General features: G+C 38.4%; 57 protein-coding genes (2 of these 57 cut by a window edge). 10 read left to right on the top strand and 47 right to left on the bottom strand.

Going from position 1 to position 57671, the window contains the following annotated elements; genetic code table 11:
• From ACZ5R4_RS19330 to ACZ5R4_RS19230, 21 genes are all read right to left on the bottom strand, one after another.
• Window positions 1-416, bottom strand: partial view of a PH domain-containing protein gene (locus ACZ5R4_RS19330; RefSeq protein ID WP_464367846.1) — the beginning only. It extends 1036 nt beyond the left edge of the window; only the first 416 of its 1452 coding nucleotides appear in the window; the start codon lies at window positions 414-416; its stop codon lies off the left edge, out of view.
• Window positions 409-891, bottom strand: coding sequence for a PH domain-containing protein (locus tag ACZ5R4_RS19325; protein ID WP_054859749.1), 483 nt, complete (start codon window positions 889-891; stop codon window positions 409-411). The genes ACZ5R4_RS19330 and ACZ5R4_RS19325 overlap by 8 nt, the downstream gene beginning before the upstream one ends.
• 183 nt (window positions 892-1074) lie before the next feature.
• On the bottom strand, window positions 1075-1671 hold the full coding sequence (locus ACZ5R4_RS19320) for an ABC transporter ATP-binding protein (protein WP_277679200.1): 597 nt from the start codon (window positions 1669-1671) through the stop codon (window positions 1075-1077).
• Window positions 1664-2434 carry an ATP-binding cassette domain-containing protein gene (locus ACZ5R4_RS19315; protein WP_464367845.1) on the bottom strand — a complete coding sequence of 257 codons (771 nt, stop codon included), beginning with the start codon at window positions 2432-2434 and terminating at the stop codon, window positions 1664-1666. The genes ACZ5R4_RS19320 and ACZ5R4_RS19315 overlap by 8 nt, the downstream gene beginning before the upstream one ends.
• Window positions 2412-3221 (bottom strand): ABC transporter permease, encoded by an 810-nt coding sequence (locus tag ACZ5R4_RS19310; RefSeq protein ID WP_277679198.1) that lies wholly within the window; start codon window positions 3219-3221, stop codon window positions 2412-2414. Before ACZ5R4_RS19310 ends, ACZ5R4_RS19315 begins: the two co-directional genes overlap by 23 nt.
• Window positions 3218-4225, bottom strand: coding sequence for an ABC transporter permease (locus tag ACZ5R4_RS19305; RefSeq protein ID WP_464368518.1), 1008 nt, complete (start codon window positions 4223-4225; stop codon window positions 3218-3220). Before ACZ5R4_RS19305 ends, ACZ5R4_RS19310 begins: the two co-directional genes overlap by 4 nt.
• The gene (locus ACZ5R4_RS19300) at window positions 4213-5769 is read right to left on the bottom strand and encodes an ABC transporter substrate-binding protein (RefSeq protein ID WP_464367844.1); all 1557 of its coding nucleotides are present in this window, start codon (window positions 5767-5769) and stop codon (window positions 4213-4215) included. Before ACZ5R4_RS19300 ends, ACZ5R4_RS19305 begins: the two co-directional genes overlap by 13 nt.
• Before the next feature lie 66 nt (window positions 5770-5835).
• Complete coding sequence (larB, locus tag ACZ5R4_RS19295) at window positions 5836-6585, bottom strand: nickel pincer cofactor biosynthesis protein LarB (protein WP_054787180.1); 750 nt, start codon at window positions 6583-6585, stop codon at window positions 5836-5838.
• 17 nt (window positions 6586-6602) lie between these two features.
• Entirely contained in the window at window positions 6603-8069 is a 1467-nt protein-coding gene (locus ACZ5R4_RS19290; RefSeq protein WP_464367843.1) for a gluconokinase, read from the bottom strand.
• Between the two features lie 72 nt (window positions 8070-8141).
• A complete protein-coding gene (gene larE / locus ACZ5R4_RS19285; RefSeq protein ID WP_464367842.1) occupies window positions 8142-8960 on the bottom strand; it encodes an ATP-dependent sacrificial sulfur transferase LarE in 819 nt (272 codons plus the stop codon).
• Window positions 8961-8981: 21 nt separating this feature from the next.
• Window positions 8982-9752: a glucose 1-dehydrogenase gene (locus ACZ5R4_RS19280; protein ID WP_464367841.1), complete on the bottom strand. Its 771-nt coding sequence runs from the start codon at window positions 9750-9752 to the stop codon at window positions 8982-8984.
• 12 nt (window positions 9753-9764) lie between these two features.
• On the bottom strand, window positions 9765-11033 hold the full coding sequence (locus ACZ5R4_RS19275; protein ID WP_109983718.1) for a nickel pincer cofactor-dependent isomerase, group 22: 1269 nt from the start codon (window positions 11031-11033) through the stop codon (window positions 9765-9767).
• Window positions 11034-11054: 21 nt separating this feature from the next.
• Entirely contained in the window at window positions 11055-11978 is a 924-nt protein-coding gene (locus ACZ5R4_RS19270; protein ID WP_464367840.1) for an AEC family transporter, read from the bottom strand.
• A gap of 239 nt (window positions 11979-12217) precedes the next feature.
• The gene (locus tag ACZ5R4_RS19265) at window positions 12218-13294 is read right to left on the bottom strand and encodes a Gfo/Idh/MocA family protein (RefSeq protein WP_109983720.1); all 1077 of its coding nucleotides are present in this window, start codon (window positions 13292-13294) and stop codon (window positions 12218-12220) included.
• A gap of 64 nt (window positions 13295-13358) precedes the next feature.
• Window positions 13359-14204, bottom strand: coding sequence for a sugar phosphate isomerase/epimerase family protein (locus tag ACZ5R4_RS19260; RefSeq protein WP_277679612.1), 846 nt, complete (start codon window positions 14202-14204; stop codon window positions 13359-13361).
• Window positions 14201-15211 (bottom strand): Gfo/Idh/MocA family protein, encoded by a 1011-nt coding sequence (locus ACZ5R4_RS19255; RefSeq protein WP_109983722.1) that lies wholly within the window; start codon window positions 15209-15211, stop codon window positions 14201-14203. The genes ACZ5R4_RS19260 and ACZ5R4_RS19255 overlap by 4 nt, the downstream gene beginning before the upstream one ends.
• An 8-nt stretch (window positions 15212-15219) precedes the next feature.
• Window positions 15220-16365, bottom strand: coding sequence for a Gfo/Idh/MocA family protein (locus ACZ5R4_RS19250; protein ID WP_109983723.1), 1146 nt, complete (start codon window positions 16363-16365; stop codon window positions 15220-15222).
• 5 nt (window positions 16366-16370) lie between these two features.
• Window positions 16371-17216, bottom strand: coding sequence for a helix-turn-helix domain-containing protein (locus ACZ5R4_RS19245; protein WP_054859745.1), 846 nt, complete (start codon window positions 17214-17216; stop codon window positions 16371-16373).
• A gap of 329 nt (window positions 17217-17545) precedes the next feature.
• Window positions 17546-18826 (bottom strand): TRAP transporter large permease, encoded by a 1281-nt coding sequence (locus tag ACZ5R4_RS19240; protein ID WP_109983725.1) that lies wholly within the window; start codon window positions 18824-18826, stop codon window positions 17546-17548.
• A 5-nt stretch (window positions 18827-18831) separates the two neighbouring features.
• Window positions 18832-19332: a TRAP transporter small permease gene (locus ACZ5R4_RS19235; protein WP_054859744.1), complete on the bottom strand. Its 501-nt coding sequence runs from the start codon at window positions 19330-19332 to the stop codon at window positions 18832-18834.
• 28 nt (window positions 19333-19360) lie between these two features.
• On the bottom strand, window positions 19361-20374 hold the full coding sequence (locus ACZ5R4_RS19230; RefSeq protein WP_464367839.1) for a TRAP transporter substrate-binding protein: 1014 nt from the start codon (window positions 20372-20374) through the stop codon (window positions 19361-19363).
• A gap of 323 nt (window positions 20375-20697) precedes the next feature.
• Here ACZ5R4_RS19230 and ACZ5R4_RS19225 point away from each other — a divergent pair, with 323 nt between their 5' ends.
• Together ACZ5R4_RS19225 and ACZ5R4_RS19220 are read left to right on the top strand one after the other, a co-directional pair.
• Window positions 20698-21885, top strand: coding sequence for an ROK family protein (locus tag ACZ5R4_RS19225; RefSeq protein ID WP_245902268.1), 1188 nt, complete (start codon window positions 20698-20700; stop codon window positions 21883-21885).
• 67 nt (window positions 21886-21952) lie between these two features.
• Window positions 21953-22681, top strand: a complete 729-nt coding sequence (locus tag ACZ5R4_RS19220; protein WP_054787175.1) for a GTP pyrophosphokinase — start codon at window positions 21953-21955, stop codon at window positions 22679-22681.
• Window positions 22682-22855: 174 nt separating this feature from the next.
• Here ACZ5R4_RS19220 and ACZ5R4_RS19215 read toward each other — a convergent pair whose 3' ends face one another.
• The 15 genes from ACZ5R4_RS19215 to ACZ5R4_RS19145 form a co-directional block, all read right to left on the bottom strand.
• Complete coding sequence (locus ACZ5R4_RS19215) at window positions 22856-23773, bottom strand: aldo/keto reductase (protein ID WP_054859742.1); 918 nt, start codon at window positions 23771-23773, stop codon at window positions 22856-22858.
• Window positions 23774-23844: 71 nt separating this feature from the next.
• Entirely contained in the window at window positions 23845-24933 is a 1089-nt protein-coding gene (locus ACZ5R4_RS19210; protein WP_277678331.1) for an ABC transporter ATP-binding protein, read from the bottom strand.
• Complete coding sequence (locus tag ACZ5R4_RS19205; RefSeq protein WP_464367838.1) at window positions 24930-26666, bottom strand: ABC transporter permease; 1737 nt, start codon at window positions 26664-26666, stop codon at window positions 24930-24932. The genes ACZ5R4_RS19210 and ACZ5R4_RS19205 overlap by 4 nt, the downstream gene beginning before the upstream one ends.
• An 8-nt stretch (window positions 26667-26674) precedes the next feature.
• Window positions 26675-27682, bottom strand: coding sequence for an extracellular solute-binding protein (locus ACZ5R4_RS19200; RefSeq protein WP_054787174.1), 1008 nt, complete (start codon window positions 27680-27682; stop codon window positions 26675-26677).
• Between the two features lie 37 nt (window positions 27683-27719).
• On the bottom strand, window positions 27720-28502 hold the full coding sequence (surE, locus tag ACZ5R4_RS19195) for a 5'/3'-nucleotidase SurE (protein ID WP_277678329.1): 783 nt from the start codon (window positions 28500-28502) through the stop codon (window positions 27720-27722).
• Window positions 28480-29289, bottom strand: a complete 810-nt coding sequence (locus ACZ5R4_RS19190) for a sugar phosphate isomerase/epimerase family protein (protein WP_464367837.1) — start codon at window positions 29287-29289, stop codon at window positions 28480-28482. Before ACZ5R4_RS19190 ends, surE begins: the two co-directional genes overlap by 23 nt.
• Window positions 29290-29292: 3 nt before the next feature.
• Window positions 29293-29643, bottom strand: coding sequence for a PHP domain-containing protein (locus tag ACZ5R4_RS19185; protein WP_464367836.1), 351 nt, complete (start codon window positions 29641-29643; stop codon window positions 29293-29295).
• A 214-nt stretch (window positions 29644-29857) separates the two neighbouring features.
• Entirely contained in the window at window positions 29858-30088 is a 231-nt protein-coding gene (locus ACZ5R4_RS19180) for a PHP domain-containing protein (protein WP_464367835.1), read from the bottom strand.
• Window positions 30089-30380: 292 nt separating this feature from the next.
• On the bottom strand, window positions 30381-31247 hold the full coding sequence (locus tag ACZ5R4_RS19175) for an ROK family protein (RefSeq protein ID WP_109983736.1): 867 nt from the start codon (window positions 31245-31247) through the stop codon (window positions 30381-30383).
• 13 nt (window positions 31248-31260) lie between these two features.
• A complete protein-coding gene (locus tag ACZ5R4_RS19170) occupies window positions 31261-32649 on the bottom strand; it encodes a glycoside hydrolase family 32 protein (RefSeq protein WP_277678327.1) in 1389 nt (462 codons plus the stop codon).
• A 34-nt stretch (window positions 32650-32683) separates the two neighbouring features.
• The gene (locus ACZ5R4_RS19165) at window positions 32684-34066 is read right to left on the bottom strand and encodes a sucrose-specific PTS transporter subunit IIBC (RefSeq protein ID WP_464367834.1); all 1383 of its coding nucleotides are present in this window, start codon (window positions 34064-34066) and stop codon (window positions 32684-32686) included.
• A 154-nt stretch (window positions 34067-34220) separates the two neighbouring features.
• Window positions 34221-35210: a LacI family DNA-binding transcriptional regulator gene (locus ACZ5R4_RS19160; protein ID WP_277678325.1), complete on the bottom strand. Its 990-nt coding sequence runs from the start codon at window positions 35208-35210 to the stop codon at window positions 34221-34223.
• 135 nt (window positions 35211-35345) lie between these two features.
• Window positions 35346-35993 carry a uridine kinase family protein gene (locus ACZ5R4_RS19155; protein ID WP_054859733.1) on the bottom strand — a complete coding sequence of 216 codons (648 nt, stop codon included), beginning with the start codon at window positions 35991-35993 and terminating at the stop codon, window positions 35346-35348.
• Window positions 35994-36038: 45 nt separating this feature from the next.
• Window positions 36039-36482 (bottom strand): VOC family protein, encoded by a 444-nt coding sequence (locus ACZ5R4_RS19150; RefSeq protein WP_109983740.1) that lies wholly within the window; start codon window positions 36480-36482, stop codon window positions 36039-36041.
• A gap of 153 nt (window positions 36483-36635) precedes the next feature.
• Complete coding sequence (locus ACZ5R4_RS19145; RefSeq protein ID WP_054859732.1) at window positions 36636-37010, bottom strand: hypothetical protein; 375 nt, start codon at window positions 37008-37010, stop codon at window positions 36636-36638.
• A 168-nt stretch (window positions 37011-37178) separates the two neighbouring features.
• Between ACZ5R4_RS19145 and ACZ5R4_RS19140 the strand changes: the two genes are divergently transcribed.
• The 3 genes from ACZ5R4_RS19140 (at window position 37179) to ACZ5R4_RS19130 (ending at window position 40884) form a co-directional block, all read left to right on the top strand.
• Window positions 37179-37475, top strand: a complete 297-nt coding sequence (locus tag ACZ5R4_RS19140; protein ID WP_109983741.1) for a hypothetical protein — start codon at window positions 37179-37181, stop codon at window positions 37473-37475.
• Between the two features lie 87 nt (window positions 37476-37562).
• The gene (locus ACZ5R4_RS19135) at window positions 37563-39287 is read left to right on the top strand and encodes an ABC transporter ATP-binding protein (protein ID WP_109983742.1); all 1725 of its coding nucleotides are present in this window, start codon (window positions 37563-37565) and stop codon (window positions 39285-39287) included.
• 112 nt (window positions 39288-39399) lie between these two features.
• Complete coding sequence (locus tag ACZ5R4_RS19130; RefSeq protein ID WP_464367833.1) at window positions 39400-40884, top strand: extracellular solute-binding protein; 1485 nt, start codon at window positions 39400-39402, stop codon at window positions 40882-40884.
• Between the two features lie 75 nt (window positions 40885-40959).
• Here the strand turns inward: ACZ5R4_RS19130 and ACZ5R4_RS19125 are convergent, their stop codons facing one another.
• From ACZ5R4_RS19125 to csaA, 3 genes are all read right to left on the bottom strand, one after another.
• Window positions 40960-41160, bottom strand: coding sequence for a helix-turn-helix domain-containing protein (locus ACZ5R4_RS19125; RefSeq protein ID WP_054787166.1), 201 nt, complete (start codon window positions 41158-41160; stop codon window positions 40960-40962).
• A gap of 8 nt (window positions 41161-41168) precedes the next feature.
• A complete protein-coding gene (locus ACZ5R4_RS19120; protein ID WP_464367832.1) occupies window positions 41169-41675 on the bottom strand; it encodes a DUF6773 family protein in 507 nt (168 codons plus the stop codon).
• A 132-nt stretch (window positions 41676-41807) separates the two neighbouring features.
• The gene (gene csaA, locus ACZ5R4_RS19115; protein WP_054787165.1) at window positions 41808-42140 is read right to left on the bottom strand and encodes a chaperone CsaA; all 333 of its coding nucleotides are present in this window, start codon (window positions 42138-42140) and stop codon (window positions 41808-41810) included.
• A gap of 397 nt (window positions 42141-42537) precedes the next feature.
• Here csaA and ACZ5R4_RS19110 point away from each other — a divergent pair, with 397 nt between their 5' ends.
• The 4 genes from ACZ5R4_RS19110 to ACZ5R4_RS19095 all read left to right on the top strand — a co-directional run bounded on the left by ACZ5R4_RS19110 (window position 42538) and on the right by ACZ5R4_RS19095 (window position 47081).
• On the top strand, window positions 42538-44826 hold the full coding sequence (locus ACZ5R4_RS19110) for a ribonucleoside-diphosphate reductase subunit alpha (RefSeq protein WP_109983746.1): 2289 nt from the start codon (window positions 42538-42540) through the stop codon (window positions 44824-44826).
• Between the two features lie 54 nt (window positions 44827-44880).
• Window positions 44881-45930, top strand: coding sequence for a ribonucleotide-diphosphate reductase subunit beta (locus tag ACZ5R4_RS19105; RefSeq protein WP_109983747.1), 1050 nt, complete (start codon window positions 44881-44883; stop codon window positions 45928-45930).
• A gap of 47 nt (window positions 45931-45977) precedes the next feature.
• Window positions 45978-46418 (top strand): flavodoxin domain-containing protein, encoded by a 441-nt coding sequence (locus ACZ5R4_RS19100; RefSeq protein ID WP_054787164.1) that lies wholly within the window; start codon window positions 45978-45980, stop codon window positions 46416-46418.
• A gap of 207 nt (window positions 46419-46625) precedes the next feature.
• Window positions 46626-47081 carry a DUF2269 family protein gene (locus ACZ5R4_RS19095; protein WP_054787163.1) on the top strand — a complete coding sequence of 152 codons (456 nt, stop codon included), beginning with the start codon at window positions 46626-46628 and terminating at the stop codon, window positions 47079-47081.
• A gap of 10 nt (window positions 47082-47091) precedes the next feature.
• On the opposite strand, the gene ACZ5R4_RS19090 is transcribed toward ACZ5R4_RS19095, so the two are convergent.
• Together ACZ5R4_RS19090 and ACZ5R4_RS19085 are read right to left on the bottom strand one after the other, a co-directional pair.
• Window positions 47092-47982, bottom strand: a complete 891-nt coding sequence (locus tag ACZ5R4_RS19090; protein WP_109983748.1) for a TIGR03943 family putative permease subunit — start codon at window positions 47980-47982, stop codon at window positions 47092-47094.
• A 14-nt stretch (window positions 47983-47996) separates the two neighbouring features.
• Window positions 47997-48989, bottom strand: a complete 993-nt coding sequence (locus ACZ5R4_RS19085; protein WP_109983749.1) for a permease — start codon at window positions 48987-48989, stop codon at window positions 47997-47999.
• A gap of 205 nt (window positions 48990-49194) precedes the next feature.
• Between ACZ5R4_RS19085 and ACZ5R4_RS19080 the strand changes: the two genes are divergently transcribed.
• Window positions 49195-50646 carry a Na+/H+ antiporter NhaC family protein gene (locus ACZ5R4_RS19080; protein ID WP_109983750.1) on the top strand — a complete coding sequence of 484 codons (1452 nt, stop codon included), beginning with the start codon at window positions 49195-49197 and terminating at the stop codon, window positions 50644-50646.
• A gap of 38 nt (window positions 50647-50684) precedes the next feature.
• Here ACZ5R4_RS19080 and ACZ5R4_RS19075 read toward each other — a convergent pair whose 3' ends face one another.
• From ACZ5R4_RS19075 to ACZ5R4_RS19050, 6 genes are all read right to left on the bottom strand, one after another.
• A complete protein-coding gene (locus ACZ5R4_RS19075) occupies window positions 50685-53168 on the bottom strand; it encodes a LamG-like jellyroll fold domain-containing protein (RefSeq protein ID WP_245902285.1) in 2484 nt (827 codons plus the stop codon).
• A 551-nt stretch (window positions 53169-53719) separates the two neighbouring features.
• On the bottom strand, window positions 53720-54220 hold the full coding sequence (locus ACZ5R4_RS19070; protein ID WP_054859725.1) for a hypothetical protein: 501 nt from the start codon (window positions 54218-54220) through the stop codon (window positions 53720-53722).
• 119 nt (window positions 54221-54339) lie between these two features.
• A complete protein-coding gene (locus tag ACZ5R4_RS19065) occupies window positions 54340-55305 on the bottom strand; it encodes an NAD-dependent epimerase/dehydratase family protein (RefSeq protein WP_109983752.1) in 966 nt (321 codons plus the stop codon).
• A 120-nt stretch (window positions 55306-55425) separates the two neighbouring features.
• On the bottom strand, window positions 55426-55953 hold the full coding sequence (locus tag ACZ5R4_RS19060; protein WP_109983753.1) for a TetR/AcrR family transcriptional regulator: 528 nt from the start codon (window positions 55951-55953) through the stop codon (window positions 55426-55428).
• A 46-nt stretch (window positions 55954-55999) separates the two neighbouring features.
• The gene (locus tag ACZ5R4_RS19055) at window positions 56000-57172 is read right to left on the bottom strand and encodes an aminotransferase class I/II-fold pyridoxal phosphate-dependent enzyme (RefSeq protein ID WP_464367831.1); all 1173 of its coding nucleotides are present in this window, start codon (window positions 57170-57172) and stop codon (window positions 56000-56002) included.
• A protein-coding gene (locus tag ACZ5R4_RS19050; RefSeq protein WP_054859723.1) for a carbon-nitrogen family hydrolase crosses the window boundary here: on the bottom strand, window positions 57165-57671 show its 3' portion. Its footprint extends 306 nt past the window's final position; only the last 507 of its 813 coding nucleotides appear in the window; the start codon falls outside the window, past its right edge; its stop codon occupies window positions 57165-57167. The genes ACZ5R4_RS19055 and ACZ5R4_RS19050 overlap by 8 nt, the downstream gene beginning before the upstream one ends.

Below are 57671 nucleotides of genomic sequence, written 5' to 3'. Positions count from 1 at the left end.
TGAACCATTTTCCCTTCATCCATTGTTACGGCATGAAGTGTTGCATCGATCTTATGATCATTACCAGCTGTCTCGATTTGCACCTTCGTTAGTCCAAATATACGATGAATAATATTTTGTGATAAATCAATCGATTGGATTCGATGCTTGGATATCGTACGTTTTTTTCTTATTAGGACACCTTGTTCGATTCTAATTTGATCTTCTTCTAATTGATAAGTATAGCGCAACCAAGACAAAATACTAGAAATAATAATGAAAGTTACAAGTGCGCCTGCTGCAATGACAACATAAATCCATTTCGCTTCCCCAATTGCCAAAATGACAATAGGTAACAAACTAAAAATAGATGTTTTGATGGAATGAATAACAGAAAAGATCATGGCAGCAGGATGAAGACGCTTCGGATTAGACATCATCTTGTTCCACCCTTGCTAATTCAGAAATTTGATCTCTCAGATCAGACGCTTCTTCTTCAAGAAGTGCCGGAATTTCATGTGTCGTAGCAGCTGTCGAAATTTGCAAGGTAGACAACCCATATTTCTTTAAAATGGGGCCTTGCTTTGTATCCACATGCTGAACACGAATCATTGGAACTATCGTTCTAGTTACAATTAAAATACCATGTTGAATATAAATCTCTTGATCAAAGATTTCATAACGCCATCTTCTCCATCTCAATTTCGGAATAATCCATGCCGAAACAACCCACAAAATAATCGAAGCAACAAGCAATATGATTCCAATCCAATAAGGAATAAACTCAACATAATAAGCTATTACAAGTGCTGCAATGGCAAATAATATGGCAATCACTGTAACAAGGTGTGCTGTTATTTTCCATGCTTTCATCGCATCTAGCGCAATACGTTCTTTTGGTTCATTTCTCATTAAAGTACTCCCTCCTACACAACTTCCCCGCTATCTTGTTTTACAATATAGCTATTTTCATTATAGCTAGATATAGAAAATAATCAAGGTAAAATGGTAGTTGATTCCACCAATTAATAGTTATTTACGAATAAAACACAAAAATAGTTTCAAATTATTTGAAAATATCCTACTTTATTTCTATTAACCTTGTAATTCCTCTATATCTAGAATGTGATCTGTTATTCGTTCGAGAAGCTTTCTTTCATGACTAATAACGAGCAATCCTGTATTGTTCGCTTCCACAATATGCATGAATTGTTTCCAAATTTCTGCTTGTGAAACCGGGTCAAGCATGGATGTCATTTCATCCGCGATAATATAGGAAGGATTAACCATTAAACATCGCACAATACATATTCGTTGGAGCTCTCCACCCGATAATTGTTGTGGAAATCTTTGTAGCCATTCGCTTGGAATGTTAAACTGCTGGAGTAATCCTTGATTGATCTCTCCTGCTTCCTCTAATATTTTTCTCACACGCCACTTCGGATTAACGGCTTGCTCTGGATGTTGCCAAATTAATTGGATGGAAGCTACTCCATCCCTTTCCTTTGGAGGAATCACTTCACCACTAGATGGTAGAAGAAAACCAGCTAAAATTTTTGCAAGGGTTGTTTTTCCTGCACCGCTTTTCCCCATTAAACCAATCTTTTGGCCATACTTCCATTCCCAATTTGTATGATCAAGTATCCGTGTTCCAGCTTTTGTTTGATAGGAGACATTCTTCGTTCTAATCATGAGAATACCCCCAAAAACTATTTTCAGGTAATGCATTCCATAATTGACGTGAATAGGAATGATTTAGTTTCTCTCCTTTACCACAGAAGGCATGAATTGGAGCTATTTCAACCATTTGTCCCTCACGTAAAATCGCTATTTTATCGGCGATCTTCAATGCAGCATCGAAGTCATGTGTAATGATTAGCATGCCATTATTTTTCGTTTTTAAGGATTGTAACAAGCTTAGCATATCCTCACGAGCGTCTACATCTAATCCTGGTGTTGGCTCATCTGCCACCAATAGAGGAGCACTTTTTATTAGAGCTATGGCTATTAGCACTCTCCTTCTTTGACCACCAGATATTTCAAATGGGTATCGATTTAATACGGTATGGTTCAGATTTAAATATTCTAATATTGTATCCAGCTTTTGAGCATTTTTTTCTTTATTCATTAATGTGGTTAGTTGTTTCCCTATCTTCATTAATGGATCCAAAGCATCAATCGATTGAGGGATCAACATCATTTTATTCCCTCTCATTTTTCTAACCGTTTGGTCGGTAATCGCTAGACCATCTAGAAAAATTTCTCCGTTTTGCTTCAGGTTTTCTGGTAGTAAACGAAAAATACTTTGAGCGATCAAGCTTTTTCCAGATCCGCTTGCACCTACTAGTGCAATCGACTCCCCCTTATGTATCGTCAAATGAAGAGGGTGTAATAAGCTTGTACTAGATGGTTTGTGTAATATCGATAATTGCCTAATTTCTAGTAATTTGTCCATAGCTATAATCCTTTTCCAGTGAATTTCTTAAACCTTTAGCTGTTAATTGAAACAACACGATAACTATTAATAATACGAATCCAGGGAAAAAGGCGAGCCACCACATCCCAGAGGATAAGTATTGCATCGATTCTGAAAGGATAATGCCAATAGCTGGTTGTTCTGCTGATAGTCCAAATCCAAGAAACGTAATAGAAGCTTCGTGCAATATCGCATGAGGAAAAATCACCGTAATTCCTACAAGCATTTGAGGTAATATATGTGGAACAAAATGATGCCATGCTCTCCACCAGAAGCCTTTTCCTAGTTTTTTTGACATTTGAACATAGGTGGTTTGCTGAAGCTGTAACATTTCCGCGCGAAGGATCCTTGTAAGGCTCGGCCAATGGGTAAGAACTAACCCTATCACTACTCCTTTCATCCCCCCACCAAGTGTAAAGGAGATGAGAAGCAATGTAACGAGATGTGGTAGACTCAAAAACAAGTCTACTAACCAGCTAATTATTCGATCCATTGGTTGATTAAGCATGGCGAGAGTACTCATAAAAAAACTACAAATTGTTGACAGTATTGCCGTTAAAAGCCCTATGCCAATACTTAATTGTAATGCCTTCCATGTACGAAAAAACATATCACGCCCAAGCCAGTCAGTTCCAAACAAATGGGAAAAACTTGGCGCTTGGTTTTTCTCCATTAAATGAATCGACAACCTCTCCCCCGAGATCAAAAAAGGGAAAAGGAAAAATAGGAGTAATATGATAGCAGGTACCCAAAATTTCCTAGTCATAATCCAGCTTCCCCCTTTTCGCGATGAATTCTAGGGTCAACCAGAGAATAAAACATATCCGCCAAAAAATTCCCTAAAAAGACAAAACAAGCACTTATCACAACTATTCCTAGCAATAATGGAACATCCCCATTTAATCCAGCATCCACGATCGCTTTCCCTAAACCTGGATAACTAAAAACCTGCTCTAGTAACACAGCTCCCCCAAACAGCTCGCCAAATGAAGCAAAATGGACTGAAATCGCTGGTAGGATCATATTGCGTAAACCATGTCGCTTGAACAAAGCTAGTCCACTAAGGCCATTTGCTCGTGCTTGAAGTATGTAAGGTTGCTTTAACACATCGATCATTTTTTCCCTTGTATGTAAGCAAACATTTGCAATACCGATAATACTTAAGGTGATCGCTGGTAATATAGCATGATAGAGTCTATCCATTATAGTTATTTCACTTGTCGTTATACCAACTGGGGCACTTAGCCCAATCGGGAACCAGTCAAGCCATACGGAAAAGATCATCAGCAATAGTAGCCCGAGCCAGAAACTAGGAGTTGAGAGAAGTAAATAACAATAACCCCTTATGAAGTGATCCGTTTTACTTCCTTGCTTCATAGCCGCAACAGCCCCTAGCAATAATCCTATCACCCCTGACAAAAGCCAAGCAACTGCCAGGAGTAGGATAGAGGAAATAAAACGGTCAGCAATCACATCAAGGACAGGAGTACGATAAATGAAAGATGTCCCAAAATCTCCAGTTATCACGCTAGCTAACCAATGCACATATTGGCTAATAAACGATTCATTTAATCCCCAGTATTCCTCAATAGCAGCTCTTTGTTCTGGACTAACCTTCATCATATCTGCCCCAATATATGTTTGGACTGGATCGATAGGCGATAGACGAATGAGTAGATAGGTGATAAAACTAACAGCTAGAAGTAGCAATAGTAATCTAATTATTTTTTTTACGACAAAAATTGATAGATTTCTAGTCAATTCTTCCATTTCCATTCTGTAATAAAATCTGTGATTGGCCAGCCGTGTCCATGCGGTTGTACCTTTTGATCTCCAATATCCAATCCTTCCTTCACATAATAGATGTGATGAATATTGACGAGCCATACCCATGGTGCATCACCTTTAGCACTTACCCCCGTTTTTCCATCCCATTGTATTTTTTTCCAATATTCATTAGCCTTTTCTTGGGAGGTTTCCTGAATCGCTTTTTGAAAATATTGATCAATCGTTTGATTAGCATAATAATTGCTATTATAATATTCGACTCCTTGCATTTTTGAGCTAAATAAATAATACAATTCAACAGGATCATGACTTCCCCAGCCCATCATAACTGGATTGGCATGCATCACCTTTTCTAAATCATTCCAGCTCTTTCCTTCGGTCTTAACCTCGATACCGAATTCGTTCATCATTTCTGCAAATACTAATGAAAGAGACTGTCTGAGTTGATCACCTGTTGGATAGTATAAGGTAAATGATGCTTTTATTTCGTCTTTCTGATAGATTCCGTCTGTACCCTTTTTCCAGCCACCTTCTTGCATGAGCTGTTTTGCTTTTTCTACATCATACTCCACTACTGCATCCTCATTACCCCAAGGCAGTCCATCCACACTGGAAAAGGATTTTGTTCCTTCTCCATTTAAAACACCGTCAACGATTGCTTGTCGATCGACTGCATAGTTCATCGCTTGACGAATATAGAGATCACTCGTCACCTCGTTTCCTACTCTTTCGCCTGCCTCGTTCTCATACGGCTCTGGTATAGGTAGCATCACACCTCGATTATCCACACTTTTAAAGGAAAGGCGGTTCATTCCTGATATATTTTGTTCAGCTAAAGTTGCAGGGACGGATAATACATCAACTATACCTGTTTTTGCTGCAGCAAGCGCTTGATCTTCTTCTATAAATAAAAAGGTTAGCCTCTTAAACTCTGGTTCTTCCCCATAATAGTTTGGATTTTTTTCAACAATAAGTTGTTCGCCTTTGCGCCATTCCACCATTTGGTAAGGTCCTGTACCGATAGGGTTTTCAGCATAGTCATTCCCATATGCATGCTTTGGGACAATCCCGAGTGTTAGTAATGTTGTGATAAAAGTAGATTGAGGTTTTTCTAGATGAAAAACGACTTCATCTTCGCTTTTTACTTCAATCTTCTTTAGATTGCTCAAGTCAACCACAGATTGTGCCTGCATTGCTGTTTCATATGTAAAGGATACATCCTCTGCTGTAAGCTCTTCTCCATCAGAGAATACGACATCCTCTCTTAACTGCACCGTCCAATGCAGGCCATCCCCTGATACTTGATAATCTTTAGCTAGGTCTGTTGTGATTTCAAGGTCTTGATCTCGCTTTAAGAGCGTGCTTTGGAACAATGGTGATCCATATCGTCCCCAGCCAGTTGTTGGATCAAATCCTGCCTCAGGTTCTCCGCCAATGGCTAATGTTAAAGTCTCTGGATTATGTTGTTCCTCCTTAGACTGGGCCGTTTCTTTTTGACTGCAAGCTGCTAGCATACAAATGATCACTAAAAAAATTGAAATGAAACGAAAGCTTCTCATATAATCCCCACTCTATCTGTCATTATGATGAATCTAAATGTTATTTTGATTCGCTATCCGATGAATCATCACCGCATTATAAGCTCCGCCAAATCCATTATCAATGTTGACAACACTTATTCCTGATGCACAAGAATTTAGCATCGTTAAGAGAGCGGAAAGCCCATTAAAGCTTGCCCCATATCCAATACTAGTTGGAACTGCTATAACTGGATGGGAAACAAGTCCACCTACAACACTAGGTAGAGCTCCTTCCATGCCTGCTATTACAACCGTAACAGTTGCCTTCCTTATCTCATCAATATGTGCAAGTAATCGATGAATACCAGCGACACCAACATCATAGAAGCGTCTTACTTCTACTCCATATGCTTCAGCTGTTTTAGCAGCCTCTTCTGCAACGGGAAGATCGGATGTTCCTGCACAGACTATCGAGATATATCCCTGATAATGAACACTTTCCTCATGATTTTTCATCAACAATATCCGAGCTGTTGGATCATAGCTAAAATTCGGTAAATGCTCCAAAATAATCTGTGCTTTTTCTAATTCGACTCTAGTAACTAATATATTCTCATTTTTCGCCATCATTGCCCGGGAAATATCGATAATATGTGCAGGCTCTTTTCCTTCCCCAAAAATCACTTCAGGAAATCCTTGGCGCTTTGTTCGATGATGGTCTACTTTGGCAAAGCCTAAATTTTCAAAGGTAGCGAGCCTTTTCTTTGCTTCTTCTGCTGTTAATAAGCCTTTTTCTACCTGTTTTAAAATATCCTCTAACATTATTTCACAACCTATTTTTATTCGAAGTATTTTTGTATATCCTTTGCTAACAGCTGATAACGGATAAAGACCTTCTGATATTGCTGATGATTACTCTTATTCGGCTGTACAACTTGGTTAATGGGGATGTTTTGTTTAATCGCTTCAAACGAATCTACTTTTCCAATAGCAACAAGCGCTGTCCACCCTGCTCCCCATGCTGCACCATGATGAGTATCTGCTAGCTGAATTTCTTTTCCAAAGACATCTGCTAGAATTTGCACCCACAATGGAGACTTGGAAAGCCCACCATTTACAGAGATGCTAGTTGGTGATCCTGCAATTTCTTCTAATGATTGACTAATTTGATATAGATTAAAGACAATACCTTCTAAAACTGCTCTCACTAGGTGTGGCCTTTTATGTGTTACACTAAGCCCAAAAAAGTTACCACGCGCATTTTGATTCCAGACTGGTGCACGCTCCCCATTTATATATGGAATAAATAATAGTCCATCGGCACCAATGCCGATATTGTCCGCATCTTTTAAAAATTCTTCATGGGTTCCTTTATATTCTAGCATATCTTTTAACCATTGAAGGGCAATTCCACCATTATTTGTTGGTCCACCGATAATAGACGTATTCTCTGTAAAAGCATAGCTAAAGGTTTCTTGATTGTCATTTACATGCTGACCTGAAATAAGCTGACGAATAGCTCCACTTGTTCCAACAGAAATCGCAACCTCCCCAGGTTTTATTGCACCATTTCCAAGGTTGGCTAATTGACCATCAGCAGCCCCAATCACAAGCTTTACATCTATTGGCCAGTCTAATTCCTGTGCAATACTTTCCTTTATACTACTAATTATTTCAGTAGGAGGAACAATTTCTGATAACTGGTCACGTTCTACTCCGGCAATTTTTAGCGCTTCTTCGTCCCAATCTAATGATTGTATATTCATTAATCCGGTTGCAGATGCCATCGAATAATCCGTTATTCTTTTGCCAAACCATTTGAAAAGAATGTATTCTTTCATGGACATAAAATAACTTGCTTGTTTGTATGGGGAGTAATCCGTTTCCTTCATCCACATTAACTTCAGTAATGGTGACATAGGATGGATAGGTGTTCCTGTTTTTGTGTATACACGCTTCTTCGTCGCTGGATCCATTCTTTGCACAAGCTCACTGCTGCGGCCATCTGACCAGATCAGCATATTGGACAGTGCCATTCCTTTTTCATCGACACAAATCAAGGAATGCATAGCACAAGAGATCCCAATCGTTATAACACGATTCTTTTTGGTTAAGGAGAAGATTTCTGCTAGAACATTTTTGGTGCTTTTTTCTATTTGATCAGGGTTTTGCTCCACATAAGCTATTTCCGGGTAAATTGTTTCAATAAACTGTTCCGACTCCGCCAATACCTTCCCTTCTAGATCAAAAGCAATGGCTTTAACACTAGTTGTACCTATATCTAAACCAATGACAACTTCCTGCATAAGACTCTCCTCCGTTATTTTTAGTGAAACCAAAAGCTTTGGACATACTTCCAAAGCTTTCCCCAATTTCTATTATGAACGATTAACATGGGATAAGGTGGTATTCATACTACCACTTTTATAACCTACTAGGTCCATTGTTACAAATTTATAACCATAGCTTTGCAGTTTTTCCGTAACACGCTGATGATTTGCTAGTAGTTTTTGCATATCTTGGGGTTCAACCTCAATCCGAGCGATATCATTATGTGTACGAACACGAACCTGTCGCAAACCGAGTGTTTTTAAAAAGGCTTCTGATTTATCCACCTTCGTTAATTTCGCCTGGGTGATTTTTTCTCCATAAGCGATTCTCGATGAAAGACAAGCAAACGATGGCTTATCCCACGTTGGTAGCCCCATTTCCTTTGATAGCTGACGAATTTCTTCCTTAAAAAGATTGGCCTCTTGTAAGGGACCGCGAACCCCTTGTTCCTTCGCTGCACGCATTCCTGGACGATACTCACTTACATCATCTGCAATCACACCATAAATTATATTTTGGTATTTTTTTTGTTGCATAATAGGAACTAGATGATCAAATAAGCTATTTTTGCAAAAATAACATCTATTTTTATCATTTTCTGTATAGCCTGGTATCGCCAATTCACTTGTTTGGATAATTTGATGATTAGCTCCTATTAAAGCTGCAAGACTTTTTGCTTCTTCTAGTTCACTAGTTGGATATGTCTCTGAATCCGCAGTAACTGCTAAGACATTGTCCACACCAAGTGTATCGACAGCAGTCTTTAATAAAAAGGTACTGTCCACACCTCCTGAAAATGCGACTACTACTCTTTTCATTTCTTGGAGAATAGATGTCAACGCTTGGTATTTTGATTCGATTTCCATACTATCTCTCCTCCCCAAAAATTAAATAGTCATACTGCCAAATCCACCATCCACTCGTAAAAAGGTCCCTGTCACAAATCCACTTGCTTTATCAGATGCTAAATATACAGCAGCTCCTTGAAGCTCTTCAGGTTCGCCAAAACGATTCATCGGGGTATGGTTCATAATGGATTGAACTCTTTCTTCACTTAATATTTTACGGTTTTGTTCTGCTGGAAAGAACCCAGGAATAATAGCATTCACTCGAATATCGTGTGGTGCAAATTCGCGTGCTAAAAATTGTGTCACACTATTCATCGCAGCCTTCGAAGCAGAATAAGTAAACACTTTGGATAATGGTGTAGTGGAGGATACAGAAGAAATATTAATAATACTACCCCCACGTTTTTGTTCCATCATTTTTTTAGCAAAAATTTGAGTTGCAAATACGACTCCTCTTAAATTGACATCCATAATCTTATCCCATTCTTCTGTTGCTAGATCTAGAAATGGTGTTGTACTATTCATACCAGGTGCGTTGAGGAGAATGTCCCAGCCACCTGCCCATGCCTCAATTTCTGTGGCAACATTTTCTACGGTTGCTAAATCACTTACATCCGCTTGAAAGGCCTTTGCCTCCCCACCATTAGCATTTATTTTTTGGGCGACCTCCTCTGAAGTCTCCCTATTTCGACCGACTATTGCGAGCTTTGCTCCATGCTCAGCCAGCCCTTCGGCAATCGAGCTACCTAGTGTACTATTTCCCCCAAGTGCTACAGCAACTTTCCCTGTTAAATCGAATAATCTACTCATGCTCCTACTCCTTTATAAGAAATTTCCGTCTTTATCAAAAGCTAATTCATAAAGATCCGTTATTTTTTCTAGGTTCTCATGTGCTTCCACATCTGATAGCATATTTTCTGATACTTCAATTTCACCAATCTCCAGCGTATTCTTAATTCGAACTACCCTGGCTTTTGTAAAATTCAGAATATTACATGTTTTGATCGCTGCTTGGATAGCAGTTTTATCAGATGGCATGGCCGTTGAGATATGAGTTGGACCAACTACTGTTGATGTTAGGCCATTAGCATAGGTAGTTTCCCGATCCATCTTATCGACAAGCTTTTGGGTGGTGAAGTCTGCTGTACCAACCCCATTGGCATTTCCTTCTGTCTGTTTCGTTAAATCTAGCACAACCATTTTGGTCACCTCTGGCCCGCCATAAGCATAAGGAGTCGGATAACGCCCTGTAATATTTGGGTCCATGCCATCCCCACTAATGTTCTTACCGATTTCATCAATGACTAACACATCGATTTGATCGAAGAAAAGCTTTGGTAAGGACGCCTTAGCAAGCCTCTGTAAATCTGGTTCCTTTTCTTCGATTTCTTCAGGTAATAAAACCTCTAGTTTTGCTACCTTATCAAATGCATTTTCGACTGTGGCCACTGCAAATAGGATCGGCATTTTATCGATAATAATTTTAGCCATAGCTGGCACATGCTCAGCCATATGCTTAAAGCCTAATTGGTGACAAGCCTCTGCACCCTTTTGTTTGCCGAGCCCTATACTGATCATTTTCATAATTCCACTTTCAACAGGACCACGAAATGCCGTATGCGGTTTCACTCGATTAATGACGACAATACCATCAGCTTCTGAAGCGATTTTATCGACATAGATTGGTAGACCATTTTCTAGTTCATCAATTTTGATCACTTCCATGGAGGAACGAATCTCAGCACCTACTATTTCTTCTTTTACACCTAAATGCTCTAAAACCGCTTTTTGCCCAGGTCCGGTAGCGCCGCCATGACTCCCCATGCATGGAACGATAAATGGCTTTGCGCCATGCTTTTTTAAAAAGTCGATCGTAGTTTTGGTCATTTCTACTAGACGATCTAAACCACGACTACCTACTGCAACCGCAATTTCCATTCCTGGCTTGACCTGTTGTGCTAATTGTTTTTGATCAAATTGTTCTAATAAGACATTGCTCAGGTTATCAATCTTTTTATCATCAAAGGACTGTTTTACCTTGACCATTTTAGGAATCGGAATATCTTGTACAAGCTCATGTAATATACTCAACCTAATCACTCCTTATCAATTTTAAAATAGAACACGAGAAAGGTATATAATCACTGTAACAGTAAGCATACTGGCAACCGTTGAGAATAAAACCGTCTGTGCGGCAAAATCTGGATGACTTTTGTATTCCTCTGCAATCACAGCACTATTAACAGATGTAGGCATTGCGGATGCAATAAATAATGCTTGTGCCATCACTCCTTCTAAGCGGAATACAGTGATAATCATAAGAGCAACGATAGGTCCACCTATTAATCTAATAAAAACACTAACATAGACAGAGATTAATCCTTTTTTAAATTCCATCTTGGCTACCTGTGCCCCTAACGTAAGTAAAGCGATTGCAATCATAGCATCTGCTATGTAATTGGCAGATACCCAGATCGGTTCGGGAATAGCTACATTCCATGCATTTAATAGTACACCTGAAAGCATTGCATAAAGGACGGGCATTTTAAAATAACCAAGTGCTGCTTTTAATTTTCCTTCTTTTGCTGCCCTTAACGAAAAGATCCCATAGGAAAAAAGAAAGATATTTTGTAATGTCAGCATAATCACTTGGATCGACATCGCGAATGGATCACTACGAAAAACAAGATCATTAACAGGTACTCCGTAGTTACCAGAATTAAAGAACATAACACTATTAGCAAATGTCGTCTTCTTTCCACTTGTTATATTCATCACCTTAGCTACAATGAGAGCAACAAAGTTTAGTAATACAACGAGCAGGATAAAAAACAAGAGAACCTTGATAAACAATGCTAATCCAAATGTTGCACTATACAGCTTCACAAATATAAATCCAGGTACAAGAAAATAAATGTTAAGCTTCGCCAATGTGGAAAGATCTAATTTGAATTTCAAATGCAAATAAAAGCCTATCGTCATTAGGATAAAAACAGGGAGAATGATGTCTTTAAAAATCACGAAAAATTGCTCCATGTAATTCCTCCCCTTCTTCTAGCTAACAAAATAACAACGTTGTTATACTTATATTATCACATATTCTTATAAATGGAAACTCAAACTTTCGCTTGAGGTTTTCCGATAATTCCGCCACTTCTAAGAGTTTTCTCGCCACTTTTTCTTTTTTCCCGCCATTTATCCTTGTTATTCTACGATGGACCTTCACAACAAAAGCTGTTTTCCAGACTTTCTCTGAAAAACAGCTTTTGTATCTATTATTTTGTCACATCGATTGCTTTCTCTTGTGCTTGTAGACATAGTTCCGCTGCTTTGAAGGCATGCTTTTGCGTCATTGCATTTTCGGTACGATTGATACAATCCTTAATTAGCTCACCAAAGAATGGATAGCCCACTTTTCCAGTTACATCGAAATGCTGTTCACCATCCTTATTAACCAGGTACACCTGATTACCGCCAGTGTCACGAGCCAAATCTACGTATTTCCGTACCTCGATCGTTCCTTCCGTCCCAACGATAAATGTCCGACCATCTCCCCAAGTGCTTAATCCATCCGAAGTGAACCAATCGACACGGAAGAATTGGGTTGCCCCATTATCTCCTCTTAATGTGGCATCACCATAATCCTCAAGCTCTGGATACTCAGGGTGGTCGTAATTGCCAATTTTACTATGTAACACCTCCCCATCCTCACAGCCTGCATAAAATAGGAATTGCTCTATTTGGTGACTACCAATATCACAAAGGATCCCACCATATTTTGCTTTCTCAAAAAACCAATCAGGTCTGCTCGGTGCATTTAAACGATGTGGGCCAAAGCCTGTTACTTGAATAACCTTACCGATAGCCCCTTGTTTGACAAGCTCTCCTGCAAAGACGGCACTTTCCACATGAATACGTTCACTATAATACACCATATATTTCTGTCCTGTTTCTTCCACAACTTTCTTCGTTTCTTCCAATTGAGCTAGTGTCGTAAAAGGACCTTTATCTGTAAAATAATCCTTTCCTGCACGCATGACACGATTTCCTAATGTGCTTCGTTCTGATGGAATTGCAGCAGCAGTAACTAGCTTTACTTCTTCATCTTCTAAGATTTGATCAAGAGAATCTGCTTTTTTTGCCTGTGGGAATTTTTCTATAAATTGAGTTACCTTATCGTCATCAGGATCATATACCCATTTTAATGTTGCGCCTGCTTCTACTAGACCATTGCATTGACCAAAAATATGGCCATGGTCTAAGGCAACAGCGGCAAAAACAAATTCTCCCTCCTTGACCACTGGATTTGGTTTCCCCTTCGGAGCATAGTTCATCCCATCCGCTTTACTCATTTGTACACTCTCCTTCTACTGATTCTTTATCTACCATTGTAAGTGTTTTCACTGAATTTTACTATTAAAACCAATCGGCATAACCCATTTTTCGTAGATTCTCTGCTGAATCATGTAAACAATCAAACGGGTCCCGTCCATAAGTATCATCTTGTTCAATAAGAAATTGCTCTGCACCCGCTTCTAGACTTGCTTCGATAATGGCTGGCATGTTCAGATTTCCTTCACCAACCTCTGCGAATTCTATTAGATTGATAAATTTATTATGAAATTTGCTTCGGTCCTGTAAATCCTCTGCTGTCAAACCTAAATTTCCGATCCGATAATCCTTTAAATGAATAAGAGCAACACGTCCTTTATACTCCCGTATAAGCTGAACAGGATCTACGCCAGCTCGATGAATCCAATGAACATCCAACTCAAAACCTAATAAAGACGTATTTTCCTTCATGATATCGAGCAAAAACTTTCCGTCATAGCGCTCAAACTCGATATGATGGGTATGATAATAGAGAGAGATTCCCTCTGAATGAAGCCTCTGTGCCATTTTCTCAGCACGAGAGATATAATCCATTATTTTATCCTTATCTCCCATAATCGTTACAGGAAGCATTCCAATACGAATAAACTGACAATCTAATCTTTTACAATCGGCAACAATCTTTTCAAAATTATCTTCTAGGTTTTCGTTATCTCCATCAAGAGGGGCTGTTATAGACGTAATGGTTATCGAAAAATCCTTACTTGCTCTTCTCATTTCCTCTACATTTTCTGGTGTCATCGGTATTTGAGATACCTCTACAGAATGAAAGCCAAGCTCGTGGAGCTTTTTCATTGTTTGATAGGCTCCGTTCTCAGCCACCTTGCCTTTTAACATCATCATTTGAACACCGATTTTCCCTTTTTTCATTGGAATACCTCCATTGTAATAGGTTTTTTCGCTTCTGATGAATTACGAATTAATTGAATCATTTCCATCGAAACGAAAGCATCTCTAACATGTATGTAATCACATGTACCGCCAAGAATTTCCTGATAAAAATGGGCAATTAATTTGGCATGACTAGCTCCATAATAAAACTTAGAGCCAGGTAGCTTTGTGTCTTCTGTCACCCTTTTTTTCTGCCCATCTTCTGTCGTGATGGTTAGTATACTATCTTTTATCGTTAATATAGCCTTTTCTAACATTACTTGAAATTCAATCGATGAATTTTGTGCATTGGAAACAGTGGCAAAGAATAACCCTGTAGCACCATTGTTAAATTTTATATAGGCAGTAGCTGTGTCTTCAATATCATATTCATAATCTAATAGTTGATCAATGGAACCGCGAATGGATTCGATCTCCCCGCCAACTAACTGTATTAAATCTAACGTATGGATCGCTTGATTAATCATTACACCACCACCAGCTGTTTTAAGAAAACCGCGCCATGGTTTGGCATCATAATAAGCCTTAGGCCGATGCCATGTCACCAGTCCTTTTAATCCAATGATTTGCCCATATTTTTTACTCGAAACCATTTGTTGTAATGCTTTTACCGTTTCGTTTAAACGATTTTGTAGACAGACACCAATTTTGATATTTGGATGATTTTCTTCCAGTTCAACGATAGCTTTGGCATCCTGGATGGAGTGAGCTAATGGCTTTTCTAACAAAACATGCACACCAGCTTCTACAGCTGTTTTTGTAGCCAAATAATGAAGGTGATGTGGTAAGCAAATGTGAACACAGTCTAATGGTTGTTCTGTTAGCATTTTAGCGAAATCCGAATAAAACGGTATTCCATCAAACCTTTCCTTCTGTGATAGATCTAAATCACAAACGGCAGCTAACCGAGCATCCTCCATTGCTTGGATAGACTTTAAATGAATAGAAGAGATATCCCCAAGTCCGATTATCCCTACATTAAGCATAGGTGCACCTACTTTCTCTCTGCTTCGCGTCGTTTCGTTAATTCCTCTAAGTATAGATCCTCATCAATTGGTATACTTACTTCCTGATTTAACCAGCTTGACAAGTGCATGGCGTTTGCTAGCTCTACACCGTGAATTCCATCACTACCAGGAGCGATTAGTGGCGTTCCATCTAAAATGTTTGCGGCAAAGTTTTCTAATACAGCTTGGTGCTGTCCACCCCACATACTGTCAAACTCGATCATTTCTTCCTCATAAATTGCTCCAGGGCCGTCTCCACGTAATATCTCGGAAACCTCATGCATCGACATCGTAGCACTCATTTCACTTTCTGGTTTCAAAAGTCGCTTAATGTTTACTTTTTTACTATTATCTACGACGATTTTCCCCTTGTCCCCAAGGATTTCTAATCGATCAGTGCCCATGACATCATGTGTACATGTAATAAATACACCGGTTGCGCCATTACCATAATCAAAAATGGTCGTCACATCATCCTCCACTGGTATATCACGCTGGAATCCATACTGAGCTTTTGTATACACTTTTTTTGGCATGCCACAAATCCACTGGATTAAGTCAATTTGGTGTGGGGCTTGATTAACGAGAACTCCGCCACCTTCGCCATCCCATGTTGCTCGCCAAGTTCCTTGATCATAATAGCCCTGTGGACGCCACCATGTGGTAATGATCCAATTTGTCCGTCGAATCTTGCCAATCTCTCCATTATCGATAATTTCTTTTACTTTTTGATACAATTTGTTTGTTCGCTGGTTAAACATGATTGCATAGGTTAAATGTGGCTTCTGCTTCGCAAATTCATTGATTTCTCTTACCTGTTTTGTATACACACCTGCTGGTTTTTCTAATAATGCATGGATATCACGCTTTAATGCTTCTATCCCCATCTCTGGGTGTAAATAGTGTGGGACACAGGTTACGATAGCATTGACATTTTTACTTTCTAACATGTCCAAATAATTTTCATAAAATGGGGTTTCAGGGTAGCGCTCCTCTGCCAGCTTCCTCTTCTGTGGATCATGGTCACAAATAGCCCCAAGCTCCATATTGGAGATTTTACCTTCTTGAAGAAAGTTTGCGTACGCATTACCTTGCTGTCCTAGACCGATAACACCTAATTTTACCTTTGCCATTTGACTCACTCCTTAAAGATTTTTAATCGTTCCATTCGATACGTTTTTGCAGTGATGCCCATCTGTTTCTTAAAAAATCGACTTAGATGTGAAACGCTTTCAAATCCACTCTCATCAGCAATTTGCTGTAATGTCTTTCTTTCTTCTACTTCTAATAGGTATTGAACTTGCTTCAGTCGACATGCCATCACATATTCCATCACGGTAAAACCCGTCATTTCCTTAAATACGTGCGAGACATATGATTTACTAAGGTTTAGCTGTGTGGCGATTTTATCAATCGAGAGCTTTTCGTGAAAATGCTGTTGAATATATGTTGCAATCCTTTCAGCCTGCCATGTTTTATCCAATTTCTTTGATATCACTTTAATGGACGATGTATTCCCAAGCCGATTGACGATGATCAGCACCTGTACAAGCAATGCCTTCAGTTCCCACTCTTGCTCTTGTTTAGACATAGGCTCATGATTAATTTCACTCATTTGTTTAATCAGTCCAGCTAATTTATTCACTTCTTGCTTGTTTGTTGTCCTTATTAAGCAATGCCCAAGCTTGTGAAAAACGTCTAATAAACTAGAAGCATTTAAGGATGAAAGTAATGTTTCGATGGAATGTGGTGCAAAATGAACATGGCTTCGTATGTAATCACTGTTTATCGGTACATTCGGTTTATGTAGTGCCAATCCGTCCATTAATAAAATATCGCCTGGCTGTAAATCGTATATCTGATTATGGATCAAATAACGACAGGTTCCTTTATGAAATAAATATATTTCATATTCAATATGGGAATGGGCCTTAATTTTGCCAGCTTCTCCTTCTAATCGATAGTTCACTTTAAAGTTTTTCAATGAACATCACCTAACCTATTATACTTTTGATTCTATTGTATACGATTAGATAAAAAAATAACTACTATTGCTTTATTTTTCCGTTTTTTTGACTGAGAGTGCTCTTATGATGAACATGGCTACAAAAAAGTAATTAAAGTAAGCAAAAAAACGAACGATCCTTTAAAATCGTTCGTTTTATTTGCCTTTTAAAACGAGTTTCCATCACCGCTTTGTCAAAATACTTCACTTTCCCGCAGGAGTCTGCGTATTTTGACAACAATATCTTTATCATTCGTCTTTCTAGTATGCTATTTTCTTTATGATTTATCGATAAAGTTTTTCTTGTATTAAGGTTCAAAGATCGATGGCAAGTATAGTGAAATCTCAGGTACATAAGCGACAAGTAAGACCACGACAATCATTGCCGCATAAAATGGGATCATTCCCTTGGATGCTTTTTCGATAGGAATTTTTCCGATTGCCGATCCTACAAACAGCACAGAGCCAACTGGAGGTGTCACTAAACCTACTGCTAAACAGATGATAAGCAGAACTCCGAAATGGATAGGATCAATACCTACAGTTGTTGCCACTGGAAGTAGGATAGGTGTTGTAATTAAAATCAATGGTGCCATATCCATTACCATACCTAATAAAAGTAAGATAATCACTATAAACAGAACGGTGATGGCATCATTTGGAGAGATACCGATTAAGAAATCAGATACCATTGCTGGCACCTGAAGTAATGCTAATAACCAGCCAAATGCAGAAGAGGCAGCAATAAGAAACATAACCATTGAAAGTGTTTTAAACGTTCGGTATAGGATAACCCCCATTCTTGCTAACGGTATTTCCCGATAGACAAAGAATGTAATAATGAATGCGTATAATACTCCGATAGCGGAAGATTCCGTAGCAGTGAAGAACCCACTAAGAATTCCTCCCATAATAATAACAACCGTTAATAAGCCTAGTAAACCTTCCCACATAATACGAGGGATCTCCTTACGATCAATGACTTCTCCTTTTGGATAGTTTCGTTTAACTGCGATGACATAAGTTAAAACCATCAAGGCAATCCCAAGAAGTAATCCTGGACCAAGTCCTCCCATAAATAGGGCTCCGACAGAAACACCACCTGCTGCCGTTGAATAGATAATCATATTATGACTTGGTGGGATTAATACACCTTGTGCAGCACTAGAAATCGTGACAGATACCGAATAATCAGAATCATAACCATTTTTCTTCATCATCGGTATTAAAACAGAACCGAGAGAGGAGGTATCTGCTAATGCTGATCCAGAAATACCACCAAAGAAAGTACTTGCCAATACATTCACCATAGCAAGACCGCCTCTAATTTTCCCAATGATAACATTCGCAAAATTGATCAATCGACGAGAAATTCCTCCTTCATTCATAATCTCACCAGCTAATATAAAAAATGGAATAGCTAATAAAGAAAAGGAATTCACGCCACTTACCATACGTTGTAAAATAGCGGCTAAATCTATATCCATATACATTCCTGTTATTAAGGAAGACAAGATCAGCGTAAGTGCTATTGGGACTCTACATAATAATAAAATAATAAAGCTTCCTATTAATATAGCGACTTCCATCCTTCTTACACCTCACTTATCTCTTCTGTTAAATCTTGGTGTAGCCCTTTAGTAAATAACAATTCCACGCCATATAATGTAAGGAAAAAGCCGGACACAGGTATACTTGCATATAGGAAACTACTTGGTAATCCTGTACCAGGCATCGTGGACGCTCCCATTAGAACAACAAACTGATAGCCATAATAGATCATCATGATCCCAAAGCCAATAATTAATATCTTCGAAAAATAATCAAATAGATGCTGAATCGACTTAGGTAGCTTATTGATAACAAGACCTAGGGCTATATGCAATCTTGCCTTTACACCATAAGCAATTCCTAAAAAGCTAATCCATACTAACAGTAATCGAGAAAGTTCCTCAGACCAAGATGGAGTGTAATCGAAAAATTGCCGAGAAAAGACTTGAATAATAATGACAATCGCCATAGATCCAAGCATTGTTAGAACAATTCCAATTAGCATCTTGTTTAGTAGAGAAACGATTTTTTTAAAAAGATTCATAAAATCTTCCTCCTTCTAGCTAACAAAACTATTTCGTTAGCTTCTCAATCCAATCTCCATATTGCGATTCATATTCATCGTAAACTGGCTGAACTGCCTCTCTCCATACTGCGATATCTTCTATTTCTGTTAATTCACTTCCTGCTTCCTCTACAGCTTGCGTGGACTCTTCCACTAATTCAGTCCACGCCTCTCGTTGGACAGCTACCGATTCTTTTGCAGCTTCCTTGAAGGCTTGTTTATCCTCTTCACTTAAGCTATCCCACAACTTTTGAGAGCCAATAACAATCTCTGGTGTTCCAGAATAACCATTAACCGTATAATATTTAGCTACCTCATAGTGGTTACTCGTGTAATAGCTTGGGAAGTTATTTTCCGCTCCATCAATGACTCCTGTTTGTAATGAAGAGTAAACTTCCTCATAGGCCATTGGTGTGGCAGATGCTCCTAATGCCTCTACAACAGAAATTGCTAAATCAGATTGTTGAACACGTAATTTTAATCCTTCTAGATCCTCTGGCTTCTCAATCGGACGTTTCGAGTTATAAAAAGCTCGTTCACCAGAGTCATAGTAAGCTAACCCAACTAAGCTCGTACCTTCAAATGTTTGAAGTAGTTCTTCTCCAATGTCTCCATTTAATTTCTCCCATTTCTCCTCTTCACTCTCAAATAGAAATGGCATGGATAGAACACCAATCTTATCATTAAACTGTGTTAGGGGTGTGGCATTTACCCGAGCGAGATCGATGGAACCTAATTGTACCTGCTCGATAACACTCACTTCATCCCCTAGCTGTCCACCAGCGTATACGTCAATTTTATAACGACCATCTGTTTTTTCCTCTACTAATCTTGCAAATTCTTTATCTCCAACAGTTGTTGGGTAATCCTCTGGTTGATTTTCAGCAAGCTTTAATGTAATAGTTTCCCCACTACTATCGCCACTACTTCCTTCCTTGTTATCAGATGAATTACTACAGGATGCTAATAACGTGATAGCGCTTACTATAACAATAAACATAAGAAATATCTTTCTCTTCATGTTGTCCTCTCCAATCTGTTAAAATTAACTAACTCCCACATTAGTTTATTGGGTAAATTAATTAGTTGAGATCATTATAAATGAAAACGTTTTATATTTCAATATTTTTTTAAGATTACCTTATTTCCTTTGTTTTTTCTATATTAACGAATCGGTTAAGCTCATCATTTTAATTCTATTAAATCTATCTAGTAAACAAATTATCATCTTTCTTGTGAATTTATAGCCAGTTTTACATTGATTTGTTATAATTCCATTTAATATAAGTTTACATCTATAATTTATCCGTTAAACAAATAACTATTTGAAAAAGGGGGAGAATCGTGATAGGAGATGGAACCTATATAAAAAAAATGAATCGTGATCTGATCCTGCAGGAAATATTTACTCAGAAAAAAATCTCAAGAGCGAATCTATCAAAGAAGACAGGCTTAAATAAAGCAACTATATCTAGTCAGGTTGGAGATTTAATCAAGGACCATTTTATCTTTGAGACACAGGAAAAACATAGTGGTTTAGGTAGAAGACCTATTTTACTATCTATCAATGAAGAAAGTGCGTATTTTTTAGGGATCGATTTAGATTATGAAAACATTCTATTTAATGTGATGAATCTTAAAGGAGATACAGTCCTTTTTGAGAAAGTCGATTTATTTTCCGATATTTATGAGGAGATAGTTGAGCTTTTAGCAAATAAAATTTCCCAATATAAAACAATTTTCGCTGATTCAACCTATGGTTTAGCACAAGTAACGATTGGTATTCATGGAACTGTTTCTACAGATGAAACGATTTATTTTATTCCAAAATATCAATGGCGAGAGAAGGATTTAAAGAAGGATCTGATGGCTAGAGGTATAAAAAACGTCTATATAGAAAATAATGCAAACCTTTCTGCTTATGCTGAAAAAGTTTTTTACTACCATCAAAGCAATCATTTATTAAATATTACATTATCTACAGGAATTGGTGCTGGAATTATTATTAATGGAAATTTACAAAAGGGATACAATGGACATGCCGGCGAAATCGGGCATATGATTGTTTATCCGAAAGGAAGGCCTTGTCGTTGCGGCAATGAGGGCTGCTGGGAGCGATATGCCTCTGAACCAGCACTGTTGAACCGTGCAAAGCATGTCCTTCCAGTGAACATTTCATCCCATGCAGATTTGGAGAAATTAGTCGATAATCGAGATAAAGACGCGATAAAAGTAATCAACGATTGGTTAGCAGATGTAAGTATTGGTTTAAATAATATTATTAATATTTATAATCCTGAAATGATTGTCTTAAACAGTCCTATTTTAAATTTCTATCCACATGCGTTAGAAGAACTAGATAAACATTTGGTTTCTTCTGTATCGAATTACCATAAGATAGCCGTTTCTGAGCTTGGTGGAAAAGCTGGTGTTGTAGGTGCATGTGCCATAGGTATTCAGCGATTTATGGGACTACCTCAGCTCTCTTTATTAGGAACCAACAATATAACCGTAAATGAAGCTAACCTTTGACTTTCATTCACATGCTAGTAATAATAGTGATAGATACCAGTCATTTGAGAGGAGTTCTACTAACTAAATGGATACACCCCTAGATTACAGCAATATCAAAAAGCTAAAAGTTGAATTAACTCGTTTTATGATGGCATATAAATTTGCACTAGAAGAGGTTAATACGAAAATTAATATACTTCAGCAGGAATTTCAGTATATGCATGATTACAATCCAATTGAACATGTCAAATCACGGGTGAAATCACCCGAAAGTATTATGAAAAAGGTACAAAAGAAAGACCTACCATTTGATCTTGCTACGATTAGAGAACATATTCATGACATTGCAGGAATTCGTATTAATTGCTCTTTTGTATCCGACATATATCGTATTGCTGATATGCTTGAACAGCAAAAGGATATTACCGTTATTCAGAAGAAGGATTATATTAAAAATCCTAAGCCTAATGGCTATAAAAGCCTGCACTTAATTATCCAAATACCTATTTTTATGTCAGATAGAGTGGAAAATGTGTTTACAGAAATTCAAATTAGAACGATTGCGATGGATTTTTGGGCAAGTCTAGAACACAAAATTTATTATAAATATAATAAGGTCATTCCAGAACCCTTACAGAAGGAATTGAAGGATGCAGCTCTATCTGCTAATGAGTTAGACGAGAAGATGGAGCGAATTCATAAGGAAGTCAACAAAATAAAAGCAGCTGACACTCTTGACCAACATAGGGATGACGATCAGGTCGTATTTCCACCTGAGATACTATCCATTATTGCAGAAACAAAAGATCATTAAAAACATTAGAAAAACTCGCATTCGCTCCTCCTTAATCGAATGTGTTAGCTTTTCTTATCCTTTGGATTTTCGCTTCGTCGCATTATTTCTGCAGAAATTTTATACTTTCCAAAGGTATAAAGAAAAACCTATGATTACTTCCATAACATAGGTTTTTCTCATTTAGACTGCTTTTTATGGTAGACGATTGCCTGCTGTTCGATACAACTCATACCATTCTTCTCGCGTTAACGAGACATCGGAGGCTTTCGCAATTTCCTTCAATCTTTCTGTGTTCATAGTACCGACGATTGGTTGCATATGAGCAGGATGTCGCAATATCCATGCAATAGCAATCGTTGTTTTCGATACACCTTTTGCTTCACCTATTTCTGCTAACTTTTTGTTTAATTCGGGAAATTGATCATTGTCCACGAAAACTCCACCAAAGAAACCATGCTGGAATGGTGACCATGGCTGTATCGTCATATCATGAAGACGGCTGTAATCTAAAATAGCACCATCACGAACAATGGCTGGATCATCTTCCATATTAACGTTAAGTCCTGCATCTATCATTGGTGTAAACATTAAGCTTAATTGGAGCTGATTCGCAATTAAGTCCTGTTCTACATATTTTTTCAACAATTCAATTTGCATGGGATTATGGTTACTCACACCGAAATGGCGCACCTTCCCGCTTTGCTTCAATTCATGAAATGCCTCTGCAACCTCTTCTGGTTCTACTAATGCATCTGGGCGATGGAGTAATAAAACATCTATGTAATCTGTTTTTAATCTTTTTAAGCTACCATCGACAGAGCTTATAATATGTTCCTTAGAAAAATCAAAAAATCCTTTTCGAATGCCGCATTTTGTTTGAATAACGATTTTTTCACGCGTTTGTGGATTCATTTGAATCGCATCTGCAAATATTTCCTCCGACTTTCCACCACCATATATATCTGCATGATCAAAGAAATCAATACCTAGATCCAGTGCATTCTCAATAACACGACTTGCTTCCTGTATCGAAAGCTGATCGATCCGCATACAGCCTAATGAGATTTCACTAGCATGCAAACCACTTTTTCCTAATTCTATTTTTTTCATCTCTGATCCTCTCCTCTCCACAAGGTAGCATTAGTTTATCATACCCTAACTTTGAAAGCGATTAATTAGCTCTAATAGACGTAATGCATATGTGTTGGAGTACTACTTAATAAAACCTCCTGCTTTATCTCTAGAAAAACCTGCTCACCTAAATCGAATGGATCCCCTAGACCTGTTTGAATCTGCCACTCCTCCCCTAAAACCTGCACATTGTAATGCATTTCTTTTCCTTGAAATTGTATCGATGTAATCACTGCTGGAACAGCTTGATTGGAGGACTGCTCCTTAGTTAGGATCAGCTGTTCTGGACGAATCGGATAGTAACCTAATTGCTTCATATCTGGCTCTATTCCAATATCTGGCCACTGAATACTTGGGATCAAATCTGGTGTAAAACGATCCTTCGTCCACTTCCCTTTCATTAAGTTTGCCTTCCCTACGAATTTCGCAACAAATGGCGTCCTAGGATGATGATAAATCTCTGTAGGTGTATCAATTTGTTCTATTTGTCCATTATTCATAACGATGATTCGATCTGCCATTGCTAATGCCTCACTCTGGTCATGCGTAACGTATAGAATGGTTGCATTCGTCAATCGATGCAATGATTGAATTTCACTTCTCATCTCCATTCTGAGCTCTGCATCTAAATTACTTAAGGGCTCATCCATTAGTAGCAGTTCAGGCTTTGGAGCAATGGCTCTAGCTAAAGCGACACGTTGTTTCTGACCACCAGATAGTTCACTTGGCATCCTGGTACGGAAGGATTCTAATTCCACTATTTTCAGCACGTCCTCCATGCGTTTCTTCTGATTTTGCTTTATTTCCTCTGATACAAATCGATGATGCTGTAAAGGAAATCGAATATGTTCTGCCACATTTAAATGTGGCCATAGAGCAAAGGACTGAAAAACCATTCCAATATTCCTTTTTTCAGGTGGTAAGGTTTTCGTTGGATTGCCAACCTCCTGATCCCCAATGGTAATCGTTCCTTCTGTTGGTGATAAAAATCCTGCCAATAGCCGTAGTAGCGTTGTTTTTCCACAGCCAGATGGTCCAAGAATTGCAATGAATTCACCCTTCTCTATAGAAAAATCTATGTGACGTAATGCTTCAAAGCTAGAAAATCTTTTACTTAGCCTTTGCACCTTTATAGTCATCTTGCTCGAGCCACCTTTCGATTCCATAAGAATTGTGTGATATACAATAGAAAAAAGCCGAGTAATATGAAAATAATGATCAGACTAGAAAATGCCGTCGAATAAGTAGTATAGCCAGCCTGTTCAAATCCAAAAATGACAACACCTATTGTTTCTGAATTACTAGACCAAAGAAGAGAGGAAACCGTTAATTCAGTTAAAGCTGTCAAAAAAACTAGAAAAGCACCACTTAATATACTTGGTAACAATAATGGTAATAAGATCTTCCTCCATTTCACCCAACTGTTAGAACCACTAACAATCGCTGCCTCTTCCATCGTATAATCAACCTGTAACACTGCCGTAATGCTCCCTCTTACTTGTAAAATGAGGAATCTTGTAAAATAGGCAATAAATAAGATAAGCACAGATCCATAGATTCCAGGATTCCAGCCAGGGATTGGCTCCATCCAAGCAAAAATCATGGATAATGCCATTACCGTTCCAGGCAATGCATATGGTAGGCTTATCGCGATTTCCGATAATTGATTCCACCTATTTGGTTTACGCACACGGAAATAGGCAAACATTGTTCCAATCATTACACCGATAATCGTGATGACAACAGCTAGCTGAACACTATTGCCAATCGCTCTTTTCGCTTTTGGACTCGTTTCTAGTACAAATTGATAGTTTTTCAGGCTGATATGATCCCAAGTAAAATCTACCCCATAAGCAGGAAGTAAAGAGGTCATCCCCATCGCCAAAAGTGGAACTAAGCTAGTCAGTAGTAAAAAACTCCATAATATGATTTCAACGATGACCTTTGATTTTCTTAAAAAAAATCTAGCCTTCTCATCCTCTACCGTTGTTTCAATTCGCTTTGATTTTCTGAGTAAAAGCCATTGCAGGAACGTCCCCATTAAAGCAATTACACCTAACAAAACGGATAGTGTGGAAGCACGTTCAAAAGCAGTGGGACCAAAACCGACAACCTGTTGATAAATATAGGTGCTGAGCACATCAATTTTTGCTGGAATTCCTAGAAAAGCTGGAATTCCGAAATTATCTAAATTGGCTAGAAACGCTAGAAAACCACCACTTGCTATCCCAGGTAATGCTAGTGGTAAGGTCACTCGTCGAAAGGTTTGCCAGCTACTGGCACCCGACACACGCGATGCATGTTCTACTTCACGTGGTATTTTTCGAAAAACACTAATGGAAAGTAAATAAACGAGTGGATAATGAGAAAATCCAAGTACAAAAATGATGCCACCCATACTATATAAATTAACCGATCCTAATGAAAAGGGAAAAAGTTCTGCTAACTTTTCGTATAAACCATTTGCTCCGAAAAATTGTGTCCATGCCAATGTCGTAATATAAGAGGGTATAACAAAGGGCAAAATGATAAATAGTTGCATTAGTCGCTTTCCCCGAATATCGGTATATGCTACAAGCCAAGCAAAAACAATGCCTAGCGTTACAGAAATAGTAGTAGATCCGAGCACAATGAGAATCGTATCTCCCATAACTGACCATGTCTTACTATCCTGTAAAATCGTCGTATAATTCGCAAGGCTAAAGGATCCATCAACCTGAATGCTTAAGGCTATTAATCGATAAATTGGAAGTAAGAAAATAATTGCAATCATAACTAAAGCTAGACCCATTAAAATTTTTTGCCAGGTAAAGAGAGAAGATAATGCACGTTTTGGCATTATCCCCCTGTTTTCTTTTGTGGAAATTTGCATGTTTTCACCTATTCTCCAAAGAGTTGATTAAATCTTTGCTTGTCTTCCTCTCGTGCTTTAAATAATTCTTTAGTATCCGCTTCTAAGACTTTCATTTCCTCAATCGTTTTTAGACCTTTAGGTGCTTCTACACCTTCCCGAATCGGCGTGTAGCCTATTTCTGATGCAAGCTCTTGTCCTTCTTCTGATAAAACAAAATCGACAAATGCCTTAGCGGCAGCTTCATTTTGTGTATCTTTCATAATTCCAATCGGCTCCGTGATGACTGGTACTCCTTCTTCCGGATAGACGAGTGTCACGGGAGAACCTTCTGCTTCAGCACGTGCCACGACAAAATCGACAACCATACCATAGTCCACCTCTCCTGCAGCAACAGCTTTTAAAACGGCGCCATTACCTTGGGTGATTGTCGGATTACCTGCTTGTATAGCTTCGTAAAATTCCCATCCAAATCCATCAGTGCGTGTGAAAACTCCTAGATTGTAAGCAGCTGCTCCGGAATATAATGGGCTTGGCATCGCTACATTACCACTTTGTTCTGTTAAAACATTCCATGATGCTGGGGGCTCCTTTACATTATCGGTATTCACTACCATTGCCGTCGACATAACCTTCGTGCCTGCATACATATGATCTGGATCGACGAATGGCTCCGGAATGGATTCCATTTCAGGGGATTCATATGCTTTTAGCATCTTTTGTTCCTTTAAGCTTTCAAATGTTACCGAATCTGCAACTAAGAGAACGTCTGCTTGCACTTCTCCCGCTTGTTTTTCAGCTTGCACCTTACTCATCACTTCTTCTGTTCCAGATCGATAGATAGAGACATTTACATCCGGATATTTTTCGTTAAATGCTTGAACTAATTGTTCTGCATCCACATCTGGTTGAGAGGTATAAAAGGATAATTCTCCTGAAACGTCTGAGCTTCCCTTCCCAGAAGTTTCGGAGGTAGAACATGCTGCTAAAACGGTGATAAGACCAATGAATAAAATCATATTTTTCCAACGAAACATAACATAATTCCTCCTTAAATTAAAATTCTACGGAAGCTTACGGACGGTTAACGCTGTGGGAAAACCATCGATTCAGTTGTTCTTTTTTTCTTTTATTACTTGCTCTTAGCTCAACAGGCGAAATCGTAATATATCCTTCTCGCAGGCTACTAAAATCTTTATTTTCCCTCAGTTTATCTAGCTGCTGGTATTCGTCCTTTAACCAATAATAGATTTGACCATGTGGATCGTTCAGTCCAACATAGCGATAACGTTGTACCTGCATATCTACATCCACCACTTTAACACCACGGCACAATTCCTTTGAGGTGTATGGTAAGTTCACATTTAGCAGTATTTCCTTAGGTAATGTATATTGAAAAATCACCTCCGCCAATCGATAAAATAAAATTTTGACCTGCTCGTAATTCACATATTGACTGTCAAACGATGCTAACGAAACAGCAACAGCAGGGATGTTATGTAACGTAGCTTCCATTGCTCCTGCGATCGTACCCGAATAAAAAATATCTCTTCCTAAATTAGGCCCAATATTAATCCCTGAAAAAACAATATCTGGGGGTTCTTTCATTAATACATTGATCCCCATGTTCACACAATCTGCTGGTGTGCCATTCACCATCCATGATTGGATTGCTGTCGTAAAAAGCTTATTTTCGATCGCTTTAATTGGATGGCGTAATGTTATGGAATGACTGATAGCACTTCTTTCCTTATCTGGACTTACGACATATACCTCTCCAAAGTGGCCAAGAACATTCACCATTGCTTCTATACCTGGATGAAAGATGCCATCATCATTTGTAACTAAAATTCTCAAGCGCTTCCCTCCCTAAGACTGCCTTTTGCTCTACATACTGAAGATGCTTTTTTAATAAGGGGAATGATGGACTTTGATCGAATCCTTCCAAAACAATAGGTAAATGACTATCCTTTAATTCGGTAATGATTCTATCTAATTTGCTCTCCCCATCACCTAATGCAATATGGTAGGCTTCCTTTGAAGTATCACTAAGATGGATCTTATTAATGCGATTCAGTTTTTCATAGTAATTGTTCGGCTCTACATCTAATGGAACATGTGCCACATCAAAGGTTACCCGAATGCGATCAGGTAGCCCCTCCAATAGGTCGTTCATATCATTCGGAGTGGTGATAAGCTCCTTTTGCTTCTCCTCCATTAACTCTACGGATAGGTGGACATTGTATTGATTTGCTTTTTCAGCTAGTCTGAGCAAATTCTGTCTTAAGACCTTTATATAATGCTTTCGATCCACATGCTCGATCGTCATTTTCCCTGGATGAATTGTTATATTCCTTGCATCCAGCCTATCTCCTACTTCCATCGCATACTCGATTTCCTTTAATGAACTTCTTTGTACTTCCGGGTTTAATGCACAAGGATTTAGATCCCAGCTTGATGCATGAATTGTTAAGGATTGATTCGTATACTTTTTAGCTTCTATGATCTCTTCAAGAGTGGATTGATGAAAATGTATCTGGTCTATCCAAACCTCTACTCCATCTAAATGAAATGCTTCTGCTATTTGCAGCACATCAGGTATTGGGTAGTTCCAACAAAGGGTTGAAGACAGATATAAGTACATCAGCTACACCTCCTGTTTCCATTGGTCGATACAGTCCGATTCAACCAAAACACTTCCAATCGGATAAGGATTTCGGGAGCTTGGTCCATGATGATCACTTCCTCCAGATTGACGGCAGCTATATTTTATGGCGATTCCCTTCCAATATTGCGTGTCACTTACAGAATGCTTTGGATGATAGACCTCTATTCCATCAAGGCCATTCTCCATCAATTTTTTTATAGGAGGGATTTCAGGATAAATACCTGGATGTGCTAAAAAAGCTTGTCCACAAGCTTCATGAATCAAGTCAATTGCTTGTATTGCTGTGAACGGAGCTCTCGGCACAAATGCATCTGCGCCTTTTTTTAACAATTTTTCATGGGCTTGCTTACTTGTGTGAAAATAGCTTTTTTCGACTAAAACATCTGCTATATGTGTCCGTACGATAATATCTCCAGTTGCTTTCTGAAGACATTCCTTTAAGGAAACAGCATAGCCTAACTGATTTAATTTTTCGATAATATCTTGAGCCCATTGCTTCCGTTCCTCTTTACGCCAAGCAATATGTCTTATTAATGCCTCACAGTCAGGGTTTATATAATAGCCGAGTATATGTAATTCGCCATCTTCCCCGTCTTCCGGGAATCACATGTAAATTAGCTGGCGCATTTTTTCTTGCCTTAACATAACCAGCCATTTCATCATGATCTGTGATCGATATTATCGTGATCTCTTTTCTCACTGCTGTGGCCACAATTTGCTCAGGGGTTAGCTCTCCATCGGAAAAAGTGGAATGTATATGCAAATCGATTATCATCACTCACCTCACTTCTAGTTGTCTGTATCTATCATTCTACTAGGCAAGTTTTAATTACGATTAAACAGAATGTCTAAAGTTTGTGAAGGAAATGTAAAGGGAAGGAAAACAGAATTCCTTGGAAAAGTATGATTTTATAGGTATTGGAAAGGAAAGGATGTAAATTAATTTACGTTTGGTTCATATGTTTGGGGTAGCTTACATCTAATTATCGAATCCATTTTTTAGAGGAGCTCGCGTTAGCTTTTCTTATACTACTAAAAAATCCCCGAGAATTGTCTCGGAGATCTATTTATTGCATTGCTAAGTATAGTGCACCTTTTACGCCAGCCTCGTCGGTTAGACCTGGTGGCACGATGTATTGATCAATTTCTTTTTCTGTAAGATAAGGAGAACTCACATAACCATTTAGCATTTCTAGTACATTTTTGCGAATGAGTGGGAAAAGCTGTTCTTGCTTCATTACACCACCACCCATAATAATTCGTTCAGGAGACAGAATATAAATATAGCTTGTTAATGCTTGGGCTAAATAATATGCTTCCATTTTCCAAACCTTCTGGTCATCTGCTAGCTCATGGCCCTTCTTACCCCAACGTCTTTCCAAGGATGGACCTGCGGCGATTCCTTCCAGACAATCACCATGGTATGGGCATGTGCCACTATACGTGTCATCTGGATGTCTTCTTACCTTAATATGACCCATTTCTGAATGAGACAGTCCCTTCAATGTTTGACCATGGAAGTAGGCACCTGCACCAATGCCTGTCCCAACCGTAATATATAAGCAGCTATCCACATCTGTCGCATTGCCCCATTTCGCCTCAGACATTGCTGCTACGTTTACATCTGTATCGATAATGACTGGTACGCCTAATGCTTCCTTTAATTTAGCTCCTAATGGATAGTTCACCCAGTCCGTTTTTGGTGTTCGCTGGAGTTGACCATAGGTTGGACTCGTTTCATTGATATCGATTGGACCAAAGCCTCCTAAACCGAGACGTTCTATTCCTTTATCTTGAAAAAACTCGATGACTTTAGGAACGGTTATGTCTGGATGCTCCGTTGGAATGATGATTTTTTCTAAAATTTCCCCTTGCTCATTGCCAATTCCTAGTACAAATTTGGTTCCTCCTGCTTCAATTGCGCCTAACTGCAACCTTACGACCTCCCTATTGTAATGACCAAACCTTTAGATTACCTTCTCCTGTAATGGAGAGGCTTCTATTCTGTTTTTGTGGAAAAATTCTTGCTGTAAACACCAATTCTCCATGGTTCACAAAAATTTCTAGAGACGAGCGATCAAGATAGCACCGGATCTCCAATAAATGATCGGCCACAACAGCCACTCGTTCCTCTCGTTGATGACTACTCAGTTTTGGTCTTGTTAATTTGACTTGTTTTGTTGTTGGATCAAAATCTATTGTAGCATAACCAAACAAGTCTATGTGAAGGTTTTCTCTATTTTCTGGCGTGATAATAAATTCACTAACAGCAGGAACATCACCTGTCCAATTTATCTTTACCTGTGTATCTACTAGTTGATGTTTGCGCAATGCTTGCAATTCTTTGACAGGCTTTTGATAGATTCGATCCTGATGCATAACTAATTCTCTTGGGAGCGTAAGCTGGTGAATCCAATCATTTTCGATCGTTGGATGAAATGGCTCATTTTCATCTGCCATCCCCATCCAAGCAATTAAAATGCGTCTGCCTTTCTTATCTAAGGTTGTCTGTGGAGCATAAAAATCAAAGCCATGATCAAGCTCAAAGAAAGGTCCATGCGTAAAGTCAGTGGTACCCTGCTGCCAATTTCCAATCATATAGCCTGATTGAAAAGTATTCTGATAATGAATGCCATCTGCTTCGATTCCTTGTGGGGAAAATAGCAAGACATCCTTTTCGCCTAATCGAAAGAAATCGGGACATTCCCACATATAGCCAAAGCCCCCTGCAAGCTGTCCATGAAATTGCCATTCTTCTAAATCTTTGGAAGAATATAAAACTACACAACCTTCTTCCTCTATTGTCTGTGCACCTAGCACCATATAGTAGTGCTCCGCTTCTTTCCAAACTTTTGGATCACGGTAATGGGCTGTATATCCTTCTGGGACATCGAGCACGACCCCTTTCTTGTCAAATTTCCTTCCATCCGTAGAAACTGCTAGGCATTGGTACGATTGACGCTGCCCATTAATTTTCACATTCCCAGTATAATAAAGCTGTAATTTATTTTCGATTGCAATTGCACTCCCTGAATAACAGCCATCCTTGTCATACCATGAACTCGGGGCTAAGGCAATTGGTTCATCCTTCCAATCAATCAAATTACTTGAGCTAACATGTCCCCAATATTTTGCACCATGTCCTGTCTCAAATGGCATCCATTGATAAAACAGATGGTAAGTGCCTTTCCACTCGATCCAGCCATTTGGATCATTTATTAGTCCTGTTGGTGGTGCGATATGATAGCTAGGAAAATAAGGATCCTGCTTTGCTTTTCCTTGAAATTGTTCTATTCGTTTGTATGCAAGTTCTTTCAGTTGTTGATCTTGATTCATGTTTAACATCCCTTAATAGATTTTATTTCTTTTTTTATTCATCCCTGTAACCGAACAGATACGTAAGTACAAAGGCAACAGCAATACCAACAATATTTACGATTAAATAGAGGAAGATTTGCTCATTTAGATATAATAACGTTCCTGGAATGACAGTAATCGCCATACCAGTTGCTTGTAAACGTAAAATATCTGCAAGAAATCCTCCAATCGCCCCACCAATTAACCCCATGATGAATGGTTTCCCGTAGCGTAGGTTCACACCAAATATTGCTGGCTCTGTAATACCTAGAAATGCCGACAGGGAGGATGGATAAGCTAGTGCTTTTAATTTTTTTGATTTTGTTTTCACGGCAACCGCTAATGCAGCCCCACCTTGTGCGGCAATGGCAGCAGTAACAATTGGATTAAATGGGTTAAACCCTAGATTCTCTAATAATTGGATCTCCAAGAAATTAAAAATATGATGAACACCCGTTATTACAATAATTTGATTGAAAAAGCCTATAATTAATCCAGCCAATCCAAACGGTAGATCTAATACGGCTATCACTCCATCGAAAATGCCATTTTCTACTAGGTGGAGAATTGGCCCTAACACGAATAGAGACAAAGTAATCATAATAAGCAATACAATAAATGGTGTAACGATTAGATCCAATGCCTCTGGCACCCGTTTACGGAAAAACCTTTCTACTTTAGCACCAATCAGACCTGCAAAGAATGCCGGTAAGACAGAGCCCTGATAACCAATAACTGGGATAAAGCCAAGAAAATATAATGGATCTGCATTGCCTTCTGCTACTGCCCAAGCATTCGGAAGTGCTGGGGAAACCAACATTAACCCAAGTACGAATCCAATGATAGGAGTTCCACCAAATACTCTAAAGGTCGACCATGCTACAAGTGCTGGTAAAAACACAAAGGCTGTATCTGTTAGCACCTCAGTAAATAATAGAAAGTTATCGGATATACTATCGGGTGTCAGTCCAAAAAGAGATAAGACCTGTTCCTGTGTCAATAATCCGCGGAGTCCCATAAACAAACCTGTGGCAACAAGAACAGGTATAATAGGAACAAAAACGTCACCAAATGTACGAATCGCTCGTTGAAAGGCTGTTCCTTGTTTTGCCGCTTCCTGTTTCATTTCGGACTTTGTCGTTCCTGAAACTCCTAGATTGTTGACTTCTTCATAAATACGGTTGACTGTCCCTGTACCAAAAATAATTTGATATTGTCCTGAGTTAAAGAAGGCCCCTTTCACCTTATCAATCTCTTCTACTTTTTTTTCATTAATTTTGTCTTTGTCATGAACCATAATTCTAAGTCTTGTCGCACAATGCGCCACAGATTGAACGTTTTCCGGTCCACCTATTGCTTCTACGACTTGTTTGGCAATGTCCTGATTGCTACTCATAAATATCCTCCTCCATACATGGTATTGATTCCACAACGAGCTAAAAAAATTTTAAAATAGGATTGCTTCTACTTCACACCTAACAAGGAATCGTTCCCATATTCTTTATTAAAAAGAACAATATGGTATCGATCTCATATTGTTCACGTTTTCATCATACACTATCTCGTTTTAAAAGTCTATAGCTGTGAATAACCTTTTTTTCTACTTCATCTTCTCCCTCTAATGCTTTCATCATTAATTGTGCCGCTAACGTACCCGCTTCCTCATTTTGAAAATCAATGGTTGTTAGACTCGGCTCTAAATATTTCGATAAAGTCGACGCACCCGTTGCTCCAATCGCGACATTCTCTGGTATACGGTACTGATGATCCTTCAAATATTGAATAGCACCAATTGCCATTCGATCTGTGACGACAAACACAGCATCAGGTCTAGATGACGAGGTTTCCATCAATCGCCTCATCGCTTGATATCCTGATTCAATACTAAAATCCCCTAGCTGAATCCATTGCTCTCTGACGGTAAGATGATATTTTTTCAATGTATCGACATATGCTCTTTTTCTCTCTATTCCGATAGCCGGATCTTCCTCCCCAACACCGATATAAGCAATTTGGCGATACTTTCTTTCTAGCATATATTCGATCATTTCAACGGTAGCTAGATAATCTGGATAGATAACCGAAGTAGTCTCAGGCATATCTTGTCCAATGACGACAATCGGAACGCGACTTTCCTGAATGGCCCTCATTAATTCTGTTGAAATATGTGTACCTAATAAGATAATTCCATCGACATTACGCGATTGAAGTAAGCGGATAAACTCAATTTCTTTTTCATGATTTAGGGACGTATCGGCTAACAGCACCTGATAGTGATTCTTTTGCAAGAACTGATTAATCCCGCTGACTACTCGACTGGCGGTTTCTGTGCTGATCTTTGGTAAAATCACACCAATCACACCTGATTTTTTCGTTCGTAATGATTGAGCAGACTGGCTCGGCATATAGCCAGTATCATGGATGACGTCTTGGATTCTTTTGGCAGCCTCCTCACTCACATAACCATTTTTGTTTAAAAATCGAGAGACGGTAGATCGAGAAACTCCTGCCATCTTCGCGATATCGTTAATTGTTGTCATTACTTATCTCCTTACACAACCTATTTCCCCTTATTCTATCGCATTCTATCTTCTAGGAAAAGTCATTCTTAGAAAGAAGGCATCAGAAAGTCTAAGTAGGGAGATGCTGTTCACTCTTTTCTTCGCGAATGGATGTCAATAGATAAGTTCATATTTTTCCACGATGAACCCCTGATTATTGTTTTTTATCACTACATCAAAATGCTGATGATATGGATGCATGAATAATTCATATTGTATTCTGCGCTCTTGATGAGAATCTCTTAGGTATTGAATATCTGTCCCTCTTTCAGATATATCTCGAATTTCTCTTCTCTTGAACTCCGTTTCTCCGTCCGTATATAAATAGACCGTCAAATCAAATAATTGTTGACTCAAAAAAGCCATACTCATTCCCTCTATAATAGTTACTTTTTTTGCGGAAGAAATAAACGTGCTTTCTTTAAAATGTGTGCCAATTGTATAAAAATCTAAACCTTTTCTAATCATGTGAATATCTCTTTCTAATGCGGACAAATGATGGGCTGTAGGATGACATGCGGTCATTTTATAATGATGTTCTTCATGGTTATATTCATAATTCAATACGGTGTACTTACGCAGATCCGAGCCGATAATATATGGGTCTGTATTCATGAAATTTAGCGCTTTATCTCCTAGATAATGGATAAGTTTATTGGCAAAGGTGGTTTTCCCAGAAGCACCATGACCGGAGATTCCTATGATTACTTGTTGATCTTTACTATTTATAAAATTAGCTATGTCATCTATTATTTTATCCATTATTCTCTCCTTTTTATATTGCATAAGGATTTATGCTGAATGCCTTTAATTTTTAATGATCAACATGTTAGAGTCATCGAATTCCCAGACTGAGCCATAGGCAACCTCCCAGTAATAACCATCAGGGTCAATGAAATACCCTCCGTATCCACCCCATGATAAATTTTGCGGCTCTTTGACTACTTGGGCACCGACTTTTTTGACTAATTGAAAAATATGATTCACCTCGATTTCAGATTTTGCATTATAAGCAAGCGTGATACCCGAGAATCCCCCTTTTGACAATTCTGGAGGATGATTTTCGTTGATATCCTTTGCCAATTCCTCGATTGGAAATAACTCTAACTTTGATCCCTCATTTTTAAAGAACACAATAACAGGCTTTTCCTCGTCACCCGTCACAGATGCTTCAAAACCTATGTCTCGGTAAAACTTCAGCGATTCCCCAATATCCTTTACACCTAAAGTAATAAGATTAATTCTGTTCATATTAGGCATCAACTCCTAGATAAGATATGACTACTACCATTAGTAGGTCTTACGATGTTCTTCTAGTTAGATTCGACAAATGATTAAATTTTCCTCTTTTAGGGTGCTAACCTTTGTCTATTTCAAAAGGACGTACTTATTGATAGGCGCGTCCTACAAAGGATTTTTCTTTTGTGGGTTAACTCTAAGAATCGTTCCACAGGGATCTGAAATCCAATAGCCCTCTGAGTTCTCGTGAACCTCTACTTCGTCTCTTCTATTAATATGATTCTCACGCAAATAGTCTGCCGCTACCTTCACATTGTCTGTCTGGAGCTCCAGCCATACATCCTGTTTAGAATAATTGTCCATACAATCCAACCATAGTGTGACATCACCAAATTGAAAGGCATGTGATCCGGCCATATTGCCCAAATAGGGTAGCTTGATGACTTCTTTATAAAAATGGACTGTCTCGCTGTATTGATATTTAGGAATTTTTAGTGCAATGTTATTTCCACCTTTGAATTCTCCCTTTGGTTTGTTCAAACAGACAACCTCCTTTTATCTTTACTATACCATCTGTTGTTATTCTTCGTTTCTTCTATATTGCTGTATTGCTACTCCATCACGTAAGAATCATTGTAAAAAACGGGATCTCTATGCAAAATATAAGCAATTTTGGGGATAGTAAGCATAAAAGGTGGTGAAAAGAGAATGGATATGGAGATGTTTATGATTATCGGGATTTTAACTGGTAGTATGATTGTTTTATTAAAGCATTGGCCATTGCTTTTACTTCAGGTTATATATCTGATTATGGCTGGATTTACGGATGGTCTCCTTTTTGTCATTTTGTTCATTGGGCAAATACTGTTTGGTTTCTGGATACTTTATCGATTGTTCATGGCGGTTGACTATGATTATACCCTTCAGATGGATCAGATTGAAGTCATTCCACAAAAATACACAAAAGGCGGAAAGCTTGGACGGAAAAGAAATTTTCTTTTTTAGATTACATCGAACCCTTTTCCCATCATATTTCGGTATTTTCTGCTATAATATGTGAAGCCAAATATCTATAAAGGAGTACACATTCACATGTTAAAGCAATTTTTTTCTTACTATAAACCACATAAACGGCTATTTATGATTGATTTTACGAGTGCAATCATTGTAGCTATTCTAGAGCTTGCATTCCCGCTTGCTGTACAATGGCTGATCGATGATTTGTTGTTAGAGGGTAGCTGGAACGTCATTCTGACTGTCTGTATTCTCCTGTTTGCTGTTTATTTATTGAGTACCTTCCTTCAATTTATTGTGAGCTATCTTGGACATAAGCTTGGAATAAATATTGAAACAGATATGCGTGAGGAATTATTTGTTCATGTACAACGTCAGTCCTTTCGTTTTTTTGATAATACAAAAACAGGACATATTATGAGTCGGATCACGAATGATTTATTCGATATCGGCGAGCTTGCGCATCATGGACCAGAGGATGCCTTTATTGCAGTAATGACATTCGCTGGGGCTTTTGGAATTATGTTTACGATTAATCCGACACTTGCTGTTATCGCACTAGTCATTGTTCCACTGCTTGTTGTATTAGTTACCTATTGTAATATGGCAATGAATAAGGCATGGCATCAAATGTATGGCAAAATCGCGGATGTTAATGGACGAGTGGAGGATGCCGTTTCTGGTGTTCGTGTCGTTCAATCCTTTACTAACGAGGAGTTTGAAATTAATCGTTTCAAAAAAGACAATGGCCTGTTCCGTAAAGCAAAGATTAAAGCATACAAGGTAATGGCAGGAACGCATTCCAGCATTTATATGATGACAAGATTTCTTACTTTAATCGTCCTAGTTGTTGGTGCATGGTTAAGTCTTCATAACAAGCTCTCCTATGGCGAGTTAGTTAGCTTTGTGCTTTACACTAATGTTTTGATTAAACCAGTCGATAAAATCAGTGCATTGTTAGAGCTCTATCCAAAGGGCATGGCAGGGTTCCGTCGTTTCCGTGAGCTTCTTGCCAAGGATCCGGAAATTGTCGACGCTCCTGATGCCGTTGATGTAGCTAGTTTATCTGGTAATATTCAATTCCAACATGTCGATTTTTCCTATGATCAGTATCAGCGTGTCTTAAAGGATATTAGCTTAAAGGTTAACCCTGGTGAGACCGTTGCATTTGTGGGGCCATCTGGTGCAGGAAAAACGACGATTTGTTCCCTTATTCCTAGATTTTATGATGTGGATAGTGGATCAATCACCATTGATGGAATCGACATTCGGAAGATGACTAAAAAGTCATTGCGTGATCAAATTGGAATTGTTCAACAGGATGTCTTTCTATTTACCGGTACTGTACGGGAAAACATCGCGTATGGCAAGAAAGAGGCGACAGAGGAAGAAATTATTGAAGCCGCTAAAAAGGCACACTTAGATGAGGTTATTGCCAGTCTACCTGAAGGATATGATACTCAAATTGGTGAGCGCGGCTTGAAGCTTTCTGGTGGTCAGAAGCAGCGTTTAGCCATTGCGCGAACATTTCTTAAAAACCCACCGATTCTCATTTTAGATGAGGCGACTTCTGCCCTAGATACGGAGACAGAAAGATTAATTCAACAATCCTTAGATCAACTGGCAGAAAACCGTACAACACTTGTCATTGCTCATAGACTTGCTACCATTCGGGATGCCGATCGTGTAGTTGTTGTAACGAAGGACGGCATTGCAGAAGAAGGCACGTATCAAGAATTATTAGCTCGAGATGGTGTTTTTGCAAGACTACATGCGATTCAGTATGAACAGAAAGAGGACTAGATTTGTCTTCTTTCTTTTTTTTGCCATCGAGGGGGCTGTGTGCTAGCAAGGATAAAAAGATTCTACCAAACATATATATTTAGGGAGTATTTTTTTAAAAGGGGCTGTTTTGATGAAATGTAAGGTGAGGATTTTTATTTATTTTATTCTTCTCGGAATGATGTTAATTGGGTGTAACCAAAATGATCGCACTACACAGGAGGAGTCAAAAGTAGACTCAGAAATTACAATATTAACACCACTCCACACAGCCGAAACACCCGATCCCAAAATCGAAGAAAAAATAGAAGAATTAACAGGCGTTCAATTAGACCTTCAGTATGTGCCTGCTAGTAATTATCAAGATCGTATGAGTACAGCCTTTGCAACCGGCAATATGCCAGAGGTTGCGAACATACCTATCGAAGGGAACTTTAAAGAAGCAATAAGGGATGGACAGTTTTGGGAGATTGAGCCCTACCTTGATGAATTTGAAAATTTAAAGAAGCTAAAGAAGGAAATTTTAGATAATACAAGAGTGGATGGAAAGCTGTATGCTCTCTATCAAGGGCGCCCATTGTCTCGACAAGGCATTATCTACCGAAAGGATTGGGCAGATAATCTAGGGTTATCCACACCACAAACTACCGAAGAATTTTTTAATATGCTGAAGCAATTTACCGAGAATGACCCTGATGGCAACGGCAAAGATGATACAATCGGTTTGGCTGATCGCGGTGATCTAGCATATGGTTCCTTTAACACGATCGCCTCTTGGTTTAATACACCGAATGAATGGGGAGAAAAAGATGGGGAGCTACTTCCCGCATTTATGTTCCCAGCATATAAGGAAACACTACAATTTATGAGGCAATTACATGAGAAAGGCTATATTAATCAAGACTTCCCTGTTACGAGTAAACCGGATCAGCAGGATATGATTAAATCGGGGAAAGCTGGAGCTTATATCGGCTGTATGTGTGATGTTAGTGCTTTATACAGTGACGGGGTAGCGATAAATCCGGAAATGGAGCTGGATGTCCATAACCAAATAAAAGGACCTCATGGAGAATATCAAATATGGAGTATTCCAGGATACAATCATCCCTATTTCTTTCCAAAGTCTTCTGTCGAAACAGAGGAGGAATTAAAAACAATTTTGGCCTTTTTTGACAAGATGATGGAGCCTGAGGTTGCGAATATCGTTTATTGGGGAATAGAGGGGGAGCATTACACGTTAGAGAACGGGAGAGCACTTGCTATCGAGGATAGCGGGAAGCTTGAGCGAGAAGTTATCCCCTATCAAACACTTGAAATTGGCGAGTCTGATACAAACGGACGCTATGAAGGCGCCTTTCCATTAGAAGCAAGAGAAAAAGCAGAAGCGTTGTTTAAAGACAATGAAAAATATATTATAAAAAATCCGACCGTTACGTTAGACTCAGCAACCTTTGATTTAAAAAGCGAGGAACTAAATACGATGATAACAGATGCAACCTTCAATTATATCTTAGGCGAAATAGACGAAGAAGGCTTTGATCAAGCAATTGCGGATTGGAAAGCAGCTGGTGGAGATGATGTAATCATGGAATACAATCAAGCAAATTTAGAAAATTAAGCGAGGAAGATTGGAAATCCGAACCATCTTCTAACTAGCGGTCACAATCCTATGGTTTGGATTCCCCCCTTCCTCTCATCCATCTTCCTCCCAAAACAAATCATCTAACGTTTTATTTAATGTACGACAAATCGCTATACATAATTGTAGGCTAGGATTGTACTTACCTAGTTCAATTAGCCCGATCGTTTGTCTAGTGACGCCGACTAATTTGGCTAGTTCTGCTTGTGATAGATCATGTTCTGCTCTGGCCATCTTTAGCTTTAAATTTTTCATCCTCTCACCTATTCCTCTAGCTGCTTCTCTATGACTTTGTCACTCTTTTTCTTTGCTGCAGAATAGCTTCCAAGCATTAACAATAATAGAATTGGCATATAAATGATCAAAGTGACGATAAAAACTAGAAAGAAATAATAATAGGCTTGCATTTGACTGTCTGCATATTGATAGGCACTATTTACTCCGAAAATAATACCAAGCAATACGCCAATTCCAATTCCTGAGAAAATCGTTTTTGACTGGTAGCTCCATTTGTTTTTCTGATCGTGAATTTCCACCTCAGCTGAAAAAAGTCCAAGCTTAGCTGATCGTATCGCATAATAAATTCCGCTAACTAATACGATTAACATCTCCGTTCCTACAAGATTTAATGAAATCTCCCCATTCATAATGAACTTATAAACAATAGATAAAAAACAAATTACATATATCAATATATAAATTTCTCGATAAATCCTATTTTGTTCCGCTGTTACTCGCTCATCTTGATAACGTTTTTTGCGAAATAGCATCTTCATTCCTCCATGTTTTTCTTTTATTATAATTCAACACATTACATTTTGCAATATATATTTGCCTTTAAGAATAATAAACCAAACAAAAAGACTCCTTTTCTATAAAAGGAGTCCCTTCGCTATCGGATTTTATGAAATTTTTGTTCCATTCTCTACTTCCTCATCAGGATGCAGAAGAACAACATCTGTATCATTTGGCACTCCACCTAATACGAGAACCTCTGACTTATACCCTGCTATTCTCATTGATGGAAAATTGACTACAGCAGCTATTTGTCTACCGATTAATCTTTCAGGGGTATAGCGTTTGGTAATTTGAGCAGATGATTGTTTGATCCCTAATTGTTCCCCAAAATCAATTTTTAGTTTGATGGCTGGTTTTCTTGCTTCCGTAAATGGCTCTGCCTCCAGAATTGTTCCTATTCGTAGATCCAGTTTCATAAAATCATCAAATGTCGCCATGCTATCACTCCTATCAATTTCTATCTATTAAAAATATCATAATTAAACAACTTTTTTAATTGGACGATATACTCTATTGGGGCTTATAATTATTTTTATCGTTCATTAAAACACATAAAATTCCTTATTTTATCACTATAAAAAACAGGAAAAAAGTCCTGTTATGGAGATAAATATCTCTATATCAACTATTAGCACTATCTTTTCTATTAAGCTTAATATTTTCCCGAGTTTTTTCTATTGTAAAAAAGAACATTTTAAGATAGAATACAATATATAGTTAAAAAACAAAGAAATTCATCAATATATTGTATTATTTATAATTCTTTCTTTTAAAAAGATAATGATATTTTCGCTCTGATATGGGCGCTTTTATTATGTATATGGAGGTTTTCTTATGACAACAGAAGTTCAATCAATGAAGCAAAGTGTTTCAAAAGCACTGGAAGAGGCGACAGAAAAATATGGTCTAGACACAAAGGATATTCAAAGTAAAATTAACGAATCCATGAAATCTCATGATGAATTAACACAGGAAGCACTATTCTATTCTTTGAACAGAATCTCCATGGATCAACCAAACTGGACGTTTCTAGCGGCACACTTACATTTAACTCAATTATACCAGGAAGCAGCTAAAAATCGAAGCTTTTCTGAAACAGAAAAATATGGTGATTTCTATTCCCTTATCCAAGCATTAACCGATAAAGGTATTTACAATCCTGAATTATTAGCTAGCTATTCTAAAGAGGAAATGGACGAATTACATAAAGCCATTGTGCCAGACAGAGATAAATTATTCAATTATATTGGACTCTTCCTTTTGGCTGATCGATATTTGGCACGTGATCATGACCGTAATTTATACGAGCTACCACAAGAGCGCTTCATGATTATTGCGATGACATTAATGAAAAACGAACCAAAAGAAAAACGTATTGACTTCGTTAAGGAAGCATACTGGGCTCTAAGCCATCTCTATATGACAGTAGCTACTCCAACATTATCTAATGCCGGGAAAAGCTATGGCCAGCTATCTTCCTGCTTTATTGATACAGTAGATGATTCCTTAGATGGTATCTATCTTAATAACTGGGATATCGCCCGCCTGAGTAAGGATGGTGGAGGAATTGGTATCTATTATGGCAAGGTTCGTGCACTAGGATCAGATATTAAAAAATTCAAAGGGAATTCCTCTGGTGTTGTTCCTTGGATTCGTCTGATTAACGATACGGCAGTGAGTGTTGATCAGCTGGGTCAACGTCAAGGTGCTGTCGCTATTTACCTAGACGTTTTCCATAAGGATATTATGAATGGATTTTTAGATCTGAAAACAAATAATGGGGATGAACGCCGTAAGGCACATGATATTTTTACAGGTGTTGCGATTCCTGACTTATTTATGGAGCAACTACAAGAAAAAGATGCGAATGGAAAAAGTATTGGGGAATGGCATACCTTCTGTCCACACCAAGTGAAGCAAATAATGGGCTGGAAGGACGAAGCTGGTAACCCGCTTGGGTTAGAAGATTTCTATGATGAAAAAGATCATAAATATTTTACCGAGAAATATTGGGAGGCCGTGAATCATCCACTACTTCCTAGAAAAACGTATCGTGCGATGGATATTATGGCACGTATTATGGTAGCACAATTAGAAACAGGTACACCATATATGTTCTACCGTGATGAGGTAAACCGTCAAAATCCAAACAAGCATAAGCGCGGAATCGGTAAAACGTCTATTTATTGTAGTAACCTATGTACGGAAATTGCGCAAAACATGTCACCAACTACTATTTCAAAAGAATACCAAGATGAAGATGGCAATATTGTGATTGTCCGTAAGCCTGGTGATTTCGTTGTGTGTAATTTATCCTCTATTAACTTACCAAATGCGGTTCGCGAGAAAGTATTAGAGCGTCTCATCAGCATCCAGGTCAGAATGTTAGATAATGTTATTGACTTGAATACTATTTCGGTTGGGCAAGCACAGGCAACGAATAAAAAATATCGTGCAGTTGGTTTAGGAACTTTTGGCTGGCATCATCTATTAGCATTAGAAAGCATCCATTGGGAATCTGAGGAAGCGGTAGACTATGCTGATAAAGTATATGAAGATATTGCTTATTATACGATTAAAGCATCCATGGAATTAGCGAAAGAAAAAGGAGCTTATTCTGAATTTGAAGGTTCTGAATGGCAATCAGGTGTTTATTTTGATCGTAGAGATTATCACTCTGATCGCTGGAAGCAACTACGTGAGGAAGTTGCCGAAAATGGGATACGCAATGGCTGGTTGATGGCTGTAGCACCAAACTCCTCCACTGCAAAAATCGGCGGATCAACAGATGGAATTGATCCATTATATGCAGTAGAGTATGCAGAGGAAAAGAAAAACTTTAAATTTAAAGTAACTGCACCTGATTTAGACCACGTCACGTATAACTATTACCGCCGCGCACGCCATGAGCTTGATCAAGTATGGAGTATTAAACAAAACGCTAAGAGACAACGCCATATCGACCAAGCGATTAGCTTTAACTTCTATGTGCGCCACGATATAAAGGCAAAGGATTTACTCAACCTACACATTAGTGCATGGGAAAATAAATTAAAAACAACCTATTATGTTCGTAGTACATCACAAACAGAGATAGAAGAATGTGAAGCATGCCATAGCTAATTGTTATGGCTTCGCTTTTCTACTGATTGATATGAAAAAGGAGGCACTATCATCATGGCAAAAACAGACGAAACTTTAACGAAAATAAAGCTACTTAATCCGACATATCCGAATAAAGCAACAGGGATCATTAATGGGGAATCATCAGGACTATTAAACTGGAACGATATTGCTTATCCACAAATGTATGATTTGTATCAAACATTATTGTCTAATTTTTGGAAGGCACAAGAAATTAATATGCAGGATGATATTAAACAATGGGATCATTTAAGTGAAACGGAAAAAGATGTTTTCCTACGTATTAATACACAATTGGCATCACTCGACAGCCTACAAACACCGACAATGACACATGTAATGGACTATGTAACAGACTCTAGCTTCAAATCAATTTTTGCCGTTATTGCCCAACAAGAGGCTGTACACAATGAATCCTATTCTTATATCCTTAGCTCACTTGTACCATTACGAGAGCAAAACGATCGCTTTAACCAAGCGAAGGATGACCCAATTGTTCGAAAAAGAAATCAACTCATTTTAGATAGCTATGATGCTTTCCGAGATAATCCAACACCTCAGCGTCTTTTTGAGCTAGCGATTAACTCCATTAACTTAGAAGGTATTTATTTCTATGCAGGATTTGCCTTCTTCTATCATTTAGCTCGTCAACAAAAAATGTTAAAAACAAGTACAATGATTAGCTATATCCAACGTGACGAAATGCAGCATGCTTATTTCGTTTCACAATTTGTGCGCATTCTACTTACGGAAAATCCGGAGTTAAATACAAAAGAAAATATTGATTTTGTTTACAAAACAATCGATCATGCTGTTCAATTAGAGAAGGAATGGGCAGACTATATTTTAAAGGACATCGATGGAATTAATCTGGAAGAATTCCATGGCTATGTAGAATATTTGGCTAACAAACGTTTCCGCCAAATTGGACTTGATAATTATTATCCAGACCGCGAAAATCCGATGGCATGGATTCATGTTTTTAGTGATGAAATGATGAATGAAACCAAATCAGATTTCTTCGAGCAAAAATCTCGTACGTATACAAAGGTTTCCTCATCTAATGGTTTTGATGAACTATAAGGGATTTTTTATCTAGGCGATCATTTTATAACAAGGAGGTTTCACCAATGAAAGCAGCCATTATCTATACATCTGTAACAGGAAATACATCTACCCTAGCTGAAATCATTCATGAAAAAATGGAAGCACGTGATATCGAAACAGATCTCCTACTAGTGGATGAATGTGATTTTAGTACACTGAAAGAATACGACATGATAGCAGTGGGAACATACTCGTGGGATAATGGAGAATTACCGCTTGAAATGGAAGACCTTTTTGAAGCATTTGAACAGGAAGATATGAAGCATGTGACCACAGGTGTGTTCGGAACCGGTGATAGCTTCTATCCATATTTCTGTGGTGCTGTTGATATTTTCCGTGACATGCTTTATGTGCAAACAAATCTTGCTGTCACCTTAAAGGTCGAACTTACTCCACAAAATGATGACTATTTGCGCTGTGAAAAATTCTGTGATCGTCTAGCACGCGAGCTCGTCTATGCATAAGAATGGCTTAACTATTTGACATCTATCTAAAAAATCGATAATCTTATTTCAAGATCGCAAGCAAAATATTTTGTTTGCGATTTTTACATATTCGAGCTCCACTGCTATTTTGCGAGATTCTGGATTATTTTTGCAACTTCGGCTACTTTTTTGCAGCTTCGGCGATTATTTTTGCAACTCTGGCAATTTATTAAGAGGGTGATCAAGATGGAATCCATCTATCCAATACTAGTACTGATTCATATCATATCTGCGATTGTTGGCATCGGGCCTGGCTTTGTATTAACAAAAATAATTAAGTCGGCGAAAACGATGGATGAAATTCGTTATGCTTTTAGGTTAAAAAAGAGAATTCATGTATTCGTCATGACAGGTGGCATTCTACTGTTAGTCACAGGGCTGCTGATGGGGTTCATCCATCCAATTTTATTTAAACAAGGCTGGTATTTGACAAGCTTAACGCTCTATTTTATTGCGATTGGACTTGGACCAACGTTATTAAAAAAATATGCAGCACCGATTAATGAGATGCTGAAAACACATAAGGGAGACGATGTACCAGAATCTTATGCCGATCATGTTCAAAAGCTACTACGTACAGAATATGTGGAAAACACGTTGCTACTGTTTATTATTATAATGATGATACTGAAGCCATTTTAAGACAAATCCCCTACCCTCCTCCTAGAACTTGTATATTTAGTGGATAGACATAGGGCTGCTCTGGTTGATCGATTGTCTGGTATTCCTCTATTTCTAGTAAAGGGATGGACGTGCCCTGGTATTCCGTTAGACGAATTGTTCCTGTCACCTCCATCCACGTATCCTCACTCACCGTCATTTCCTGATCAAATTCTGCTAAAAAGCCGATCAAGCCTGCATCTGCTATACAATGTGTGATCAAAAATCTACCAATAACTAGCTGATTGGATGCAAAGTCTTGCTCTCGATAAACAAAACCATTTAAGGTGATTTTTCTCCCATTGAACATATTTATATTTTGTGTGACCTCTTGGTAGATGAGGGCATACAGGGTATCTTCCATTTTCAGATGGGGTTGATGGAACAAATCCTGTTGTATCCACTCATACTCCTCTTTTGAAACCTTATTCTTATAAACATTTGGATCTATTTGATTTGGATCATTCGTAGGTAGAGGCGCAGATTCAACCTCTCTTTCTCCTTGGTTCCTTAAGGAAAGTGTTGCCCCCTTATTCTTAGCAATGGAAGCATCTAATGTTGCAAATGGTAGAAGGAAGCCCGTTGCTAATGGAAAAAGGATGATGAGATAGCTGATTACTTTTTTGATATTTATCGGCTTGTCACCATGATCGTGTCGATGATCTGTATGCTCACAATGGATATGGTTACTTGATACTGAGAAAATGCGAAAAAGCTGCACGAAAGACAGAACGAAGAAAATGGTAGCCCCTATCATACTTAGCGTCTCGTACTTCGGATTGATGAGCTGTAGTATTTCCCCACTATGATGTAATCGATAAATAAAAAATGCAAACAAGAAAAGGATGATCGCTCGTACTAATTGCTGGACATTTATTTTCATCTACCTCCCCTCCATTAAAATAAGAGTTGCCAGCAGCTGATGCTGATAAATACAATGACTGTTACGATCATGACAAAAGCAAAGACAAATCGTGCTTTGAACACACTTAGCATCATGAACGTATTTTTTAGATCAATCATCGGTCCATAGACAAGAAAACCGAGTATGGCACCCTTCGGAAAAATATTGCTGAACGAGGAACCGATAAAAGCATCCGCCTCCGAGCATAGGGAAAGGAAATAGGCTAATCCCATCATAACGAATAAGGAAGTGAACGGCCCGTCCCCAATCGAGACAAGTAGCTTGGTGGATACATATACTTGAACAAAAGCGGCGAGAAATGCTCCAATAATTAAATATTTGCCCATATCAAAAAATTCATCTACCGCATGAAGCAATGTTTTTCTTGCTTTGGTTAGAAGGCTTGTCTCATAATTAATCTGAGTGGTTGTATGGACAGCTTCTTGTTTTAATTGATTGGTTCGATAGAGAAGGCTGATGATAAATGCGATAATAAGTGCTACAATAAAACCAATTCCCATACGTAGTAAAGCAATTTCTAGGTCATTTCCGAATGCCATATAGGTAGAAAAAATGACGATCGGATTGATCAAAGGACCTGTAAGAAGAAAACCAATCCCCGCAAAAAGTGGTACACCTTTAGCAATTAATCTACGAACAATAGGAACAATTCCACATTCACACGCTGGAAATAATGCCCCAACGACACAGCTCATTAAAATCGCAGCATATTTGTTTTTTGGTATCCATCGCTTCAATTGATTTTCCGTAATAAACATTTGAATAAAACCAGCAATCAACACACCTATTAAAACAAATGGCAGCGCCTCAATTAATATACTAAGAAAGATCGTATTCATTTGATAAAAGGAATCAGGTATTTGAAAAACGCTGTTGTTTGGATTAAGACTAACAAGACAAACAACAGCCGCAAATAATAACAAGAGACAACTATCAATCGTAAGAGAGGACAGGTTTCTTTTCATAGCTTCTCCTTCCATTTTTTTATTAAAACGTAATCATTACGATTCTATGCTAGATTCCCGAATAATAGAACCAAAAACTAGCATTCTATTCTGTTTTTATCTTTAAAGCTGATTATGGTACAATGTTACACGTTATCTGTTTTTTTAATAGTTTCTTCTAAGATAGAATAATATAGAGCAGGTTTGGTTATAAGGAGGGAAATACATGTCACAAGAAAATTTGGCACGCACAACAGGTGATCGAAAAATAAATCAGCTAACCTTTCGTCTTGGCCCATTGGGTGCTGCCATTCCTTTATTGTTTTTTGTTATTTGGGCCATCACAACAAGTGTTCTTCAATTATCATCTGAAATCGGCTTAGTGCTTGGAGCTGTATTCGGTATTACACTAGGATTATTTTTCTGTAAAAGTAAATGGGCTGATTATGCACAGGGGTTATTTGACGGACTTGCGCAACCAATTGGAGTTGTAGCAATGGTTGCATGGTTCTATGCAGGGATGTTTGCACAAGTCCTGCAGGTAGGTGGTTTAGTAGAGGGCTTAGTATGGATTGGATCGATTACTGGATTTACTGGTGGATTATTTGTTGGCATGACATTTGTGCTTGCAGCGGTTTTTTCTACCGCAGTCGGAACTGGGTATGGTACTACAGTTGCTTTCTGTACTTTAATGTATCCAGCAGGGGTTGCAACGGGAGCTGACCCAACGATTCTATTTGCTGCGATATTGGCAGGAGCGGTTTTTGGTGATAACTTAGCACCTGTTTCCGACACGACAATTGTTTCTGCTACTACACAAGATGCAGATGTCCCGGGTGTTGTTCGTAGTCGATTCAAATATGCAATTGCTGCCGCTATCCCGACACTCCTTTTATTCATCATTTTTGGTGGTGGAGGCACCATAGAAAATCAGGCGAGTATTGAATCTACAACAAGTCCTACTGGCTTAGTAATGCTGATTCCATTTGCGATTGTTTTAATCTTAGCTCTTTCAGGACATCATATTATTACATCACTGACCTGGGGGATTCTAGTAGCAGTCGGGACGATTGCTCTGTTCCCAATTGGTTCTATTGGTGATATTCTAAGCTTTAATCCTGATTCTGATAGCATTGTCGAAGGCGCCTTAATAGACGGTATTAGTGGTTATATTAATATGGCCATCCTTATTCTATTAATCGTCGCTGCTGCCCATCTTCTTAAGCTTGGTGGGACAATGGAGGTTATAACTAAAACCTTAGTAAAATGGATTAAAAACTCTGTAAGAAGAGCAGAACTTGCCATCTGGAGTATTGTCGCATTACTCAACAGTGCGATTACGATTAATACTGCTGCTGAAATTGCTGCAGCACCTTTCGTTAAAGAAATCGGAGAAAAATACCATATCCATCGCTATCGACGGGCAAATATGCTAGATGCGGTCACTTCTGCATTAGGTTATATTTTTCCTTGGGGAGCGCCAGTTTTACTCGGCTGGTCTACGATTACGATGATGAAGGATACGTATGAGTGGTTGCCTATCGTTGCACCTACTTCCGTATTCCCCTTCGTCTTTCAAGGATGGTTCCTCGTTATTGTCATGCTTGTCGCGGCACTTACTGGCTGGGGACTACGTTACCAAGGCAAAAATGGAGAAGAATTAAAAAAACAAAAATAAGCAAAAGGATCGATGGGGGCTCCATCGATCCTTTGTTTTTATGATTGACTGAGCTCGTCTAGTTGATTTGGCGATAGTTCTCCTTGATAAATACGTAAATCATCGATAGCACCTTTAAATGGTGAATCCCAATGATTCACTGCTAGCCCAAAATCTGCCTCAGCATTGGTGAAAATATCAGGGAAATTAGCTCCTGAAAATTCCTCTTTTCCATTTAGATAGAGCTTAACCGTTCCATTGCTAACCGTAAATGCGACATGTGTCCACTCATTTGTTTTGATTTGGTAGCTAGCAGGTGCATCATACCAAGCTTCCCCAGACCAAAGCATTGTATTATCACCAGTTGGTCCTTTCGGAACTAAACTAAGCCAACTATCGGCTGTTCCACCAAAGAAGGTGGTCGTATAAGTGGTCAGCTGTTCTGGTTTCACCCAAAAGGAAACGGAGTACTCATGACTTGTAATAAGATCATCAGGTAATAAAATACCAGATTCCCCATCAAAATAGACAGCCTCTCCAGCTACCCCTTGCTCGTAGGAGATAGATCCACCAGTATTCGTGAGTCGATCACCAGTGACCGTCCCACTACCAAAATCACCATGCTGATCTGTTAAACTACCATCAAAAGAAAAATGGCTCGTCATCGATGCATCCTGATATGGCAATACCGTAATATCAAATGACTTTGTTGCTGACTCACTTCCTTTTGTGATCGTAGCTGTTAATGTTGCTGTAGATGGCCCTTCATCTGCAGATGGTCGATGAATCTCACCTGTATTCGTAATCACCAATTCATCGGAAGTTTGCCATACAATGGCAGCCCCTGTCGTGCCCTCGGTTGGAAGCACTAAATGACTAACCACCTCTGATGTGTTCCCAAGATCTAGATCCTCTACAATTGCTTGAACTACCTCTTCATCAAATCTGTTTTCTTGTTTACTACCCCAAACGGTTATTCCTTCATCAGATAATGCAGTAAAGGTCATCACATATTTTTCAGCTGCTGGATCCCACTGTGGAGCGAATACCCCTTTATATGTTTGACCATCCAGTGTTAATTCCGCTTGATTGTGGCTTGTTTTTTTCCAGCTACCTTCTACGGCACCTGTTACTTTGTTATTTTTGTGCAAGGTTATATACTCTGATTTTACTATCTCGCCAGAATATTCATTACCATGGTTGATATATTTATAGATTCCAGCAATGTCTTTTCTATTCACCTTTTCTAATTGCTTACCAGTATAGCGGAAAGGTGAAACAACTGGCCATCCCTCTTCATTCATGAAAATGGAGTGAATCCTTACTTCATGTGCTTCCCCTTGATTAGGAAAACGGGTATGGAAGACTAAAAGTTGCTCGTTTGTTTCTTCATCTACATAAACCGAATTATGACCAGGAGATTTATAGCCGAAGCCCTCTCCTTCTCCAGGGTCGCCTACTTTTTGATCAAATAAGAAATTCCCCATTATTTTATTTCCATAAGTATGATTAGATACATTACCTGGTAGTACCGCATCTTGTCCCTTTGCATCTAGATAAGGCCCATCTGGATTTTCGGAGCGGAATACACGCATATTATAGCCCCCATCAGCGCCTAACCATCCATACGTTACGTATAGGTAGTAGTAGCCTGTTTCTTGGTTATAGACAATGTATGGTCCTTCTCCAGATTTAGTATAACCCCCAGCTATTTTCGTGCCGAAATAGCGATCAATCATTCTACCATCCTTTGTTTGTCCATCTTCTCCAGGATGAATTAATTGACCCGTTTCTTTATCAACCTCTAGTAAGAAAATACCTCCAGACCATGAGCCATACGTCATCCAGAGCTTGCCATTCTCGTCATAGAATAAGTTGCCATCAATAGCATTCGGATACATCGCATTATTATAGGAACCATCACTATTAAACCAATTTTGATTTTCTGCTGTTAATGTTCCTTCCTCAATCATAGGTTGAATATTCGTGTTTTCCCACTGTTTATTTACATCACTATTGTTATCATATGCCTCATGCTCAGTAAATCCAGAATAAACGACTGTATCCACATATTCATACGGACCCTCAATCTCCTTTGATACAGCGTAACCGATCGCAGAGCGTATATACGTTGAGGATGCACTATAATAAATCATATAAGCCCCTTTGGAGCCATCCTCATTGACGTAATCCTTATTGTAAAAAATATCAGGCGCCCATACGGCAAATCCACCTGCACTATCGGCATCATCCTCCCCTGCCCACTCGAAGGATCCTGCCAAGTTTTCTGAAAGGTCTCCATAAAGTGCATTATTCGGTGTTGTATAACCATTAGTGAATCTCTCCCAGCTCATCAAATCCTTTGACTTCGCCGCTTCAATATGCGTCCCAAATACATAATACGTATCCCCCTCCTTAATGATCGAAGGGTCATGTACAGATACATCTTCAAAATTTGCTGGAGGGCCTTCCAAGGATTGTTCTGGTTTATTACTATTTTTATCCTTCATACTAGCACCTACTGTTGACGGAATAATGATCATTGCAAGAAATAATAAAAAAGCCTTAGAGAAAAGTGATTTCACATTTCCACTCCTTTCCATAGTTTAGATCTTACAGGTCTTACCATTACTAATTACTGAAGTATTGCATCCCCCCTTTCAAATAGTAAAAATAAGATTGAATTCGCTTACATAATATGTATGATTAATTTATTAATTAATTAAATTTTATATATTCAGAAAATACCTTTTTAGAGTTTACTTAATTGTTAAGTTCATAAACTATTTATGTATAAAAATATATTCATAGATTAACAATAGGATACAACAAGTTATCGCTATTTTCAACAAAAAAATAAAAATGTACGTACGAATAAAAAGACCTATATTCATAGGATCATAGATTAAAAAATACCACTTCACATGTAAAGTAGTGAAATGGCCGGACAAAGTTATCTGTACAAATTTTGATATTTTTTATTGGGAGAAAAGCGAATTTTAGCGAGATACAATTGTGCCTTTTCAAAAATTTAAGTAGTGATCAAATGTGCATTAAAAAAGGCAATCGCTTAGTAGCGATGCCTCCAGATTGATTACATCATTTCTTCTATACTTCCATTTTCTTTATTCACAATATACCAGCCCATTGTAGCTGTATGACTAACGTCTCCATTGGATACGGATTCGTACACTTGGATCACATAATTTCCATTCTCGTCCAAATGGTCGACAACGACATTAATTTCGCTATTTGCTCCAATTTGCAAGTGTTCTTTCACTTTATTTATGGCGACGTCCTCTGTTATTTCTGTATTTTCTTCTTTATCAGAAGGTTTTTCAGAGCCATCTGTATTTTCACCTGCTTGTTCTTCATTTGACGGCACACTTACTCCATCTTCCTCTAGTTGTTGCTCTTCTGTTCCCTCTTCTTGATCAGTTGGATCTTGATTTTGTTTGGGATCGTCTGTAGTTTGCTCTACTTTATTCTCTGAATCGGTTTCTTCCTGCGCCTTCCCTACTTGTTCCTCTTCATTTTGTGTACAGGCAACTAATACAAATAATAGTAAAAATAAAGATAATATTTTCTTTTTCAATGTCACCAGCCCCCTTTTTCTAGTATATTTTTACTACTTTTCGTTTCTACTCTAATCATAGCAGATTCCACTTCATGATGACAATTAGTAAATAAGGGTAGTTATTGATTGATCAATTACTAAGGGTGAATTCTACCTCTCTTTAATGCATAAATTGTCTCACTAATGCCTTGTTCAAATGGGGTTTGAGGGATGGTACCCAATTTATTCTTTGTCTTTTCTCCGTTTAGTACAAAAGGTTCTTCTGTTAAATAGAGCATTTCCACTACTTCCTTCATGACAGGCTGAAACAACCCCAAGATAGAAAGACTAAATTTTCCAAGTGGTAAAACTATTTTGTTCGATCCATTCACTTGTTGTGCAATTTTAACAATGTCCCTTCCTGAAATGAGCCCGGGTCCAGGAATATGCCAGTTTTGGCGATAAGCATCGTCATGATAAGCAAGTTCTAGAATCATTTTTGCAGCGTCTGGTAAATAGACAAATTCCCGGGGTATCCTCATATTTCCAAGGAAAAAAGTGGATTTATTTCTTGCGATATCCTTCATCGTCATTCCTAAATAAGAAGCATCATTAGCTGTTGGACCATAGTAATCTGGCAATCTTACTATCATTGGCATTGCATTAGCAAAGCGATTATCGAAGACTAAATTTTCATAATCTAATCTTACCTTCCCTTTTCTTGTATGCGGATTTTTCGGATGAGCTTCTGTTGCCGGTGCCATTGTTCTTTTTCCATAAGGATATATTCCATCTGCAACAATTACTTTCTTTTGGAACCGATGAGCGAATGTCATCACACTTTCCCCAAGGTCTAGTAACTGCTCCTCCATTTTGTGATAGGGAACATTTGCACAATGGAAAATAACATCTGCATTTATCCCTGCTTTTTCGAGATCTGTTGTCTTCATTGCATCCCCAACTGCCAATGTGAACAAATGTGGATGATGGAGTTTCGATTTTAATTGTTCCAATTTTTCCTTTGAACGGCCAAAAAGGATAGACTTCACTCCTCTAATGTCTAATTCATTTGTAATAGCAGCCCCTACACCGCCAGTTGCACCTAGAACCATTGCTACTTCCATTTGTTCTTCCTCCTCCTTTTTAGTGATTGATTAATCACTAACTAAATCCAAGTATAATATATAGTTAGTGATTAATCAATCACTTTTTTATAATAAAAAGAAGATAAGCGTATAAATCACTTATCCCCTTTTTTTATGAAGTAGTTCAGGCATGTCTAATGCCATGGATACATTACAGAGCATTCCTCTTGCCAAAAAGAGAAAAGCCCGCTCCTCTGAATTTTCTATATTTGCTTCTTTAAAAGCATCTACAACCAATGAATTCACCTCTCGAAATCCCCTTTGCATTTCTGTACGAATGGAGTCATCAGGAATGGTTTGGGACTGCATTTGCAAGAGAATCTCACTTTTATAGGATCGTAAAATCTCTTCATAGGCCTCGATTAGCTCCCATTCTAATTTGTCTGCTGAAGTTATCTCTACCGTTTTTCGAAAGCTTTTGATAATTCTTTCCCAAGATAATTGAAGTGCATTTAACAATAGCTCTTCCTTTGAAGAAAAGAATTTAAAAATGTACGGTTGGGAAATACTTGCTCGCTCTGCTACTTTTGCTGTTGTAGCACGATAATATCCAATTTCTGCGAATACTTCGATAGCAGCAGATAATATTTCATTTTTGCGATTTGTTTTTTTTGATTCTTTTTCCAATCTTTCTCAACACCTTTTTTTAGTAGTTAGAGATTTCCTCATCATTCTAAAACAAATTCAATTGCCCAATTCGTGCCACTGCGGCCACTAGACGCTCTTCCTTATCCAACAGACCAATCCTTACAAAGCCCTCTCCCGCTTGTCCAAAGCCAATTCCTGGTGCAGTAACGACATGTGCCTTTTCTAATAAAAGCTCCGAGAATTGCTCTGAAGTATAGCCTTCTGCGACTGGCATCCAAACAAAGAAAGACCCTTTTGCCACTCCTCCATGCCAGCCTATTTGTGCAGCAGCCTTCAGAAAAGTCGCTCGTCTACCTTCATACACTTGGTTATTTGTTTGCATTGCTTTTTCACCGTGAAGTAAGGCTTCCTTTGCTGCATATTGAATCGCACCAAATATGCTCACATAGAAATGATCCTGCATTCGTTCTATGCTCTCAATTACGGAGGCATTTCCTACAGCAAAGCCGATTCTCCAGCCAGCCATATTAAAGGTTTTCGAGAGGGTATACATTTCCACCCCAATATCCTTTGCCCCTTCTGCCTGTAAGAAGCTTGGTGGCTTCCTATCCTCAAAGCCGATTGCTCCATAAGCAAAATCATGGACGACACAAATATGATGCTCTTTGGCAACTGTGACAGTTTCTTCAAAAAATTCCAGTGTTGCCGTGGCTGCTGTAGGGTTATTGGGATAATTTAAAAACATTAATTTAGCACGATCCAAATCCTCTTTATCCATTAAACCATAGTCAGGTAAAAAATCATTTTCCTTTAACAAAGGCATATAAACTGCTTGCGCATTGGCTATAGCGATTCCAGACATATAATCCGGATAGCCTGGGTCTGGAACAAGCACCCGATCACCAGGATTGAGGAGACATTGGCTGATTTCTACTAGACCTGTCTTCGCACCAAATAAAATCGCTACTTCTTTGTTTGGATCAAGATTGACGCCATACTCTCTCAGATAAAATTCCGCCACTGCCTCCTTTAAAAAGGAATAGCCTTGAAAGGGCGGATATTTGTGAAATTTTGGATTTTCACTTGCTTCTTGTAATGCCTTCACAATAAATTTAGGTGTCGGGAGATCAGGATTCCCTTGCCCTAAATTAATAACATCATGCCCCTCTACTACTAAGGTTTGCACCTTTTTAACGAGATTTGCAAAAAACTGCTCTGGTAATCTTTTTAAAGTGTCTGAGACGTCAAATTTATGCATGGAAATCTCCCTTCACTGATTCATATAAATGTGGGACACGACTTGTAAATATCGGAATGCTTTTACGTGTTTCTGTCACTTTTTCTAGCTGTAGTGTCACATGGAGGCTCGCTTCTTTTTCACTCGGACCACTTGTAACAAGCTTACCTGCAGGATCAATCACAAGTGATTCGCCAGCGAATTGTGTTTCCTTACAACTGCCAGAGCTATTCACTGCAATGATGTAGCATTGATTTTCAATCGCACGAGCATGCAACAGATACTTCCAATGCTCAATCCTCGCGCTTGGCCATTGGGCTACAATATGGATTACCTTTGCACCATTTAATGCTAATGGTCGTAATAGCTCAGGAAATCGGAGATCATAGCAGATGACTACTCCCATCTTCACCCCATCTAATTCAAAATGACCTGCTTTATTTCGACCACCTTCTAAGTACTTAGGTTCATCGAGCATAGGAACTAAATGAATTTTGTCATATCGATGAATGACCTCTCC

The sequence above is a fragment of the Gracilibacillus sp. JCM 18860 genome, from assembly GCF_055395245.1.
This window is presented reverse-complemented; position numbering and strand designations above follow the sequence as displayed.

Coding starts and splice junctions, on each gene's coding strand:
- ACZ5R4_RS19325 (WP_054859749.1), bottom strand. CDS start 891: ATGAGAAATGAACCAAAAGAACGTATTGCGCTAGATGCGATGAAAGCA.
- ACZ5R4_RS19320 (WP_277679200.1), bottom strand. CDS start 1,671: ATGATTAGAACGAAGAATGTCTCCTATCAAACAAAAGCTGGAACACGG.
- ACZ5R4_RS19315 (WP_464367845.1), bottom strand. CDS start 2,434: ATGGACAAATTACTAGAAATTAGGCAATTATCGATATTACACAAACCA.
- ACZ5R4_RS19310 (WP_277679198.1), bottom strand. CDS start 3,221: ATGACTAGGAAATTTTGGGTACCTGCTATCATATTACTCCTATTTTTC.
- ACZ5R4_RS19305 (WP_464368518.1), bottom strand. CDS start 4,225: ATGGAAGAATTGACTAGAAATCTATCAATTTTTGTCGTAAAAAAAATA.
- larB (WP_054787180.1), bottom strand. CDS start 6,585: ATGTTAGAGGATATTTTAAAACAGGTAGAAAAAGGCTTATTAACAGCA.
- ACZ5R4_RS19290 (WP_464367843.1), bottom strand. CDS start 8,069: ATGCAGGAAGTTGTCATTGGTTTAGATATAGGTACAACTAGTGTTAAA.
- larE (WP_464367842.1), bottom strand. CDS start 8,960: ATGGAAATCGAATCAAAATACCAAGCGTTGACATCTATTCTCCAAGAA.
- ACZ5R4_RS19280 (WP_464367841.1), bottom strand. CDS start 9,752: ATGAGTAGATTATTCGATTTAACAGGGAAAGTTGCTGTAGCACTTGGG.
- ACZ5R4_RS19270 (WP_464367840.1), bottom strand. CDS start 11,978: ATGGAGCAATTTTTCGTGATTTTTAAAGACATCATTCTCCCTGTTTTT.
- ACZ5R4_RS19265 (WP_109983720.1), bottom strand. CDS start 13,294: ATGAGTAAAGCGGATGGGATGAACTATGCTCCGAAGGGGAAACCAAAT.
- ACZ5R4_RS19260 (WP_277679612.1), bottom strand. CDS start 14,204: ATGAAAAAAGGGAAAATCGGTGTTCAAATGATGATGTTAAAAGGCAAG.
- ACZ5R4_RS19255 (WP_109983722.1), bottom strand. CDS start 15,211: ATGCTTAATGTAGGGATAATCGGACTTGGGGATATCTCTTCTATTCAT.
- ACZ5R4_RS19250 (WP_109983723.1), bottom strand. CDS start 16,365: ATGGCAAAGGTAAAATTAGGTGTTATCGGTCTAGGACAGCAAGGTAAT.
- ACZ5R4_RS19240 (WP_109983725.1), bottom strand. CDS start 18,826: ATGGAAGTCGCTATATTAATAGGAAGCTTTATTATTTTATTATTATGT.
- ACZ5R4_RS19235 (WP_054859744.1), bottom strand. CDS start 19,332: ATGAATCTTTTTAAAAAAATCGTTTCTCTACTAAACAAGATGCTAATT.
- ACZ5R4_RS19230 (WP_464367839.1), bottom strand. CDS start 20,374: ATGAAGAGAAAGATATTTCTTATGTTTATTGTTATAGTAAGCGCTATC.
- ACZ5R4_RS19220 (WP_054787175.1), top strand. CDS start 21,953: ATGGATACACCCCTAGATTACAGCAATATCAAAAAGCTAAAAGTTGAA.
- ACZ5R4_RS19215 (WP_054859742.1), bottom strand. CDS start 23,773: ATGAAAAAAATAGAATTAGGAAAAAGTGGTTTGCATGCTAGTGAAATC.
- ACZ5R4_RS19210 (WP_277678331.1), bottom strand. CDS start 24,933: ATGACTATAAAGGTGCAAAGGCTAAGTAAAAGATTTTCTAGCTTTGAA.
- ACZ5R4_RS19205 (WP_464367838.1), bottom strand. CDS start 26,666: ATGCAAATTTCCACAAAAGAAAACAGGGGGATAATGCCAAAACGTGCA.
- ACZ5R4_RS19200 (WP_054787174.1), bottom strand. CDS start 27,682: ATGTTTCGTTGGAAAAATATGATTTTATTCATTGGTCTTATCACCGTT.
- ACZ5R4_RS19190 (WP_464367837.1), bottom strand. CDS start 29,289: ATGTACTTATATCTGTCTTCAACCCTTTGTTGGAACTACCCAATACCT.
- ACZ5R4_RS19180 (WP_464367835.1), bottom strand. CDS start 30,088: ATGATAATCGATTTGCATATACATTCCACTTTTTCCGATGGAGAGCTA.
- ACZ5R4_RS19170 (WP_277678327.1), bottom strand. CDS start 32,649: ATGAATCAAGATCAACAACTGAAAGAACTTGCATACAAACGAATAGAA.
- ACZ5R4_RS19165 (WP_464367834.1), bottom strand. CDS start 34,066: ATGAGTAGCAATCAGGACATTGCCAAACAAGTCGTAGAAGCAATAGGT.
- ACZ5R4_RS19160 (WP_277678325.1), bottom strand. CDS start 35,210: ATGACAACAATTAACGATATCGCGAAGATGGCAGGAGTTTCTCGATCT.
- ACZ5R4_RS19155 (WP_054859733.1), bottom strand. CDS start 35,993: ATGGATAAAATAATAGATGACATAGCTAATTTTATAAATAGTAAAGAT.
- ACZ5R4_RS19150 (WP_109983740.1), bottom strand. CDS start 36,482: ATGAACAGAATTAATCTTATTACTTTAGGTGTAAAGGATATTGGGGAA.
- ACZ5R4_RS19140 (WP_109983741.1), top strand. CDS start 37,179: ATGGATATGGAGATGTTTATGATTATCGGGATTTTAACTGGTAGTATG.
- ACZ5R4_RS19135 (WP_109983742.1), top strand. CDS start 37,563: ATGTTAAAGCAATTTTTTTCTTACTATAAACCACATAAACGGCTATTT.
- ACZ5R4_RS19130 (WP_464367833.1), top strand. CDS start 39,400: ATGAAATGTAAGGTGAGGATTTTTATTTATTTTATTCTTCTCGGAATG.
- ACZ5R4_RS19125 (WP_054787166.1), bottom strand. CDS start 41,160: ATGAAAAATTTAAAGCTAAAGATGGCCAGAGCAGAACATGATCTATCA.
- ACZ5R4_RS19120 (WP_464367832.1), bottom strand. CDS start 41,675: ATGCTATTTCGCAAAAAACGTTATCAAGATGAGCGAGTAACAGCGGAA.
- csaA (WP_054787165.1), bottom strand. CDS start 42,140: ATGGCGACATTTGATGATTTTATGAAACTGGATCTACGAATAGGAACA.
- ACZ5R4_RS19110 (WP_109983746.1), top strand. CDS start 42,538: ATGACAACAGAAGTTCAATCAATGAAGCAAAGTGTTTCAAAAGCACTG.
- ACZ5R4_RS19105 (WP_109983747.1), top strand. CDS start 44,881: ATGGCAAAAACAGACGAAACTTTAACGAAAATAAAGCTACTTAATCCG.
- ACZ5R4_RS19100 (WP_054787164.1), top strand. CDS start 45,978: ATGAAAGCAGCCATTATCTATACATCTGTAACAGGAAATACATCTACC.
- ACZ5R4_RS19095 (WP_054787163.1), top strand. CDS start 46,626: ATGGAATCCATCTATCCAATACTAGTACTGATTCATATCATATCTGCG.
- ACZ5R4_RS19090 (WP_109983748.1), bottom strand. CDS start 47,982: ATGAAAATAAATGTCCAGCAATTAGTACGAGCGATCATCCTTTTCTTG.
- ACZ5R4_RS19085 (WP_109983749.1), bottom strand. CDS start 48,989: ATGAAAAGAAACCTGTCCTCTCTTACGATTGATAGTTGTCTCTTGTTA.
- ACZ5R4_RS19080 (WP_109983750.1), top strand. CDS start 49,195: ATGTCACAAGAAAATTTGGCACGCACAACAGGTGATCGAAAAATAAAT.
- ACZ5R4_RS19075 (WP_245902285.1), bottom strand. CDS start 53,168: ATGATCATTATTCCGTCAACAGTAGGTGCTAGTATGAAGGATAAAAAT.
- ACZ5R4_RS19065 (WP_109983752.1), bottom strand. CDS start 55,305: ATGGAAGTAGCAATGGTTCTAGGTGCAACTGGCGGTGTAGGGGCTGCT.
- ACZ5R4_RS19055 (WP_464367831.1), bottom strand. CDS start 57,172: ATGCATAAATTTGACGTCTCAGACACTTTAAAAAGATTACCAGAGCAG.